Raw genomic sequence first — 55,778 nt, forward strand, 5'->3', positions numbered from 1 at the left:
CTGCTCTTCCTGCAGAACATCACCGGCTTCATGGTCGGCCGCGACTTCGAGACGCGCGGCATCGCCAAGGACGGGGCGAAGCTCGTCACGGCGGTCGCCTCGGCGCGGGTGCCGAAGATCACCGTGCTGGTCGGCGGCTCGTTCGGCGCCGGCAATTACGGCATGTGCGGCCGGGCCTACTCGCCACGTTTCCTGTTCACCTGGCCGAATTCGCGTATCTCGGTGATGGGTGGCGAGCAGGCGGCGAGCGTGCTCGCCACGGTGCGCCGCGACAACATCGAGGCGGACGGCAAGAGCTGGTCGAGCGAGGAGGAAGAGGCGTTCAAGGCGCCGATCCGCGATGGCTACGAGCGCGAGGGCTCGCCCTATTTCGCCACCGCCCGGCTCTGGGACGACGGCATCATCCTGCCCTCGGAAACCCGCCGCGTGCTGGCGCTGGCCTTCTCCGCCTGCCTCAACGCGCCCGTGCCGGAGACGAAGTTCGGCGTGTTCCGGATGTAACGCCGGCGCCGCCGCTGCCGGTTCAAGATCAGGCGCGGGGAACCCTCTCCTGCAAGGAGAGGGCAGGGTGAGGTGTCGGCCGTTAGACCAGCGAAATGCGGTTGCTGCGGTCAGGTTGCCTCACGGACATGCGAGACATTCAGAGCAGCACGGCCAGCGCCTGTGCGAATTTCACGAAAATCCAGCCCTTGCTCAACGGCAATTGCCGCGACGATCGGTGAGTGAAAGCGGCCTGCAATGGACGCGATAGCGCGGGTCGAGCCGTCTGTTGCTTCGGCAGCTTCCTATGCCGGAACGACAGGCAGGTGCGCCAACTGGGCGCCGACCTCATAATAGGCTTCTCTCCACTCGCGGAATGCCGGCGCACCCACGTCCGATACCGGTAGCGGCATCCCCTCGAGGCTCGTTTCGCCAAGAACAAGCCGGGCGAGCTCGCGCCCGAAGACAGTCCCCGGCGCGATACCGCGTCCGTTGTAGCCGTTGATGCCGATGGCGTTGGCGTTGGCACCATAGGTGTGAAGCCGAGGCAAATGATCGGGCGTCATACCGATCTGGCCGTACCATTCGGTCTCGAACTCGACATCACCGAGTTGCGGAAACAACTTCCTTATATGCCGCTTGGCCCAACCGCGGTGGATGCCGAGCCCTGTCGATCTGAGAGCACCGACACTTCCGACAATCAGCCTGCCTTCGGCGTCGAGCCTGAAGCCGCTCAGGATGGTTTTCGTGTCCCAGCCCGCTCCGCCATTCGGCAGAATGGTCTTGCGGAGATTGTGGCTCAGCGGTGGTGTCGAGATGTGGAAATAGGGCAGGCGCACCTGCTCCTCGCGTATCATGGACGTCGGGCCGGCAGAATAGGCGTCCGTCGCCAGGATCAGCCACTTCGCACTGACGCTGCCGCCAGCGGTTCTGACATACCAAGCTTCGCCGCTGCGCTCGAAGGACGTCACCGCGCTGCGCGTATGGATCGTCGCGCCTTCGCTGATCGCTGCCGCTGCGAGACCGCGGGCATAGGCGAGCGGCTGGATCGTTCCGGCTCGGGGATCGAACAGTGACGCCCGATAGCCGACGGCGCCGGTCCTTGCCTGAGTTTCCTCAGTGCTCAGCAACTCGACCTTCGCGCCAAGTCTGCTCCATTGCACCTGCCGCGCCTGAAGCTGCTGCAGACCGCTGGGACCGACCGCACAGTGATAGGTACCGCGATGGTCGGCCTGGCACTGCATTCCATAGTGTTCGGTCAAGGCGAAGACCTCGCGCGGCGCGTCCCCGAGCAACTGGATCAAGCGATTGCCATAGACTTGGCCGAGCGTCGCGATCAGATCATCGGGCATCACCCAGAGCCCGGCGTTGACGAAGCCTGAATTGCGGCCGGACGCGCCGAACCCGATCTCGACCGCCTCGAGCACAATGGCTGATCTGCCGGCCTTCGCCAGATGGAGGGCCGCCGAAAGGCCGGTGTACCCAGCTCCAACGATGACGACGTCGGCGGAGACGCTCCCGCCAAGGACCGTTGTCGGCGGTGCGGGAGGTGCCGAGAGTTCCCAGAGCCCGTGCGAACGCTTGTCCTCCAGCATTGAAACGGCTCCATGTCGTCAGATTGGCAGGGAAGGCGCGGCGCAGATCGGGACCGCCCTTCGTCGTCAGGCTTTCGCGTGGTCGTCGGGGTGAGCCATTTCGCAGAATTTGCCGCCAAGATAGCGCCCGGCAGGCGATATCGGGTCGAGTGCGGGCGATTTCGCTTCGACATCGGCCCGGAACGCCTCCGAGCTGTCCTGCGGTCGATAGCCGAGATGGTTGGCGCCGCTATTGTCGACGGCCTTCACGGCATTGTCCGAGGTGCCGAAAGAAATCGTGTGGCCGACGAAGGGAGCGGTCAGCGATGCCGTGACGAGGCGTACGCAATCGGCAAAGGACAGATAGGACCACAGCATCCGGCGGTCGACCGGCTCCGGGAAGGACGAGAAGATCCGCAGGCACGCCGTCTCGATGCCGTACTTGTCCCAGTACAGCCGGCTGAGGCTCTCCACGAACGTCTTGCCGACGCCGTAGAGGCAATCGGGACGGACGGGCGCATCGACCGATATCTGCGCCCCGATCTCATGGAAGCCGATGGCATGCACCGACGAGGCGTAGACGATGCGTTTGACGCCGTGTTTCCGGGCACCCTCGTAGACGTGGTAGGAGCCGCGGATACTCGAATCGAGGACGATCTGCCATTCCCGCTCGGTCGGTGCGCCGCCGAAATGCACGATGGCGTCGCACCCCTCGGTCGCGGCCATCGTGGCTTCCATGTCCGAGAGGTCGAAGATCGCCTCTTCCTCGTGAGCGGCGAGCGGCCCGAGCGGCTCGCGATCGGCGAGGCGGATGATACGGGCGAGTGGCGCAAGGCCGGCGCGAAGCTGCGAACCGAGACGTCCGGCCGCTCCGGTGATCAGAATGCGGTTATACTGCGGCATGCAATCCTCGCTTCCGACTGCCGCATCGCGAGAGTGCGGCGGCGTTGGGGCATCTGACTTGAACTACGCCACCGCGCGTCATCATCCGGTTGGTGGCGGGCCACCGCGCTTCAGACAAGCGTCTGGCGTCACATCGGTTCAATCGCGCATCCTCGCGGCCAAGCCGTCCGCTCCACGCGCGAGAAGAACGGCGTCGGATCCGCAAGCGACGAACGAAAACCCCTCGCCCAAAAGGCTTTTTGCGAAGGCCGGATCGAAGACCAGTGTGCCGACCGCGATGCCGGACTTGATCAATTTCTGCGCTGCCGGGCGGATCAACTCCCAGACTGCAGGGTCCGTGGGCTTGCCCAGAAGGCCGATGTCCGCCGCAATATCGGCAGGCCCGAAGAATACGCCGTCCACGCCGGAGACACGGCCGATCTCCAGCGACTGCTCGACCGCCGCGCGTGTTTCGACCTGAACGATCACGGCGGTTTCGTCACCGACCCGGCTGAAATAGTCGGTCATCCTGCCGAACGCATTGGCGCGCGTGCAGCCGCTGACACCTCGGATACCGTGTGGCGGATACCGGGTTGCAGCAACCGCCGCCTCGGCTTCGGCCGGGGTCTGAACCATCGGGAAAAGCAGCCCTGGCGCACCGAGATCAAGCAGCCGCTTGACCAGCACCGCGTCGTTCCAGTCCGGGCGCACGATGGGTGTGACCGGATAGGCAGCGAGTACCTGCAACTGCGCCATCACGGAATTCAGGTCGTTGGGCGAGTGTTCCGTATCGATCAGCATCCAGTCGAAACCTGAACTCGCGACAGACTCTGTGGCGAAGGCGCTTGCGAGGCTGAGCCAGAGCCCGATCTGGGGTTGCCCGCCCCGTATCGAAGCCAGGAACCTGTTCGCGGGCAGTTGCATCGCCTTGCTCTCCGTTCAGCAGATTATCGCGCGCGCGAGCCTATCGCGGCAGCTCGCCGCGGCGGGCGATGGCTTGCACTTCGACCACGCGCTCGTGGGACAGGCCGTACTCGGCGCCAGCGGCATCGGCGGAGATGTACCCCAGCGCCAGGTCACGCTCGACGCTGCCGATGTCCCGCTCTGCCGCGGCGCCGTAGCCGGCGCCGCCTGGGAACGCCATCACGACCTTGCGGCCATGCGGGACGAACTGCTTGCCCTTGCCCTTCATCGCCGTACCGTCATCGAGCGCGATCGTCGTCGGGGCACCGGCGCCGCCGCCGCGACGGCCGCGAGCGGGATGGTGGACGCGGTCGAACATCGCTTGCATGTCGAACTCGTAGCCTTCCCAGGCCCCGACCTCCATGTGCTGGCCGAGACCGCCGCGCTGGCGGCCGTTGCCGCCGGAGTCGGGCCGCAATTCCTTGCGCCAGACGATGACCGGGCCAACCTGTTCGGTCGCCTCGACCGGCATCGTCATAACGCCGGATGGGAACGCCGTGGCGCTCATGCCGTCGAGCGTCGGGCGCGCGCCTGAGCCGCCCGAATTGAAGGTCAGGACCTCGGCGCGAACGGCGTCCGACGGTGCCGGAGCATCGTGGCGCGGTCGCAGCGAGACCTGGAAGTTGCAGAGGCTGCCGGCGCCTTCCGCCGGCGCGACGCCGGGCAGGATCTTGTCGAGCGCGTCATAGATCGTATCGGGCACCATGTGGCCGATGATGTGGCGCAGCGCGACCGGGGCCGGCCAGACCGCGTTGACGATGGTGTGCTCCGGCGCCGTGATCCGGAACGGCTCGAGCGAGGCGGCATTGTTGGGGATCTCGGGCGCGATCGCGCATTTCAGCGCATAGCAGGTATAGGCCTTGGTGTAGACCAGCGGCACGTTGATGCCGTTCTTGTCGACGCCGGTGGTCCCTGCCCAGTCGCAGAGCACGCCGTCTTCTTCGATCGTGATCTTGACGCACAGGTCGATCGGGCGGCTGTAGCCATCGATCCGCATATGGCCCTCGGCCTGGGCACGCGGCAGCGCCGCGATCTTGTCGAGCGTCGCCTGACGGGAATTGGTCAGGATGAAATCGGAAATGCCTGCGAGATCTGCGAGCTTGAACTCGACCATCATGTCGATCAGGCGGCGATGGCCGATCTCGTTGCAGGTGGCCAGCGCGTAGATGTCGCCGACGAGCTGGTCGGGCTCGCGGACATTGCCGCGAATGATCATTTCAAGCGTGTCGTTCACTGCTCCGCGATCGACGAACTTCATGATCGGGATATGCAGGCCTTCCTCATAGACGGAATTTGCATCCGCGCCGAAGCCGCGGCCGCCGACATCGACGACATGGGCCGTGCAGGCAAAGAAGCCGACCAGCTTCTTTTGATGAAAGGACGGGCTAACAATCGTGATGTCGTGCAGATGGCCCGTGCCCTCCCAGGGATTGTTGGTGATGTAGACGTCAGCTTCACAGATGTTGTCGCGCCCGATTCTGCGGATGAAATGCGCAACCGCGTCGGCCATGGCGTTGACATGGCCCGGCGTGCCGGTCACCGCCTGCGCCAGCATCAGGCCCTTTTCGTTGTAGACGCCGGCCGAGAGATCGCCCGCCTCGCGCACCGAGGTCGAGAACGAGGTCCGGATCAGCGCCTGCGCCTGTTCCTCGACCACCGAGATCAGGCGGTTCCACATCACCTGATGGGCGACTTTCGAAATCTCAGACATGAGCGACCTCCTTCGCGTTCGCCGCGTGAGAGGCGGGTGTGGCTTGCTGCAGGCGGATGTCGATGCAGCCGTCGGTCAGGGTGACCGCCTGGCGGCTCGAAGGCAGGATGATCGTGGTTTCGTCTTCGGTGATCACGCTGGGGCCAGCGACTTCGCTGCCGGTCGGCAGATCGTCACGGCCAAAGGCGGAGGCCTCTACGCGCTTGCCGAGGCCGGCATCGAAGAAGCTGCGCACGGCTCCGGCGGTCGCGGCCTTTGTCTTCCCCAGTGCGGCGACCGCCTCGACCGGCGTCGCGGGGGTATGGGCGTTGACCGACCAGACAGTGATCTCGGCTTCGAGCCCGCGCACCGTGCGGCCGAACAGGTTGATGTATTCCCGCTCGAAACGCTGGAGGATGACGGCCGGATCGGCCGCGCGCGCCTCCTGCGAGGTCAGCGTCACCGGAATTTCCCAGCCCTGACCGGCATAGCGCATATAGACCTTGTAGTCGGTCAGGATCTCGCCGCTCCAGCCGCAGGAGCGGACGACGCGCGTGGCCTCCTGCTCCATCTCGTCGAAGAGCCTAGTCACGCGCTGCGTGTCGAAGTGCGACAGCCGCATGAACAGGGTCCGATTGGCCTCGAAGCTGAACGGCGCCCGCAGGAAGCCGATAGCCGAGCCGACGCCGGCGCCGGGCGGAACCAGGCAGCGCGAGATGCCGAGTTTTTCGCAGAGCCTGCCGGCATGCAGCGGAGCCGCACCGCCAAAGGCGATCATGGTGTAGCCGGACAGGTCCTCGCCGTTCTCGACCGCGTGGACACGGGCCGCATTGGCCATGTTCTCGTCGACGACCTCGGCGACGCCCCAGGCGCTTTCCTGCGCGTCCATGCCGAGCTTGCCGCCGATTTCGGCGTCCAGCGCGCTGGCCGATTCATCGGCGTAGAGCTTGATCGTGCCAGCCGCGAAATTGTCGGGGTCGATCTTGCCGAGGACGACGTCGGCATCGGTGACGGCCGGGCGCTTGCCGCCGCGGCCATAGCAGGCCGGGCCGGGCTCGGAGCCGGCGCTTTCGGGGCCGACGCGGATCTGTTTCATCGAGTCGACATGGGCAAGGCTGCCGCCGCCGGCGCCAATCTCGACCATGTCGATCACCGGGATCGAGATCGGCATGCCCGAGCCCTTTTTGAAGCGGTAGGTCCGCGCCACCTCAAAGACCCGCGCCGTCTTGGGCGTGTAGTTCTTGATCAGGCAGATCTTGGCGGTCGTGCCGCCCATGTCGAAGGACAGGACCTTGGTCAGGCCGTGCCGGGCCGCGATGTCGGCCGCGAAGACCGCGCCGCCCGCAGGGCCGGATTCGACAAGACGGACGGGGAATTCCGAGGCGCTTTCCAGCGAGATGATGCCGCCGCCCGAATGCATCAGGAAGATCGGGCAGGATGCGCCCTCCGCCTCGAGCCGGCCCTTGAGGCGGACGAGGTAGCTCTTCATCAGCGGCTTGATGTAGGAATTGGCGATCGTCGTGTTGAAGCGCTCATATTCGCGCATCTGCGGCGAGACTTCCGATGACAGCGAGATCATGACGCCGGGCAGCCGCTCCGCCAGCACCTTCTGAATCAGGCGCTCATGGGCGTCGTTGACATAGGAGTGGAGCAGGCCGATGGCGACGCTCTCATAGCCGGCCTCGCGCAGCTCGTCGGCGAGCGTCTCGACCTCGGAACGGGCGAGCGGGATCAGAACCTGCCCGCGCGCATCCATCCGTTCCTTGACCGTGTAGCGGCGGTTGCGCGGCAGCAAAGGCTGCGGCAGCGTCATGTTGAGATCATATTGCTCGAAGCGGCTCTCCGTCCGCATCTCGATCACGTCGCGGAAGCCCTCGGTGGTGATCAGTGCGGTCTTGGCGCCGCGGCGCTCGATCAGCGCATTGGTCGCCAGCGTCGTGCCGTGGATGATCTGGACGATCGAGGAGACCGGCACGCCGGCCTTGGAGCAGACCCGGTGCATGCCCTCGATGATCGCATCTTCCGGCGCGGAATAGGTCGTCAGGACTTTCGTCGAGAAGCGCTGGCCGTCCAGCTCGAGGACGACGTCCGTGAACGTCCCGCCGATGTCGACCCCCATTCGGGCCCCGAGAATGGACATGGTTACTTCGCCTCTGTTGCCTGATCCTCAAAAAGGATAGGAAGGCCCACCGATGCCGTCGAATTATTATTATCTATATTATTTGATAGAGAACGCTTATCGGTACCCGCCATAGAGCCTCCTATCGGCCCATCTGCCCACTGCCGTTGCCGTGGTGCTGGTGCGCTGCCTGTTCCCCGGCCAGTTCGGCCGCGCGCTTGAGCAGAAAACTGGCAGGTGTGTGGGCGTATGACGCTGTGAAAATCAGGGCGGTCGGCTTCCACTCATAAGGGAATTCGACAAGCTCTCCGCTGTCCAGGTACTTCTCCACCAATGTCCGCGACATCGGCGCGATGCCCAGGCCATCGAGGGTCATCTGCAGGCTGGCAGCGAGGTTGCTCGATGGCACGATTCGAACCGGCTGCTCGAAGCTGTCGCGGAAATGCGCGGAGAGTTCGACGAAATGGCGCGTGTTGCGCGCATGGGTGAGGATCGTATGCGAGGCGAAGGTCGCGATATCGGAGCCGACGAGCCCGAGGCGCGGTGACGCGACCCAAAGATAGGGCACGGAGCCGAGCTCGACATTGGTGATGTTGAAGTTCGAGATCGGGCCGTTGAGCAGGCACAGATCCAGTGCTCGCGAGACCAGCTCCTCGCGCAGGTTGACGGTCAGGTCGACCTTCAGCTCGACATCGATATTGGGGAACACCTGCCGCAGGGCGAGCAGATACGCGCGCAGCCAGGTCTGCGCGATCAGTTCGGTCACGCCCAGCCGCAGGATGCCGATCTGCTGGTCGGAGCGGATCGACTGCTGCGAGAACTCCTCCGAGGCCTGCAGGACTTTCTCGGCATGGCTCAACAGCGAGTGACCGATCGGGGTCAACGCGACCGAGCCGGAGTCGCGATGAAACAGCCTGACGCCCAGCGAGGCTTCGAGCTGGGAGATGCGCACCGAGATATTGGGCTGCGTGGTGTTCAGGCGCTCCGCAGTGCCCCTGAAACTGCCGAGTTTGGCGACCCAAACGAAGCTCTCGAGCTGCTTCAGGGTCCAATTCGGCATCGGGCCTCCAAAACGCCGCCTCGGCGGCATGCAAATTTTGAGCCAAATTCTGGATCAATAAACAAACTATATCGCAAGAACTGCAAATTTCAATTGGATGCTATCGGCAGAACAGGTTGGAGTGTCAAATCTCGGCTGCCGAGTTCCGCTCGGAGGCCGCGACCAATCACCCGTGCGGGCAGTAACCCGCTGCGAGGCAAAGAAAGTGGGAATGATGAACCGCAGAGCCCTGATTGCATCCGCCGCCTTCGCGATGAGCGTCGCATTGACCGCCCCCGTCCTCGCCCAGACCAGCTGGACCATGGCGTCCGGCTATCCCGAGAGCAGCTTCTTCACCCAGAATATCCGCGAGATGATCAAGGAGATCGAGGAGAAGAGCGGCGGGAAGCTCAAGATCGACCTGCGCTCGAATGACAGCCTGATCAAGCTCGACGCCGTGAAGCGGGCGGTGCAATCCGGCCAGATCCAGATCGGCGAAATTCGTCTCGGCGTCTATGGCAACGAAGCCGCCATGTACAATCTCGACAACATCCCCGGCGTCGCGACGACCTTCGACCAGGCCACCAAGCTGACCGAGGCCCAGGCCCCGTTCTTCGACGCCATGTTCAAGAAGAACGGCATGCGCGCCATCACCTATGTCGCGTGGCCGGGACAGGGCTTCTACACCAAGCAGCCGCTGAAGGGCCTCGCCGATCTCAAGAGCCAGAAGCTGCGGATCTATTCCAAGCAAACCCAGATCATGGGCGAGAAGCTCGGCATGGAAGCGCTGATCCTGCCTTTCGCCGAAGTGCCGCAGGCGTTTTCGACCGGCATGATCCAGTCGCTCTGGACCAGCGCCCAGACCGGTACCGACGTTCAGGTCTGGGACTACGTCAAGCACTTCACCTATACCGGCACGATGCACAACAAGAACGCGATCCTCGTCAACGAGCGCGCCTTCCGCGCGCTCGACGAGGCGACGCAGAAGGTCGTTGTCGCCGCCGGCGAGGCCGCGACGAAGCGTGGCTGGGAGTTGGCCAAAAAGGCCAGCCAGGAGCGCGAGGACGTCCTCAAGAGCCACGGCATGACCGTCGCCCAGTCGCCGAAGGATGTGCTCGAGGCCATCGACTCGGCCGGCAAGGGCATGATCGCCGAATGGCTCGCCAGCGCCAGCGCCGATGAAAAGGCGGTCTACGAGACCTATCGCAAAAGCCTGAACTGATCTCACCGCCGGAAGCACGCTGGCGCACTGCGCCGGCGTGCTCGAGTGGACAAGCTGGAGTGGGATCGTCGTGCTCAGGGCCTTTCTGGATAAACTCTATGATTGCTGCGGCTACATCGCCGCAGTCTTCATGATCGGCATCGCTGGCGCTATCCTGGCGCAGATCCTGTCCCGGATGCGGGGCGTCACGCTGGACGCCACCGAGTTCGCCGGGCTTTGCCTGGCTGCCTCGACCTTCTTCGGGCTGGCCCACACCTTCCGGCGCGGCTCGCATGTGCGGATCGACCTGATCATCGGCCGCCTGCCCCAGGCGACCCGGCACAAGGTCGAGATCTTCAACTGCCTGCTGGGTGCCGTGGTCGTCAGTTTCCTCGGCTGGCATGTCGGCCTGCTCGCGATCCAGTCCTTCCAGTTCCACGATGTCAGCCCGGGGCTGCTGGCGATGCCGTTCTGGATTCCGCAGGCTGGCGTTGCTGCCGGCATCATCGTGCTTGCTGTGGCGCTGATCGACGAACTGGTCTGGCTCCTGCGCGGTGGCGCTCCCCGCTACCAGGCGCCCGACGAAACCGGTCTCGACCGGCCCGTGGCCTGAGGACACCCCGATGGATCCGATCGTCGTCTCGTCTCTGGTTCTCGCCGGGCTGCTGCTGTTCTTGCTCGCCAGCGGCGTGTGGGTGGCCCTGGCGCTGCTCACCGTCGGCATGGTCATGATGGGGCTGTTCACGACCGCCCCGATGGGCTCGCTCGTGGCCTCGACCCTGTGGGATTCGAGCTGGGGCTGGGCCTTGACCTCCCTGCCGCTGTTCATCTGGATGGGCGAGATCCTGTTCCGCTCGAAGCTGTCCTCGGACATGTTCCAGGGGCTGGCTCCCTGGGTGTCGCGGCTTCCCGGTCGGCTGCTCCATGTCAACGTGCTGGGCTGCGGCATCATGGCGGCCGTCGCGGGCTCCTCGGCCGTCACCTGCGCTACGATCGGGCGCATGAGCGTCCCGGAACTTGAGCGCCGCAAATACCCGCTCAACATGACGATCGGCACTCTCGCCGGCTCCGGGACGTTGGGGTTGCTGATCCCACCCTCGATCATCATGATCGTCTACGGCGTGACGGCCGAGGTCTCGATCTCGCGCCTGTTCGTGGCCGGAGTGGTGCCCGGCCTGCTGCTGATGGCGCTTTTCATGGGCTATACGGCGATCTGGGGCCTGCTCAACCCCGACAAGATGCCGCCGGCCGACCCGCCGATCCCGTTTCGCGAGAAGATCTATCGGTCGCGACGGCTGATTCCGGTCGCACTGCTGATCGGCTCTGTCATCGGCTCGATTTATGGCGGCATCGCCACCCCGACCGAAGCGGCCACCATCGGCGTCGTCGGTGCGCTGGTCCTCGCGGTCATCGGCGGCGGATTCGGCCGGGAGAGCTTCATGGAAAGCCTGATGGCTGCCGTGCGCACCTCCTGCATGATCTCTTTCATCATCGCCTGCGCTGCGTGCCTGACGATTGCGGTCGCCTTCGTCGACATTCCGCGGTCTCTCGCGGGCTGGGTCGCGGCGATGCAGCTCTCGCCCTATGCCCTGCTCGCTGTGCTCGCTGTCTTCATGCTGATCCTGGGCTGCTTCCTTGAGGGCATCTCGATCATCGTGCTGACCTCGTCGGTGATGCTGCCGATGGTGCAGGCGGCCGGCATCGACCTGCTCTGGTTCGGCATCTTCGTCGTCGTCCTGATCGAGGCAGCGCAGATCACGCCACCGGTTGGGTTCAATCTGTTCGTGCTGCAGAGCATCACCGGCAAGGACATCCTGACGGTGACGAGGGCCGCGATTCCCTACTTCCTCGTGCTGATGCTGCTGCTTGTCGTGATCACGGTGTTCCCGCAGATCGTGACAGCTCTCCCAAAGATGATGAGCGGTTGAACCAAGGGTAAGGTCGATGATCGACCGCAGGCAGGCGACACCTGTGAAGGTCTGCTTGCCGGCACGATCCCAGTGTCCGCTCCTGGTCGATGTCGTTGAAAAAGTCGGTCTTAAGAGGGACGCGAGGGCGTTTCGGATTTGGCCGATTGATCCTCGCCCTCTCATGCAGGCCTGAACTGGGGTCCGTTCGGCAGGAGCTTTGCGAGCTTCCGGAGGTTTTGGGCTGCCGCAGCGAGGTGGAACTCGTCTCTGGCGCCGTTCGGTCCGCGTAGGCGCAGGCGATCGAGTTTCAGGATGCGCTTCAGGTGAGCGAACAGCATCTCGACCTTCTTCCGCTCTCGCCGCGAGGCGACATAGGCATCGGTCTCGGCGATGTCCCTGGCCATGTCGCGGGCGCCCTCGTGGATCGAGCGCAGGATCTTGCGAGCCGGCGTGTTGGGCGAGCACTGCGGTTTCAGCGAGCAGGCGTCGCAGTCCAACTTGCTGGCGCGGTAGCGCATGAAGCCTTCGGGATCGACGCCCTCGCGGCTGATACCGAAGCGCCGCCGATATTGGTGAAGCTCCTTCCCGCCCGGGCAGGTGTAGAGATCGCGGGCGTGGTCATAGGCGAAGTCGGAGCGGCTGAAGGTGCCGTCGCTGCGCTGCGATTTGTCGAAGACCAGGATGTGCGGCTCGATCCCGCGCTCATGCACCAGCCAGGCGAGGTTCTCGGCCGAGCCGTAGGCGCTGTCAGCAGCTAATCTGGCCGGCCAGAGGCCGAAGCGCTCCTGCGTTCGGTCGAGCATGGTCCGGGCCGAGCCGACCTCTGCCTGCCGGATGGCACGGCTGGCCTCGACATCAACGATGACGGCGTGGTCGAGATCGATCAGATAGTTGGTGGCATAGGCGAAGAAGGCGTGTCCCTTCAGGGCGCCAGTCCATTGCGCCGCTGGATCGGAGCGCGAGACGAACTTCGGCTTCGCCTCGCTGGCGGCGCCCCAGGCGGCCTCGTCGAGCGTGTCGAGATACTCGCGCACCGACCGGCGCGTCCGGGCGAGATCGTCCCAGTCGACCACTTCGGAGGCCGCCGCCGAGCGCTGCTTGTTGGCGTCGGCCTTGACCAGGCTGGCATCGACCGCGAAGCCCTCGCCGCCGACGAGCCCCTCCGCGATGCAGCGCCGGACGGTCGTCTCGAACAACTCCCTCAGAAGATCGCTCTCGCGGAAACGACCATGCCGGTTCTTCGAGAAGGTCGAGTGATCGGGAACGGCGCCCTCGAGCCCGAGCCGACAGAACCAGCGATAGGCGAGGTTCAGGTGGACTTCCTCGCACAGGCGGCGCTCGGACCGGATGCCGAAGCAGTAGCCGACGAGCAGCATCCGGATCATCAGCTCCGGATCGATCGAGGGCCGACCCATCTCGCTGTAGAACGGACGCAGATGCGCGCGGATATCAGAGAGATCGACGAAGCGGTCGATGGCTCGGACCCAATGATCGGCCGGGACGTGCCGCTCCAGGCTGAACTCGTAGAACAACGCCTCCTGCGCCACCTGTCGCTCGCCCATCATCGCGCCGCCCTCCGACCAAGGACAACTGAATCAGGACTTCATACCCGCGGCAACGACGACTTTTTCAACGGTATCGGCGCTTATGCGAACCCGCTCCACGGCTGGCCGCGCCATGCATGGTCGGCGCGCGGTTGGCTTGATGATCGCGGTCGGATTCTCTTCACTCCAGCACAAACGCCTCATGCACGGCACTCTGCACCCCGCCACCCATGATCGGGCCGCCGCCAGCGACGTGGATGGCGTCGCCGACCAGGGCCGCGCCGAGGCCGTGGCGCGGGGTCGGCATCGGGGCGTATTGCTCCCAGCCGTCGCTAGCGGGGTCGTAGGCTTCCATCTGGCCGAAGACGCGGTTGGTGCCTTCGCCGCCCATGACGAAGACTTTTCCGCGATAGAGCACCGCGCCATGGCCGGAGCGGGCGGTCGGCAGCGGGTTGCGCGGGGCCCATGTGTCGGTCGCCGGGTCATAGGCGTTGTGCAGGTTCGAGTTGGTGTGGAATGAGTCGACGCGCCCGCCGATGACGTGGATCAGGTTGCCGATCGGCAGCGTGCCGGTGTGGTCGCGCGCCGTCGGCATGGGTGTGCGCTCGCTCCAGCGGTCGGTCTTCGGATCGTAGACCAGGTGCCAGTCGACCGAGCGCTTGCTCTCGGTGGTCTCGCCGATGGCGCCCCCGATGACATGCAGCACGCCGTTCAGGCCGACCACGGCGGTCGAACCGACCGGGCGGGGCAGGCTCGCGATCTCGGCCCAGCGGTCGGCCTTCAGGTCGAAGACGAAGCAGCGCGGATGAGGCTTGCGGTTCTGCTCGAGGAAGCCGCCGATGGCGTAAAGCTTGCCGTCGAGGACAGCGACGCCGACATGGTTGGCGCCGAGCGGCAAGGGGGCGGCGTCGGACCAGCGGTCGGCCGTGGCCTCGTAGGTGTGGTGATAGGGCCGGTCGACCCGCTGCTCGGCATAGCCGCCGACGATGTGCATGCGGCCCTCATGCGCCGTTGCCCAGGCCATTTCCGAGCGTGGCATCGGCAGCAGCGCCTTCGGGCTCCAGCGGCCCGGATTGGCGGCCTTCGGCGAGGGTGAATCGAAGACGTTCTGGCTCGTCGCCAGTTCGGGCTTCGGGATGCGGCCGGGCTGGTTCAGCCGCTCGTAGTGACCGCCGTGATGCTCGTGGCCCGGCTGCTGGGCGAGCGCCGGGGCGGCGAGTGTGGCGCCCGCGGCGGCAAGCAGATGGCGGCGGCTCAGCTTGGTCATGGCGATCCTCCCATTTTGCCCGAGAGTATGGGCCTTTGCTGGCTTGGCAAGACACGGATGCGACGGGGCGCGGTCTGCGCCGCCAAATCGGAGAGGGGCTGCGCAAAAGCCTGTTCCGTCCGCCGGGCGCGCTGCTATGGTCGCGAGAGACCGATTGAAACGGTTGAACCGCTAAGAAACCAGAGGATACGCCATGGCTTCGTCTAACCAGGATGCGCACAACAAGGTCGCCATCATCACCGGCGCCGGCTCGGGCGTCGGCCGGGCCGTGGCGCTCGCCTTCCTGAAGGACGGCTACCGCACCGCGCTGGCCGGGCGCCGCGCGGATGCACTGGAGGAAACGATTTCGCTGTCGGGCGTACCGGCCGGGCAGGCGCTCGCCGTCTCCACCGACGTCACCGACAAGGCCTCGGTGCAGGCGCTGTTCGCCAAGACCAAAGCGGCCTTCGGCCGGGTCGACGTGCTGTTCAACAATGCCGGCGTCAATGCGCCGGGCGGCATCATGCTCGAGGATCTCTCGATCGAGGATTGGCAGAAGGTCGTCGACACCAACCTCACCGGCCCGTTCCTGTGCACGCAGGAGGCCTTCAAGGCGATGCGGGACCAGCAGCCGCAGGGCGGGCGCATCATCAACAACGGCTCGATCTCGGCCCATGCGCCGCGGCCGAACTCGGTCGCCTATACCGCGACCAAGCACGCCATCACCGGCCTGACCAAGACCGCCTCGCTCGACGGCCGCAAATACGGCATTGCCGTCGGCCAGGTCGATATCGGCAATGCGCTGACCGAGATGGCCAAGCGCATGACCACCGGCGTGCCGCAGGCCGACGGCTCGATCAAGGTCGAGGCGGTGATGGATGTCGACAATGTCGCGACGACGGTGCTGCACATGGCGAGCCTGCCGCCGGAGGCGAACGTGCTGTTCGTCACGGTGATGGCGACGAACGCGCCGTTCGTCGGGCGCGGGTGAGGGGGCGGGCAGGCCGTCATGGTCGGGCTTGTCCCGACCATCCACGTCTGGCGCCGCTCGACGCTTCGATGCGTTTTCCCGTGCTCGCCGGCACCTGATTGTCGGAGTTCCGCTTGTCCCAGCCGTTCGAAGACGTGGATGGTCGGGACATGCCCGACCATGACGGGAAAGACGGCGGCGTGAGCCGGGAGACGGCGCGTGCCTATACCCTCACCATCTGGGGCATTGCGCTCGGTATCCTCGTCTTCGCCATCGCCGTGGTGCTGCGGGCGCTGGCGGTCGGCAATCCGCAACTCTTCAAGGATGGCGTCGACTGGGTCTACGACGTCGCGCTCTACGGCATCGCGGCGCTGGTCTTCGGCCGCGATGCCCGGGCCGAGCGGGTGGCGGCCTTCGCGATCGGTGCGGTCATGGCGGTGGCAGGGCTGCACACGCTCTACGACCTCGCCGACAAGATCGCCACGCCACGACCGATCGAAATCTGGACGCTCGGCTTTTCGGCGGGCAGCGCCGTCGTCATCGCCGTGCTGATCGTCGCGGTGCTCTGGCGCTTCCGGCGCGAAGACAATCCGGTGATCAAGGCGACCTGGCTGTCCTCCCGCAACGACGTGATCTCGACGACGGGCTTCGCGCTGCTCGGGCTCGGCGCCCGCGTCGCGCCGGTGCGCTGGCCGGAATACCTGTTCGACCTCTTCGTTGCCGGCATCTGCTTCCAGGCGACCTGGGCGATCTGGCGTTCGCTGCGCCGGAACGCTGCCGATCCGGCTGTGCAGAACAAGGCCGCGACAGGCCAGGCGGGCGGGCTATAAAGGCGGCACGCCTGCCGAGGACTACCGCTCATGTCGATCGCCGAGAAACTGCCCTCCATCCTGATCGCCAATCGCGGCGAGATCGCCTGCCGCGTTATCCGCACGGCGCGCCGGCTCGGCCTGCGCACGATCGCCGTTCACTCCGATGCGGATGCCGAGGCGCTGTTCGTGCAGATGGCGGACGAGGCCTACGCCATCGGCCCCGCTCCGGCGCGCGAAAGCTATCTCGACGCCGGCAAGATCCTCGCTGTCGCGAAACAGGCCGGCGCCGCCTGCATCCATCCGGGCTATGGCTTCCTGTCGGAGAATGCCGATTTCGCCGAGGCCTGTGCCGCGGCCGGCATCGTCTTCGTCGGCCCGCCCGCTTCGGCGATCCGCGCGATGGGGTTGAAGGATGCGGCCAAGGCCTTGGTCGAGAAGGCGAATGTGCCGGTCGTGCCGGGCTATCATGGCGCCGAGCAGGGCGTCGATTTCCTGCGCGGCGAGGCACGTCGCATCGGCTACCCGGTGCTGATCAAGGCCGTTGCGGGCGGCGGTGGCAAGGGCATGCGCAAGGTCGAGCGGCCGGAGGACTTCGACGAGGCTCTGGCGAGCGCACGGCGCGAGGGTCAGAGCGCCTTCGGCGACGGCCGGGTTCTGGTCGAGAAATACATCCTCCAGCCGCGCCATGTCGAAATCCAGGTGTTTGGCGACAGCCATGGCCATGTCGTCCACCTCTACGAGCGCGACTGCTCGCTGCAGCGCCGCCACCAGAAGGTAATCGAGGAAGCGCCGGCGCCCGGCATGAGCGCCGAGGTCCGCGCCGCTATGGGCCGGGCCGCGACGGAGGCCGCCAGGGCTGTCGGCTATGTAGGGGCTGGCACGGTCGAGTTCATCGCGGACGGGCGCGAGGGGCTGCGCGCCGACGGCTTCTGGTTCATGGAGATGAATACGCGTCTGCAGGTCGAGCATCCGGTGACAGAGGCGATCACGGGGCTCGATCTGGTCGAGCTGCAATTGCAGGTTGCGGCCGGCGAGCCGCTGGGATTCACGCAGGCCGAGGTGACCGCGACGGGCCATGCCGTCGAGGCCAGGCTCTATGCCGAGGATCCGGAGAAGGGTTTCCTGCCCTCGACCGGCAAGCTCTGGGCGCTGCAATTCCCCGAGGCAGAGGGCATCCGCATCGACACGGGCGTCGAGGCCGGCGACACGGTGACCCCGTTCTACGATCCGATGATCGCCAAGGTGATCGCCCATGGCGCGACGCGCGATGAGGCGCTGGATCGGCTCGGAGCCGCGCTGGCTGAGACCGTGGTCGCCGGGCCGCGCACCAATCTGGCTTTCCTCAAGGCCCTAACCGAGGCGCAAGGCTTCCGCGACGGGCCGTTCGACACCGGCTTCATCGAGCGCAACCTGTCGGCGCTCGGGGCCGAGCCGCAAGCGCTTGATGCGGCGGCGGTCGCGGCTGCCGCGCTCCAGCTCGAGGAGGAGCGCCAGCTCGCCGGCTTGATGCAGGCGCCCGAGCGGATCGAGGGTGAGCACCGCTCGCCCTGGCTCGACGCCGACGCCTTCTCGCTGATGCCGCGCCCGCCGATCGGGCTGCCGCTTCTCGTCGATGGCGAGCGGGTCGAGGCGCAGATCGAATGGCAGGAGGGCAACGCCCACGTCAGCCTGCCTGGCCATGACATCGACGAGGGCGAGCACGAGATCGCGCTGGCCGAGGCCGAGAGGGGGACCTATCTCGCCTTGCATCGCGGCCGGCAGACATCTGTCGCGCTGTTCGATCCGTTCGGCGTCGATCTCGACGCGGCGGTGGGCGCGGGCGGCGTGATCAAGGCGCCGATGCATGGCAAGCTCGTCGCGCTCTTCGTGTCGGTCGGGGAGACGGTGGTGAAGGGCCAGCGGCTCGCGATCGTCGAGGCGATGAAGATGGAGCATGTGCTGACAGCCCCGCGCGACGGCCTCGTCAGCGAGGTCGCCGGCGAGCCGGGCTCGCAGGTGGCCGAGGGCGCGAAGGTCGTGGTGCTGGGAGAGTAAGCTGAATCGTCGGAATCGCTTGCGTGCGTTTCCTCGCGTATTGATTCAGGTCGGTGGCGATGCGGGTGTTGCCCGTCATTGCTTCGATGCGCTCCCAATAACGATCAAACGTCCAAGCTGTGGAGAAACGCCGCAGGTGCTGGCCGGGGCGACTCGGCCGCACTACGTTGCCGGCCATGCCTCTCCATCTGCTCAAGCTCTGCGTCGGCGCCGAATCGATCAGCGATCTCGAAGAGTGGATCGAGGAGCGCATGATGCTGGAGCACCGGCTCGGCCGCCCGCAGGAGCAGATGCACACCACGCGCATGGTGCCCAAGCGCGTCGACGAACTGGTCGATGGCGGGTCGCTCTACTGGGTGATCAAGGGCCAGATCTCGGCGCGGCAACGCCTGACAGCGATCCGCCCCTTCACCGATGGCGACGGGATCGGCCGCTGCCATCTCGTGCTGGAGCCTGTCGTGGTGCCGCTGGAGCCGCGGCCGTGCCGGCCGTTCCAGGGCTGGCGCTATCTCGCCGACAAGGACGCACCGCGCGACATCACCGGCCGCAGCGGCGATCTCGGCGCGATGCCGGAGGCGCTGCGGCGCGAGCTGGCGGATCTGGGGCTGCTGTAGCACCGGTGCGGGGCGCAGGTTACGGATTGGCGGCGATACCGGATTTTGCTATCTGTTGGTATCGAACGGAGGGTGCCGCCATGCCGAAGACCACGTCCATTTCGCTCGGTGATCATTTCAACGGCTTTATCGGCGCGCAAGTGAAGACGGGCCGTTATGGCTCCGCAAGCGATGTCGTGCGGGCCGGTCTGCGTCTGCTCGAAGAGCACGAAGCGCGGGTCAAGGCGCTTCAGGACGCATTGATCGCCGGCGAGGAGTCGGGCCCGCCGGTTGCCTTCGACAACGAGACGTTTGTGGGGCGGATGCGCGCCAGGCATGGCTGAGCCGGGTCGCTACCGGCTTTCTCCACGGGCGCTGACCGATCTCGAGGAGATCTGGTCCTACCCGGCCGCGCGCTGGTCGCCGGAGCAGGCGGAAAGCTATCACACAACGATCATGGCCACGTTCGAGGGGCTGGCTGCAGGCAGGAAGCAGGGTCGTCCTGTCGATGTTCGCGCCGGCTATTGGAAATATCCGGTCGGATCACATCTGGTCTTTTACCGTCTCTCCGAGACGGGCATCGACGTCATGCGCCTGCTTCACCAGCGGATGGATGTGAGGCGACATCTGTAAGCGGCGACGCAGCCGCTCTTACACCGCGATGTTGTCGATCAGCCGCGTCGCGCCGATCCGCGCCGCGACCAGCAGACGGATCGGCCCATCGGCCAGCGAGGTCACGGGCGCCAGCGTCTCGCCGTGGCGGGCTTCCAGATAGTCGAGCTCGAAGCCGGCCGAGATGATCTCGCCCTGCGCCTCCGCCACGGCCTTGAACAGCTCGTCGCGGTTGCGGATGCGGACGGCGAGCGCCTGCATGACCTGGTGCAGCAACGGGGCGAGTGCGCGATGCTCGGGGGCGAGGTAGCGGTTGCGCGAGGACATGGCGAGGCCGTCTGGCTCGCGGATCGTCGGTAGCGGCACGATCGCGATGCCGAGGTCGAGATCGGCTGCCATGCGCGTGACGACCTTCATCTGCTGGTAGTCCTTCTCGCCGAAGACGGCGAAGTCGGCGCGCGACTGACTGAAGAGCTTGCAGCAGATCGTCGCGACGCCCTCGAAATGCGTTGGCCGGAAGCGGTCGTCGAGGCCGACGGCGGCTGGTCCGAGCAGCAGCACGCGGGTCGCGAAGCCAGCCGGGTACATTTCCTCCACCGGGGGAAAGAAGACCGCGTCGGCGCCTGCGGCGACGAGCATGGCGCAATCATCGTCGAAGGTGCGCGGATATTTCTTGAAGTCCTCATGCGGGGCGAACTGCGTCGGGTTGACGAAGATCGAGACGATCACCCGCCTGGCATGGCGCTGTGCTTCCGCGACCAGCGCGATATGGCCCTCATGCAGCGCCCCCATGGTCGGCACGAGCCCGACCTTCTCGCCGGCTCCGTGCCATCCCGCCACCGCAGCGCGCATCGCGGTCACCGTCTCGTACACCGCGATTCCGGTCATGGGCGTTTCTCTTGTTGTCGCTATCTCATGTGGGGATCGCCGATCCCCTTGCGGGTGACGGGTAGCAAATGCAACGCGAACCGCCAATATCAAGCGCATGACAGACAAGACCGACAGGGCTCTCGACAAGGCCAAGGGAGCGGGCGTCGCCGCCGGGCATTCCGCGCCGGGTGAGATCGACCGCTTCCTCGGCGCCGCGAAGCAGCTGGCGCCGCTGGCCACCGGGCAGGCTGGCCGCCTCGTCTTCGCGCTCGACGCGACGATGAGCCGGCAGCCGAGCTGGGACCTGGCCTGCTCGCTGCAGTCGCGGATGTTCGAGGTCGCGGCGACGAGCGGCGGGCTCGCGGTGCAGCTCGTTTATTTTCGGGGCCTGGGCGAGTGCCGGGCCTCGGGCTGGGTCGGCGAGCCGCGCCGCCTGAACGGGCTGATGGCGGCGATCACCTGCCAGGGCGGCCAGACCCAGATTGCACGCGTCCTCAAGCATGTCCGTGACGAGGCGAAGGCCGTGCCGATCCGCGCCTTCGTGCTCGTCGGCGATGCGATGGAGGAGGATGTCGATGCGCTCGCCGCGCTCGCGGGCGAACTCGGACTGCGCGGCATCCGCGGCTTCCTGTTCCAGGAGGGGCATGATCCCGCGGCGAGTGCCGCCTTCGCCACGATGGCGCGATTGACCGGCGGGGCGCATGCGCGCTTCGACGTGAACGCGCCGGATTCGCTGCTGGAGTTGTTGCGTGGTGCCGCGGCTTATGCCGCGGGCGGGCGCGAGGCGATGCTGAAGCTCGCAGGCGCGAGCCCTGCCGTGCGCGGGCTGCTGGGCGCGATGGATGGAGGCCGCCGGTGACGCTGCTCTACGGCATCGTCGCCGTCCTGCTGTTTTGGTGGCTGTCGAAGCTCTTCGCTGGCACCAACCCGAAGCTGCTCGCCAAGGTGGTGAAGAGCGGCGGGGGCGTGCTGTCGCTCGGCGTCGCCGGGCTGCTGATGATGCGCGGCCGGATGGACATGGCGCTTTTCGTCGGCGGCATCGGCGCTTGGCTGCTCGGCTGGAGCGCGACGGGGCCCGGCGGCATCCGCTTTCCCTGGGGCAAGGGCGCAGGGGAGACACCGGGCACGCGCTCGAAGGTGGCATCCGCCCTGCTCGCCATGGAACTGGACCACGACAGCGGCGGCATGACCGGAAAGGTCAGCGGCGGCAGCTTCGCCGGGCGCCGTCTCGACGATCTGTCGCAGGCCGAGATCGGCGTGCTGATGCGCGAATGCCTGGCGCAGGATCCGGACGGAGCACGGCTGCTAGAGGCATATCTCGACCGCCGGTCGCCCGGCTGGCGTGAAGACGCTGATCGTCACCGCGACGCGGGGCAGGGCCGCGCGGCGCGCACGGGCGCGATGTCGCATCAGGAGGCCTACGAGATCCTGGGGCTTCAGCCGGGGGCGGGCGAGGAGGCGATCCGCGAGGCCCATCGTGCCCTGATGAAGCGTATCCACCCGGACGCCGGGGGCACCAGCGGACTTGCCGCTCGCGTCAACCAGGCCAAGGACGTCCTTCTGAAGTGAGGTGCCGGCCGGGAACAGGGAGGAGGTCTGGTACGACATGTCAGCGTTCCTTGTCCGTGTCCGTCAGCCGCGGGTGGCGAAGCAGGCGAAGCCGTCGCGCTTGAGCCGCGCGCAGGCGTTCTGAGCGTCCTTGGGGTCCTCGAAGCCGGCGAAGCGGGCGCGGAACAAAGTGGAGCCCCCCTTCTCGACCTTCTCCGTGAAGCCCGAGGCGTCGGCGAGCGGGCCTGACGCCTTGGCGCGGGCCCGCGCCAGGATGTCCTTGGCCTTGGCCTCGTCATCGGTGGCGCCGAGCTGGATGATCCACTTGCCGGCGGTGGCGACGGTCGGGCGGCTTTCGCTCGGCCTGGCCGGCTCGGGAGCCTTCTCGGCTGCCTTCGCCATGGTGGTGCTGCCGGCGTCGTGAGCCTTCTCGGCCTGTGGCTGAGCCATGGCGACCTTGTGCTCGGCGACCTTGAGGGCGGGCTTCTCCTCGGGCTCTGCGACCTTGGCGATCGAGGAGGTGACATCGACATTCGCCGGCGGGCGCATGACCTTGCCGTCGACCGGAGGCGCGCCGATCGACCAGCGCATTGCGGAGGGTGTCGTCGTCGCGGCGACGGGGCGCATGCCGGAAATCTGCAACTGCTGGGCGCCGACATTCACGGGACGCGGCGGGGCGATCGGGGTCGTCGTCGCGACCGGAGCATAAGCGCGGGCGGCGGCCGGGAGCGGAGCCTCGGCCTCGATGCGCGGACGCGGCACCGGAAGGGGCGCGGGCTCTGCGACAGCGGCGGCCACAACCGGCGCGGCCGGGCGCTGACGCTCCTGGATGCGCTCATGCGCCTGCGGCCGCTCTTCCGGCTCGGGGGCTTCCGCGACCATGGACGAGGCGCGGCCGCTGGTGGCGGCCTTGGGCAGGTTGGCGACGACGAGGTCGGCCATGATCTTGTCGCGCGAGGCGCCGGAGCGGCCACCCAGCACGACCGAGACGACATGGCGCCCGTCGGCCTTGGCCGAGGTCATCAGGTTGAAGCCGGAGAGATTGGTGTAGCCGGTCTTGATGCCGTCCACGCCTTCGATCCGGCCGAGCAGCTTGTTGTGGTTGCGGTAGGCGCCGCCGGCATAGTTGAACACCCGCGTCGAGAACATCGGGTAGTAGCGCGGGAAGCGCTCCTGGATGGCGCGGGCGAGGATCGTCAGGTCGCGCGCCGTGGTGATGTTCGGCGGGCTGTGCGGCAGGCCATGGGGATTGTAGAAGGTCGAGTTGCGCATGCCGAGGGTGCGGGCCCTGGCGGTCATCATGCGAGCGAATTCGTCCTCGGAGCCACCGACGTTTTCCGCGATGGCGACGGCGACGTCGTTGGCCGATTTGGTGATGAGCGCCAGGATGGCGTCACGAACCTCTATAGTCTCGCCCGGCGCGAAGCCGATCTTCGACGGGGCCTGCCGCGCCGCATAGGCGGAAACGGTCAGCTCCGAATCCATGTTGAACTTGCCGCGCTCGAGCTGCTCGAACAGCAGATAGAGCGTCATGACCTTGGTGATCGAAGCGGGGATGCGCGGGGCGTCCTCGTTGACCGCATGCAGGGTCCGGCCGGACTTCACGTCCACGACCATTGCGGCATAGGGCGGGGCGTAGCCGCCGCCGACATGGCGCCGCTTCTTGCGCGCCGCTTCGGCGGGAGACGCAACGGCTGCGACCGCCACCGCGACGATTCCGATCATTCCGACGAGCGCGCGAAGACGCACGCGCCGGGACCCAACGCAACTGAAAACCATGAACCCGCCTCAACCAGAACTCACGTCCCGGTCCCAAGGCCGCGTCTTTCGACGTGGCATATGGGACACAGTGAAGGAGGTTAGGACGATGCGGTTACGGAGCCGTTAAAAGGCTAACGATCTCGACAGGTGCCGGCGGTGTGAGAGGGGCGCGTCTGATGCATTGCAGCACGTCCTTGACATTCATGTTGCGGTGCACAATATGAGGTCAGTCCCGGTGGTGAACGCTTTCATCTGACCTTGGGGCGAGAAACCCGGGCCATCAGGCTCGTCAGCAGAGGCGGCATTTGCGTGCCGAGGGAAGAAACATGATTCAGCAGTTCGAGACGATCCAGAAGGCCTCCAAGGACAACGTTGACGCCGCTCTGAAGGCGTTCGGTGTGACCTCCAAGAGCGTCCAGACCATCGCCGTCGAGGCGACCGACTATGCCAAGAAGTCCTTCGAGGCCGGCACCGCGACGCTCGAGAAGCTCGCCGCCGTCAAGACCCTCGACAAGGCGCTCGAGATCCAGACGGACTACGTCAAGACCGCTTTCGAGGGCGCCGTCGCCCAGATGACGAAGATGGGCGAGCTCTACACCTCGCTGGCCAAGGACGCCTACAAGCCGTTCGAGGGCATCGTCGCCAAGGTCGTTCCGGCCACCAAGTGAGCTGACGCCGCGCCGCGATGGCGGCGCAGGCTCGCTGATCCGATCGGAAGCCCGGCCTCGCGGCCGGGCTTTTTCTTTGCTGACCACTCGGCTGCCGGTCCTCGCGCGTCTCGCGCAGTTTCAACCGATTGAAAAAAGCGCGCAGGAAGCGCATGTCTTGGCCGATCGCCGCGCGCGTCGCGGCCTGCAAGCCAGTGGTCTTCGTCCATGCTCGATAAAGCGATCCCGCCGCGTACGCTCAAGCTCAACGCCGTCGATAATGTAGCTGTTGCCGTCGATCCCGTCGATGTCGGGGTGATGGCAGCCGGGGTGACGGCGCTGAAGCGCATTCCGCGCGGGCACAAGCTGGCGCTGAGCAAGATTGCGACCGGCGAGCCGATCCGCAAGTTCGGCCAGATCATCGGCTTCGCCACGGTCGACATCTCACCTGGCGAATGGGTGCACGAGCACAATACGGGTTTCCACGCCTTCGAGCGCGACTATGCCTTCTGCGCCGAGGCGAAGCCGGAATTCGTGCTGCCGGTGGAGCAGCAGGCGACTTTCGAGGGCTTCCGCCGCGCCAACGGCAAGGCCGGCACGCGCAACTATGTGGGTATCCTGACCTCGGTGAACTGCTCGGCCTCGGCGGCGCGCTTCATGGCCGAAGAGGTCAAGCGCTCGGGTCTGCTCGCCGACTATCCGAATGTCGACGGCGTCATCGCACTGACCCACGGGACGGGCTGCGGCATCGACTACAATGGCGAGAGCTTCGAGGTCTTGAAGCGCACCACCTGGGGCTATGCCTGCAACCCCAACATGGCGGCGGTGCTCGTCGTCGGTCTCGGCTGCGAGGGGTTCCAGATCAAGCGCATGAAGGACGCCTATGGCGTCGAGGAGAGCGACGTCTTCCGCACCCTAACGATCCAGGAGACCGGGGGCACGAAGAAGGCGGTCGCCGCCGGGATCGAGGCGCTCAAGGTCATGCTGCCGATCGCCAACCGCGCCGTGCGCGAGACGGTGCCGGCTTCCGAACTGATGCTGGCGCTGCAATGCGGCGGCTCGGACGGCTATTCGGGCATCACCGCCAACCCGGCGCTGGGCAAGGCGGTCGACCTTCTGGTCGAGCATGGCGGCACGGCGATCCTCTCCGAGACGCCGGAGATCTACGGCGCCGAGCATCTGCTGACGCGGCGTGCCGCCACGCGCGAGGTCGGCGAAAAGCTCGTCGGTATCATCAAGTGGTGGGAGGACTATACCGCCCGCGCCCGGATGGACATGAACAACAACCCGTCGCCCGGTAACAAGGCCGGCGGGCTGACGACCATCCTGGAGAAATCGCTTGGCGCCGCCGCCAAGGGCGGCACCAAGACGCTGGCCGCCGTCTATCATTATGCCGAGCCGGTGAAGTCGAAGGGCTTCGTCTATATGGACACGCCCGGCTACGATCCGGTCTCCGCCACGGGGCAGGTCGCCGGTGGTGCCAACATCCTCGCCTTCACCACGGGGCGCGGTTCGGCTTATGGCTGCAAGCCGACCCCTTCGGTCAAGCTCGCCACCAACACGCCGATGTATCTGAAGCAGACCGACGACATGGACCTCAATTGCGGCGATGTCCTCGACGGGGTGACGCTGGAGGAAAAGGGCCAGGAGATTTTCGACTACCTGCTGCGCATCGCCTCCGGCGAGCACTCCAAGTCCGAAGAGATGGGTTATGGCGATGCCGAGTTCGTGCCCTGGCAGATCGGCGCAACGATGTGAGGTGCGGCCGGGTGTCTTGCCGCGACGGCGCCGTTGGCCTCAGGACAGCGGGCTAGCCCTGCAGCAGCCTGACACGCGTTCCCCATGGATCAATCGTCTCGAAGCCGCCTGACAGCGGTGTCGCAACGCTGCCGCCTGTGACGATCCGTTGATGCATTTCGGCGAGACGCTCGCCCCCGGCGCTCACCAGCGAGAACCAGTCGAGGCCCGTGGCGGTGCCGTCGCGCATCCCTGCGCCGGCGCTGTTCCAGGTGTTGAGCGCGAGATGGTGGTGGTAGCGCCCCGATGACAGGAAGCTCGCGGCCTCGCGGCGCAGCGTCGGTTCGAGGCCGACGAGATCGCGATAGAAGCGGTCGCCGGCCGCGACATCGCCGACGCGCAGATGGACATGGCCGATGCGCAGGCCATCCGGCGCCCCGGCGTAGTCGCTGGCGCGGGTGTCGGTCAGCGACAGGATGTCGTCGACGTCGAGGCGCTGCGTGCCCATGACGACGCTGCCTGCATCCCAGCGCCAGCGCTCGGGCGGCCGATCGGCATAGACCTCGATGCCGTTGCCCTCGGGATCGTCGAGATAGACCGCCTCGCTGACGCTGTGGTCGGCGAAGCCGGTCAGCGGCGTCCGGTTGCGGGCGACATGCACGAGCCAGCGCGCGAGGTCCTTCCGCGCTGGCATCAGGAAGGCGGTGTGGAACAGGCCGGCCTGCGTCGGCGGCTCCAGGCTGGCGCCGGGGCGCGATTCCAGCATCAGCAGCGCGCCTTCGCCAGTGCCCATCGTGACGCCGGCCGCGCCGCGCGCCAGCACCGAGAGTCCGAGCACATCGCGGTAGAAGGCACTGACGCGTTCGATGTCGCGCACGCGCAGCGCGGCCTGGCCGATGCGCAGCGGTGTCCCGCCCGCAAAGCCCGGTCCGGCCGGCGGCGCGGCGACGGGGCCGCCTTCGGCGCGGACGGCGCCGGCCATCGCCCCTGCGAGCGAAGCGGATCCGGCGAGTTGCAACAGCGTGCGGCGGGTGAGGGCAGGGTTCATCTGGCGATGGGCTCGTAGCGTGCCTTGAGGCTCGAAAAGCGCTTGCGGATTTCTCCTGAAGGCCATGAAATTCGCTTCAGCGCATCTCACAACCGCGTGCATGCCGGCAGGTTGAACCGGACAGGCCGCTCTTGCGACCAATCGCGACCGGCGACGCCCAAAAGCGCGCCGGCTTTTTTATCCATTGGCTGGGGTCATCATGAAGACTGCTATTCTCGTCACCGTCCCGCGCATCCTGGTGGGCCTGCTTTTCCTCGTCTCTGCGGTCGATGGCTTCTGGTGGCTGGCGACCGGCAGCCATCTGATCCATCCGCCGACCAGCGAGCGCGGTCTCGCCTTCGAAACGGCGCTGCAGAATTCCGGCTTCTTCTGGCCGCTGCTGAAGACGGTCAACCTGGTCGGAGCGCTCAGCCTGCTGACGAACATCGCGCCGGCGCTGGGCCTGGCGCTGATCGCGCCGGTGATGGCGGTGATCGTGCTGTTCCATCTGATGATCAACCCGCAGGGCCTTCCCGTGGCAGTGATCCTCGTCGTGCTCGGCGGGCTGCTGGTCTGGGCTTATCGCGACCGCTACGCGGCGCTGCTGCGCTGATCGCATGGCGTCATGTTCGGGCGATGCGAAGCGTAGACCCGAGAAGCTGTTTCCGGAGATGCTCAGGTCAGGCCCGAGCATGACGCCGTGTCGTCAGACCGAAAACCCGCGCAGCCTGTCGCTGAGTTCGCCGATGCGATCGGCCGCGACATTGGCGATGGCGATGCGCAGATGCTGCTCCTGCCCGGGGCCGAAATAGGGGCCGGGCAGGGCGAGCACGCCGCGCTCCTGCACCAGGCTGCGCGCCACATCGGCCGCCGGCACGCCCGCAAAGGGGTGCGCGACATAGGCGAAATAGGCCCCCGCCGCGAGCACGCGCCAGCCATTATGCGGCGCCATCGCGTCGCGGAACAGCGCGGCGCGGGCATTGATTTCGGCGCGGTTGGCCTCGCGCCAGTCGCGAATGCCCTGAATGCCCCAGGTGATCGCGGCCTGGCCGGCGCGCACCGGGCTGATCTGGACGCAGTCGAGCACCTTGGCGATCTCGGCCATGACGGCTTCTCCGGCCGTGATCGCGCCCAGCCGCCAGCCCGGCACGGCATAGGCCTTGGAGAAGCTGTAGAGCCCGATCACGGAATCCTGCCAGCGCGTTGTGGCAAAGACTTCGTGGGGGGCTGCAACGCCTGCGGGTAGGAAATCGCGATAGGTCTCGTCGAGCACCAGCCAGACCCGGCGCCGCGCGCAAAGCGCGGCGAAGGCGGCGATGGTCGTTGGCGAATAGATCGCGCCGGTCGGGTTGTTGGGCGTCACCAGCACGATGGCGCGGGTGCCGGCATCGATCAACGCCTCGGCGGTCGCGACATCGGGAACGAAGCCGGCAGCGGGATCGCAAGGCAGGGGCCTGGCCTCGATGCCGAGCATGCTCAGCGTCATTTCGTGGTTGAAATACCAGGGAGCGGGCAGCAGGACGTTCTCGCCCGCCTTCGCCACCGCCATCATCGTCATGACGAAGGCCTGGTTGCAGCCCGAGGTGATCGCCACTTCGGCCGGCCTGAACGCATGGCCGTAGACCTGCGAGATCTCGGCCGCATAGGCCTCGCGCAGAGCCATGTCGCCGGTGATCGGGCCGTAGCGCGTGTTGTCCGGCGAGCGCGCGGCCTCGGCCAGCCGCTCCAGCAGTGCTGCGGGCGGGGGCGAGCCCGGCACCGCCTGCGACAGGTCGACCAGCGGGCCGCAGCGCCCGTCATAGGCGCGCGCCCAGCCCTGCGCCTGCGGGATCGGCGGGGTTCCGGTGTCGAGGAGGTTGGGATTCAGGGCGGCGGGCGTCGGCTGGAGCATGGTCCGCAGCTTTGAGACGCGGCGGGCTTTCCGTCAATCGACCTTGGCGCATGCGGGGCCACCCGCTTGGATGCGGCGCCTGCCTGCGCCATATCTCGGTGCGGGGGCAAGCGAGCGGAGCGGGCATGCAAGACGAGACCAACGACGCGATCGATGCCCTGCATGCGATGCTCGACCGCGCCGCCTCTGTCGTGGCCTTCACCGGCGCCGGCATCTCGACGGAATCGGGCGTGCCGGATTTCCGCTCGCCCGGCTCGCCCTGGATGGTCAACAAGCCGATCCCGTTCGAGGCCTTCGTCAAAAGCCGCGAGGCGCGCATCGAGGCGTGGCGGCGCAAATTCGCGATGGACGACCATTTTGCGGGGGCGGCTCCCAATCGCGGCCACCGGGCGCTGGCACGGCTGGTCGCGCAGGGCCGCTCGCCTGCCATCATCACGCAGAACATCGACGGCCTGCACCAGGCCTCGGGCGTGCCCGACGACCAGGTGATCGAGCTCCACGGCAACGGCACCTATGCGACCTGCCTCGCCTGCGGCTGGCGGCACGAACTCGCCGCGATCCGCCCGGTCTTCGAGGCGTCGGGCGAGCCGCCCGGCTGCGTGATGTGCACCGGGCCGGTGAAATCAGCGACGATCTCGTTTGGCCAGGCGATGCCGCAGGACAAGATGAGCCGGGCCCAGCAACTGGCGCTGGAGAGCGAGCTTTTCCTCGTCGTCGGCTCGTCGCTGGTGGTCTATCCGGCGGCGACGCTGCCGATCATCGCCAAGAAGCAGGGCGCGGCGCTGGTGATCGTCAACCGCGAGCCGACGGAGCTGGACGAAATCGCGAATCTGGTGGTCAGGGCCGAGATCGGGGCCGTGCTGGGGCGGTTGGCGGAGTAGGGGTGGTTCGCGGAAAGCCGATGGCAGATCGATATCGACGATGGGATCGAGCCAGGTGTCACGGCCGATCGCACCGCTTCAAAAAGCGAACGGAAAACAACGTCAATCGGCCGTCTGCCGGTCTGGCGTTTCAAGCGCGGCCCTGATTGCGTCTGTTTGCTCGCCGCGTGCGATGAGGGCGGCGGCATCCCGCCCGTGCCGCGCGAGCGCGTGCCGGCTCTTGTCCGCGGCAGACAGCAGAACATGCTGCGGCTCGAACCCGACCTCCTGCAACCGGCGCACATAGGTCAATTGGCTCGCATAGGGCACGATCCGGTCTTCCCGATCCGACAGAACGAAAATCAGCGGTTTGGGATCGGTGCGAATGCCGTTGAGGTGGTCGATGGGATCATGAAGCGCTTGGATATTGCCGCTTTGCACGGTGCGTCGCCTGTCCCAATGCTCCGTGACCTCACGCACCGACAACAGCGCCGACGACAAGACTACAGCCGAAACATCACGGCGCCGGTTGAGCAGCGATGCGGCAATGTGGCCGCCGCCCGACTGTCCGGCCAGAATAAACGTCGAGACGCGATGGCGCTGCTTAATCACATCAAGCGCGCGCTCCATCAGCATGACCTCACGCGCCTCACGGCGCTGGTTGTGATCGCCCGATGAACCGTACATTCCAGGACGGGCCAGGAAGACCGTCGGCTTGCCCGCCTGCTTCGACCAGCGCGCCATATCGCGCTGGATCGCGTCGGGCGATCGCCTTTCATAGCCCGGTGCCACAAAGCGAACGCCTGCTTTGGTCTTCAACAGGACGTCGCCGCTGAAGTAGACCAGAATCTGGGGGGTATCGATCTCGCCGAGGCCCTGCGCATACGAGCGTAGACAGTCGCCCTTGCCGTTGACCTCGACCCAAAGACCGCCGGGCACGCCCGCGCAATGGGCACGCGAACTCAAGGATCCGTGCAATGCCTCATAGGGGTCGAAGCGCTCGCTGGCGCGGGGCACGGAGAGCTCCCTCGGTGTCGTTGGGGCGGCTGCCGGCAATTCAAGCCTTTGGGCCAAAGCTGCCTGCACCGGCCCGACCATCAGAATTGCAATGATCAACCGATGAGGCAGCCGTTTCATGATTCCAGCTTGATCTTCCAGACGACAGCCTGCCGCCGTTCATCGTAACGGGGCGGGCGCGTGCCATCTCGGTTGCGCGTCGACGCGATGATCGCTGGATCGCCGTTACCAAATTGTCCATTCGTCGGCGCTGGCGATACAAGGACACCCGGCTCGAAGCACGGCTAGCGCCTTTCACTCCGGCGACGCCACCGCCAGCCTGACCGCCAGCGCCCCGAACACGACCCCCATGAGCTTCTGCGGCAGGCGCGCCAGATGCGGGCGCCGCGCCAGCGCGTGGCCGAGCCGGCTTGCGGTCAGGATGACGAGGCCGTTGGTGATCAGGCCCATCAGGTTGAGGATGGTCGCCAGAACCATGACCTGCAGCGCGACAGAGCCGGCCTCGGGTTTGAGGAACTGCGGCAGCAGCGCCAGCATGAACAGCGCCATCTTGGGGTTGAGCAGGTTGGTCAGCAGGCCCTGCACGAAGATCCGCCGCATCGGCACGGGCGGACGCCCGGCCTCCGGTGAAAACAGCAGGCCGGGCGCGCGCAAGGTCGTCCAGGCGAGCCAGGCGAGATAGGCGGCGCCCGCCCAGCGCAGGACGTCATGGGCCGCCGGCACCAGGAGGAAGAGCTGCGACAGGCCGAGCGCCGCGGCGAAGGCCTGAAGATAGCTGCCGGTGGCGATGCCGGCATAGGTCAGGAAGCCGGCCATGCGGCCCTGGCCCAGGCTGCGCGAGGCGATCAGCAGCATGTCGGGGCCGGGCGTCGCGGTCAGGACCGCGCAGGCGGCAGTGAAGAGCGCCAGCGTCGCAAGGTCGGGCATCGCGTCCTCCAGGGGCAGTGTGTCGCGCCGGCCATGCTTATATCCAAAAGCGGTGGCTGCCTCATTTTTTCGCGGTTCGATGATGTGGATGACACGAAGCCGGCTGTATCGCGACTCCGCAGCAATGGTATCGTGACACCACGAATCAAGCCATTCTGGCGGGGGTGGGCGGCAGATGTCCGACGAGTTCGGTGAGAGCGGGCGGCGACCGATGGGTCCGATCCAGTCGCTCAATCGCGTGATGCGGCTCGACGGGCCGGAGGGGCTCGGCCACGAGGCCGGCTCCGAGCTCAGCGGCCATGTCAAATGGTTCGACGTCAGCAAGGGCTATGGCTTCGTCGTGCCCGAGGATGGCGGCGCCGATGTTCTCGTCCATGTCACCATCCTGAAGCGAGACGGCTTCAACGCCATCGCCGAAGGTGCTCATATCGTTCTGGAAGTCGTCGAGAAGCCGCGCGGCCGCCAGGCGATCCGCGTCCTCTCGATCGACACCACCGCGGCGCGCCACCCGGCCGAGATGCCGCTCGCCCGCACCAACGTGCAAGTCACGCCGACCAGCGGGCTCGAGCGGATGACGGTGAAGTGGTTCAACCGGCTGCGCGGCTTCGGCTTCGTCTCGGCCGGCGAGAACGCCCCCGACATCTTCGTCCATATGGAGACGCTGCGACGCTACGGGATGGTCGAGCTGATCCCCGGCCAGGTCGTGCTGGTGCGCTACGGGCCCGGGCCCAAGGGCCTGATGGCGGCCGAGATCCGGCTGGAGCAGGGCGGGGTGGCGAGCTCGCACTGAGCTTGTGCCGAGATGGTCGGGCTTGACCCGACATCTCGTGTCGCGAAGGGCGCCTTTTTCTGCCTGAGATGGCCGGGGCAAGTCCGACCACGATGCTTGCTTCGCATTAAAGCGCGAAGGACGTGCCACAGCCGCAGGAGCTCGTCGCGTTCGGGTTGGTGATCCTGAAGGATTGCCCGATCAGATCGTCGACAAAGTCGATGGTGCAGCCTTCGAGCAGGTCGAGCGAGGTTTCGTCGATCAGGACAGTGGCGCCGTCGCGCTCGATGACGAGGTCGCCCGGCGCCTTCTCGCGATCGACGTCGAAGATGTACTGAAAGCCCGAGCAGCCGCCCCCGGCGACGCTGACGCGCAGCATCGAGCCCGGCGGCTCCTTTTCCATCACGGAGAGAATGCGGGTCGCGGCCTTGCCCGTGACGGCGATGCCGCGCGGATTGGCTTCGATGGCGATCGACATAGGCAGATGCTCCTTGCACCTTCGTTGCCCGCAAAGGTAATTGCGCGGGAGCGCCTCTACAAGCAGGGGGCGGCGACGGGTCTGCCATGCCGCATCCAGAGAGCCCCTTTTTTGCGGGCGGTCCTTCTTCCGCGGCCGGTCCCGGTTTTGAGCCCGGCGATCGCTGGCGGGCTCCGTATGCCTGCCGTGCCGCGACGAGCCGCGGGCGGCTGATCGCCGAACCCGCCTCGCCGACGCGCAACCCGTTCCAGCGCGACCGCGACCGCATCATCCACTCGACCGCCTTTCGCCGGCTGAAGCACAAGACGCAGGTGTTCGTCTCGCATGAGGGCGATCATTTCCGTACGCGGCTGACGCATACGATCGAGGTGGCGCAGATCGCGCGCGCCCTGGCGCGGGCGCTCGGGCTCGACGAGGATTTGGCCGAGGCGCTGGCGCTGGCGCATGACCTCGGCCACACGCCCTTCGGCCATACCGGCGAGGATGCGCTCGATGAATGCATGGCCGGCTTCGGCGGCTTCGATCACAACGCCCAGACGCTCAGGATCGTGACGCGGCTGGAGCGGCGCTATGCCGGCTTCGACGGGCTGAACCTGACCTGGGAGACGCTGGAGGGCCTCGTCAAGCATAATGGCCCGCTACTTTTCGCCGATGGCAGGCCGACCGAGCGCTATGCTACGTCCGGCATTCCGGCGGCCATCGTCGAATACCAGGCGAAGCAGGATCTCTGGCTCGACAGCTATGCCTCTGCCGAGGCGCAGGCGGCGGCGCTTGCCGATGACATTGCCTACAACGCCCATGACATCGATGACGGATTGCGGGCCGGGCTGTTCGGCCATGCCGAACTCGGGGCCGTACCCTTCCTCAAGGAGCTGCTCGACGAGATCGAGGCGCTGCACCCCGGGCTCGAGACGGCGCGCATCACCAACGAGCTGGTGCGGCGGGTGATCACACGCTTCGTCGAGGGTGTCATCGCGGAGTCGCAAGCGCGGCTCGTGGCGCTGGCGCCGATGGATGCGGATGCGGTGCGGCGGGCGGACGGCCCGGTGATCGCCTTTACCGAGGCGATCACGATAGCGGACCGCGAGATCAAGGCCTTCCTCTATCCGAACATGTACCGCCATGCCCGGATCGCGCCGATCCGCCGCGATGCGGCGCAGGTGGTGCGCGACCTGTTCGCGCGCTTCAGCGCCGATCCCGAACGGATGCCGGCCGACTGGGCGGAGGGCTGCGCCAGCCTCGATGCCCACCGCCGGGCGCGGCGGATCGCCGACTATATCGCCGGCATGACCGACTGGTACGCGCTCGACGAGCATCGCCGCCTGTTTGACGCGACCCCCTCGCTGCGATAGGGCCGGGCGCTCCCGATCTTCCAGAACCTGCTTTTGCTGCAGATATTGGCCGCCATGAACCTGTTCGAGACCTATTCCGTCCGCGTCGCCGCCGCGCTCTCGCAGCTCGCCTCGCGTGGAGCGCTGCCCGCCGGCCTCGGTTTCGGGCGCGTCGTCGTCGAGCCGACGCGCGACCCGGCCCATGGCGATCTCGCCACCAATGCCGCGATGGTGCTCGCCAAGGAGGCCGGCACCAATCCGCGCGCGCTGGCGGCGCTGCTGGTCGAGGAGCTCGCGAAGGATGCCGAGATCGTCAAGGCGGAGATCGCGGGGCCGGGCTTCATCAACCTGACCCTGGAGCCGGCCATCTTCACCGCGATCCTGAAGGATGCCGTCGAGCGCGGTCTCGATTACGGGCGTGGAGCTCACAAGCCCGAGCCGAAGATCAATGTCGAGTATGTCTCGGCCAACCCGACCGGGCCGATGCATGTCGGCCATGGCCGCGGGGCGGTGTTCGGCGATTCGCTCGCCAATATCCTCGCCTTCGCCGGCCATGCCGTGACGCGCGAATATTATATCAACGATGCCGGCGCGCAGGTCGACGTGCTCGCCCGCTCCGCCTTCCTGCGCTACCGCGAGGCGCTGGGCGAGACCATCACCATCCCCGAAGGGCTCTACCCCGGCGATTACCTGGTCTCCGTCGGCCAGACGCTGGCAGAGGCGCATGGCGACGCTCTGCTCGGCAAGCCGGAAGCTGAATGGCTGCCGCTGGTGCGCGGGGTCGCGATCGACGGCATGATGGCGATGATCCGCGACGATCTCGCCGCGCTCGGCGTCGTCCACGAGACCTTCTTCTCGGAGCGTTCGCTGCAGGCGCTCGACGGCAATCGCGATGCGGTGGCGCAGACGATCGACGATCTGCGCGCCCGCGATCTGGTCTATGAGGGCCGCCTGCCGCCGCCCAAGGGCCAGAAGGACGAGGACTGGGAAGACCGCGAGCAGACCCTTTTCCGCGCGACGCAGTTCGGCGACGATGTCGACCGGCCGTTGCTGAAGTCGGATGGCAGCTACACCTATTTCGCCAACGACATCGCCTATCACCGCTCGAAATTTACGCGCGGCTTCAGCCAGATGATCGACGTCTGGGGCGCCGACCATGGCGGCTATGTCAAGCGCATGCAGGCCGCGGTGAAGGCGGTGACGCATGAGAAGGGCGCGCTCGACGTCAAGCTCTGCCAGCTCGTCCGGCTGCTGCGCAATGGCGAGCCGGTGAAGATGTCGAAGCGCTCGGGCGATTTCGTCACGTTGCGCGAGGTCATCGACGAGGTCGGCCGCGATGCCGTGCGCTTCATGATGATCTTCCGAAAGAACGATGCGACGCTCGACTTCGACCTCGCCAAGGTGGTGGAACAGTCGAAGGACAATCCGGTCTTCTACGTCCAGTACGCCCATGCCCGCTGTGCTTCGATCTTCCGGCAGGCGCGCGAAGCCTTCCCGGATCTCGATCTGGCGCCGGCTGCCCTTGCCCGAGCCGACCTTGCGCGGCTGACCGACGAGGCGGAGATCGGTATCGTCAAGTTGATCGCGGCCTATCCGCGAATCATCGAAGGCGCCGCCGCCGCCCACGAGCCACATCGCGTGGCCTTTTTCGTGCATGAGCTGGCGAGCGCTTTCCATTCCTTATGGAACAAGGGCAAAGACTCGCCGCAATTACGGTTCGTTAATCAAACTGATCGAGAGTCGACCTTGGCGAGGTTGGCGTTTGTGCATGCTGTGCGCAGCGTCCTTGCTTCCGGTCTGGCTGTCGCCGGAGTTGCGGCGCCGGAAGAGATGCGCTGACGGTCGCTTGGCCCTCAGCGCGCACAAGGTCAGGTTGACCGCGCGGCGCGTTGGGCGTTCCCATCGGCGCCGTCGGCCTGCGCTGGAATGGATCATGCCATGAGTGAGCCAGCTAGAAACCGTTTCGCCCTCGATCTCGAAGATCTCGAGCGCCAGCTTCGCAGTGCCGGGCAGGCGCCGAAGGTCGGGCAGCCCGTCGATCCTCTGGCCGAGCTGACGCGCATCGTCGACCAGGGCGACCCGCTGAAGGACATCTTCGGCCAGCGCGCCCAGGTGAATGTGCCGCAGCGCGTGCCGGCCTCCTGGCAGGCGCGTGCCGAGGCCGCGCCGCAGCAGGAGCCGTCGTTCAACCCCGTCCAGGAGTTGCATGCGGCGGCCGAGCAGCCCCCGCCGGCCGAACTGCGCGGCGCGCTGGACGAGTTCGAGGCGCTGCTGCGCCGCACCGACTCGGCGCGCCCTGCGCCGGTTCCGGCTGCGGTCGCGCCCGAGGACGAGAGCTTCGAGCGCCCCGACCCGCAGAGCTACCAGCGTCCGGCCGCCGTGCAGGAGCAGGCCCAGGCGCCGCGCGATCTCGACGAGGAGCGCGAGCCCTATCCCTATTACGATGAGCAGGCGCAGTACGACGCGCAGCACCCCGATGCGGCGTTGCCGGCCTATGAAGAGATGCCGGACCTCGAGCCGCGGCGCTCGCGCAAGGGGCTCTATGTCGCTGCGGCTTTGGTCGTCGTTGGCGTTGTCGGCGTCGGTGCCGCGATGTCGCTGCGCGGCACGGCGACGCGTTCGGACGGGCAGCCCCCGACCATCGCCGCCGATACCGGACCGACCAAGGTCCAGCCGGTCAATCCGGGCGGCGCCGAGATTCCGAACCAGAACAAGCAGATCTACGAGCGCGCGGGCGAGACGCCGGCCGCACCGACCAAGGTCGTCAGTCGCGAGGAGCAGCCGGTCGACGTGCAGCAGGCGGCGCGTTCGCTGCCGGCCCGCGTCGTGCTGCCGGGGCCGGGTTCCGGCGTGGCGACGACGCCCGCCGCCAATCCGCTTTCGCAGGCGCCGGCCTCGATCGCGCGCGACCCCGTGCCGTCCGAGCCTGCGCTGACGCCGGTGCCGCCGGTGCCGGGCCTGGGCGAGCCGCGCCGGGTGCGCACAGTCTCGATCCGCCCGGATGGCACGCCCGCGCCGCCGGCCAACAGCACTGCCAGCTATACGAACGGAACCCTGCCGCTCGCCACGGGCTCGGCCCCGCCGGCCCGACCGGGTGCGATCGCGCCCACCGAATCAACCGCGACGACGGCCACGGCGCAGCCCCGGCCACGTCCGGCCACGCCGCCGGCCCCGGAGGTCGCCAAGGTGCAGGAGCGCGCCACGACCCCGGCTCCCGCGACGACGCCGACAGCACCGCTGCGGATCGCCAACGCTGCGCCCGCCGCGCAGACGCCCGCCGCTCCGGCGCCTGCCACGGCGGCCATCCGCAGCGGCAGCGGCGATTTCGTGGTGCAGCTCGGCGCTCCCGGCAGCGAATCGGAAGCGCGTGCGACCTTCGCCGCGCTTCAGCGCAAATATCCGGGCCAGCTCGGCGGCCAGGCGCCGATCGTCCGCAAGACCGAACTGGCCGGTGGCAAGACGGTCTTCCGGCTTCGCGTCGGCCCCTATTCGCGCGATGACGCGACCACCATGTGCACGCAGCTTCAGGCTGCCGGCGGGCAGTGCTTCATCGCCAAGAACTGATCCCGAGCTGATCTGAAGACATCCAGACCGGCGGCGCCCTGGCGCCGCCGGTTTTTCGTTCGCGTCCGGTGCAATGCATCCCGGCGGGGCGGTCGGTGGTCCGGCGTCGGGTTTCGTGCGATGAGCGGCGCGGCAGAGTCGTCCAGGCCGTACGCGATGCGTGGCGGCCGAAGACCATAAGAACACCCGGAGGATACCATGGACCGTCGTAAATTCGTCAAGACAGCCGCAACGGGCGCTGCCGGCAGCGCCCTCATCGCAGCCCCCGCCATCGCCCAGACGCAGCCCAAGATCCACTGGCGCCTGACCTCGAGCTACCCGAAGAGCCTGGACACGCTGTTCGGCCTTTCGACCCAGGTCGCCAAGCGTGTCGCCGAGGCGACCGACGGCAATTTCCAGATCCAGGTCTTCGCGCCAGGCGAGATCGTGCCCGGCCTGCAGGCGCTCGACGCCGTGCAGAACGGCACCGTCGAGTGCAGTCATACCCTGTCGAGCTTCTATATCGGCAAGGACCCGGCCTTCGCCTTCGAGACGTCCTTGCCGTTCGGCTTCAACACCCGCCAGCAGAACGCCTGGCTCTATGCCGGCGGTGGGCTCGAACTCTGCCGCGCCTTCATGCAGAAGCACAACCTCTACACCATCCCGTCGGGCAACACCGGCGCCCAGATGGGCGGCTGGTTCCGCAAGGAGATCAAGTCGCTGGAGGATCTGAAGGGCCTGAAGATGCGCATCGCCGGCATGGGCGGGCAGATCATGGCCAAGCTCGGCGTCGTGCCGCAGCAGATCGCCGGCGGCGACATCTACCCGGCGCTGGAGCGCGGCACGCTCGATGCGGTCGAGTTTTCCGGCCCGCTCGATGACGAGAAGCTCGGCTTCCAGAAGGTCGCAAAGTACTACTATTATCCCGGATTCTGGGAGGGTAACGCGAATGTCAGCTTCCTGGTGAACCTCGAGAAGTGGAACGCGCTGCCGGCCTCCTACAAGGCGATCGTCGAGGCCGCCTGCGCCGAGGCCAACGCGCTCTGCGTCGCGAAGTACGACCATGGCAACCCGGATGCGCTGGTGCGCCTCGCCGGCACCGGCGCGGAGCTGCGGCCGTTCCCGCAGGAGGTGATGCTGGCGGCGTTCAAGGAGGCTTTCGCGATGTATGCGGAACTCGCCGCGTCGAACGCCAACTTCAAGACCTTCTACGAATCCTTCCTGCCGTACTGGAAGAAGGAAAACCTCTGGTTCCGTGTGGCCGAGCTGCCCTTCGACGCCTTTAACGCCCAGATGGCCCAGCAGATGCGCTGAGGCGATACCGGAACGGGACGCGTCGCTTGACCAGCGCCGCGCCCCTTTCTAACGCAGTGACATGACCTCACGCGCCTTCATCGCCGGCTGCCTCGGCACGAGCCTGACCCAAGACGAGCGCGCCTTCTTCAGGGATGCGCGGCCCTGGGGCTTCATCCTGTTCCGACGCAATACGCAGGATCCGGCGCAGGTCGCCGCGCTGACGGCGGAGATGCGCGAGACGGTCGGCTGGCACGCGCCGATCCTGATCGACCAGGAGGGCGGGCGGGTGCAGCGCATGGCGCCGCCGAACTGGCCAAAATATCCCGCAGCCCGCGCCTTCCTTGCGATCAACGACCCGGTCCTGCAGCGCGAGATCGTGCGGCTCTCTGGAAGGCTGATGGCGCATGATCTGAAGAGCGTCGGCATCGACGTCGATTGTCTGCCGGTGCTCGACGTGCCGGTCGCCGGTAGCCATGACGTGATCGGCGACCGCGCCTATGCGCATGAGCCCGACATGGTGGCGCGGCTCGGACGGGCGGCGGCGGAAGGGCTGATGGCCGGCGGCGTGCTGCCGGTGATCAAGCACATGCCCGGCCATGGCCGGGCGCGCGCCGACAGCCATCACGACCTGCCCGTGGTCGATGCGTCGCTGGAGGAGCTCCGGGCACATGACTTCCGTCCCTTCCGGCACCTCGCCGACATGCCGATGGCGATGACGGCGCATGTAGTCTTCACCGCGCTTGACGCCGGGAACCCGGCGACCGTGTCGCGCAAGGTGGTGCGCGGGATCATGCGCGGCGAGCTCGGCTATGACGGGCTGATCATGACCGACGACATCTCGATGAAGGCGCTGTCGGGTGGCTTCGCCGAGAAAGCCCGCGCTGCGATTGCGGCCGGGGTCGATGTCGTGCTGCATTGCCACGGCATCATGGACGAGATGGTCGCGGTCGCCGGTGCGGTGCCGGAGATGACCGGCAACCGTCGGCGCCGCGCCGCGATGGCGCTCGGCCGCATCCGGCACGAGCCGGAACCGCTCGATGTGGACGGCGCCCGCGCCCGGCTGGCCAGCGCGCTTGCCTTGAGCGCCTGAACAGCGGAACCTGCGCTCGTCACGCGTCCGTCGCGTGAGCGAGAGGGGGCGGCCGGCCATGGCGGCGCAACTGCCATTCGAGGATGACGGCCCGCGCCGCGACGACGAGCCAGCCCTGCTCGTCGATGTCGACGGCTATGAGGGCCCGCTCGACCTGCTGCTCGACCTCGCCCGGCGGCAGAAGGTCGATCTGCACCGCATCTCGATCCTGGCGCTGGCGGAGCAGTATCTCGTCTTCGTCGAGCAGGCGCGGGCGCTGCGGCTCGAACTCGCGGCCGATTATCTGGTGATGGCGGCGTGGCTGGCCTATCTCAAATCGCGGCTGCTGCTGCCGGAGCCGCCGAAGGGCGAGGAGCCGAGCGCGGCCGATCTCGCGACCGCCCTGGCGTTGCGCCTGCGCCGGCTGGAGGCGATCCGGGCGGCGGCCCGCAAGCTCGCCTCGCGTGAGCGGCTGGGCCAGGACGTCTTCGCGCGCGGCGCGCCGGAAGCGATCGTCGCGGGCGCCCGGCCGGTCTGGGAGGCCGAGCTCTACGACCTGCTCTCGGCCTATGCGCAGCAGCGCATGAAGCGGGTGCAGGGCCATATCTCGGTCGGGCACCGCGTCGTCTGGTCGCTGGTCGAGGCGCGGGAGGCCTTGCAGCGGCTGGTCGGCGAGGCCGGGGACTGGACTGCGATCGACCCTTATCTCACCCGCTACATGTCGTCGCATGGCCTGCCGGCGCGGGAGATGGCGGCGACCGTCAGGGCGTCGGCGCTTTCGGCCATGCTGGAGATGGTGCGGGAAGGGGTGCTCGACCTGCGGCAGGACGAAGCCTTCGCGCCGCTCTATCTGCGCCGCCGCTCGGCCCGCCCGCCCGTGCTGCCGCTGGCCAGCCGGGGCGGCACATGACGGTCGCGATGACGGAGCCTTTCGATGACGAGGAGGATGGCGGTGGCGCCGAGGCCTTCGCGCTGGCGATCCGCGTGGTCGAGGCGCTGCTGTTCGCCTCGACCCAGCCGCTCCCGGCAGAGGAACTGGCGCGCTCGATCCCGTCCGGCATCGGCATCGAGCCGGTGCTGGCGCGGCTGAGCGAGTTTTACGCGCCGCGTGGGGTCAACCTGCGCAAGCTCGCCGGCGGCTTCGCCTTCCGGACCGCGCCCGACCTCGGCTATCTGCTGGCGGCGGAAGCCGAGCCGCCGCGCAAATTGTCGCGGGCCGCGCTCGAGGTTCTGGCGATCATCGCCTATCACCAGCCGGTGACGCGGGCCGAGATCGAGGAGATCCGCGGCGTTGCCACCGCGAGGGGGACACTCGACATCCTACTGGAGGCCGGCTGGGTGCGCCTGCGCGGCCGGCGCCGCTCGCCCGGGCGGCCCGTGACCTATGGCACGACGCCGGGCTTCCTCGACCATTTCGGTCTCGACCGCATCGATGACCTGCCGGGTCTGGAGGAGTTGAAGGGCTCCGGCTTCATTGAGGGGCGGCTGACGCGCGACCTGACCGTGCCCGTTCCCGACGACGATCCGGACCTGCGCGCCGACGAGGATCCGCTGGGCGATCTGTTCACGCCGCTTGACGATGGCGACGGCGGGCCCCACAGGGCGGACGAGTAGGGCGGGGCGGTTGCCTCATCCGCGCCGTCATTCCGGGCGCAGCGCAGCGGAGACCCGGAATCCATCCTAGAGCTCGATCCGTTCAGGACATGGCCCTACGATGGATTCCGGATCGGCGCCGCTTCGCGGCTTGTCCGGAATGACGGAGGTGTTTCCTCGCTGCGTTCGGAGCATCCGTTGGCCGTTAACGACACCAGATCGCGCTGGTTGAGCTGGGGCCGGCGTGGCACGGCTGGCGCCGCCATCCCGATGGCGCTCGGGTTCGACGCGGTCACCCAGCGCTTCGGTGACGTGACGGCGCTGAAGAATGTCTCGCTGTCGATCGGGCCCGGCGAGATCGTCGCCCTGCTCGGCCAGTCGGGCTGCGGCAAGACGACCCTGCTGCGGCTCGCCGCCGGCGTCGAGCGGCCGAGCGCGGGGCGCGTGCTGCTGGAGGGGCGGGACGTTTCCTCGCCCGGCGGTTTCGTCGAACCGGAGCGGCGCGGCGTCGGCCTGGTCTTCCAGGACTACGCGCTGTTTCCGCATCTGAGCGTGCGCGAGAATGTCCGCTTCGGCCTCGGCGGGCGGGGCGAGAGTGAGGCCTCGGCCGATGCGACGGCGCTGCGGGCGATCGCGCGCGTCGGCCTCGCCGATCTCGCCGATTCCTATCCGCATATGCTGTCGGGCGGCGAGCAGCAGCGCGTCGCGCTGGCGCGGGCCGTGGCGCCGCGCCCCGGCGTGCTGCTGATGGACGAGCCGTTCTCCAATCTCGACCGGCGCCTGCGCGACGTGGTGCGCGACGAGACCGCCGCCCTGCTGCAGGAGACCGGCGCAACCTCGATCATCGTGACGCATGATCCGGAGGACGCGATGCGCATAGCCGACCGGATCGTGCTGATGCGTGCCGGCGAGATCGTGCAGATCGGCACCGGCGAGGAACTCTATCGCAAGCCGGGCAGTCTCTTTGCCGCCCGATTCTTCTGCGATTTTACCGAGGTCGGCGGTACCGTGCTGCGCGGGGCCGTGGACACGCCGTTCGGGCGCTTTCCGGCGAAGGGGATGGTCGAGGGCGCGCAGGCCGTCGCCTGCATCCGGCCGCATGCGGTCCGCGTCGTGCCGAAGGGCTTTTGCCTGCCGGGCCGGGTGGTGACGCGGCGCTTCCTCGGCGAGGTCGACCATCTGCTGATCGCGGTCGACGGCTTCGACAGGCTGCTCTCGGTGCGCGCCTCGCTGGCGGGGGCGATCGGCGAGGGCGACGATGTCGGCCTCGATATTCCGACCGACGAAGTTCTTGTGTTCCCTGCGGGGGACACATAGGTTCCGCCACAACAGCTTGGCTAGGGGGCAATCTCCCCGGCGGCACTGCAATCTTTAGGGAGTTCGCCATGGGTGGCGTCAGCATCTGGCACTGGATCGTCGTCGGCGTCATCGTGATGCTGCTGTTCGGACGCGGCAAGGTTTCCGAACTGATGGGCGACGTGGCCAAGGGCATCAAGTCGTTCAAGAAGGGCATGGCGGAGGACGAGACACCGCCGCCGAGCGCCGCGACCCCGGTCGATCCCAAGATCATCGACGCGCAGGCGACCAATCCCGCTCCGGCCAAGGCCGAGACCAAGGCCTGAGGCCGAGCCGCTCGCTTCGGCGAGAGCGAGCCTCGATGAGAGGCTGAGAGGACGAGCCGTCGATGTTCGACATCGCCTGGAGCGAATTCATGCTGATCGGGGCGGTCGCGCTCGTCGTGATCGGTCCCAAGGACCTGCCGAAAGCCATGCGCACCGTCGGCCAGGCGGTCGGCAAGATTCGCCGCATGGCCTCCGAGTTCCAGGGGCAGTTCAACGATGCGATGCGTGAGGCCGAGCTCCACGACCTGAAGAAGCAGGTCGAGGATGTCGGCGGCTCCGTGTCGAGCGCGATGAATACCGATTTCAAGCCGATCGACATGCCTGCCTCGTCGGGATTGGACGATGCGGCATTGAAGGAAGCCGAGGCCAAGCTCGCGGCGATTCCCTTGCCCGATCCGCTGCCGCCGGTCGAGATCGCGCCAGCCGCAGTTTCGACGCCGGTCGTCGAGGACGAGAAGCCGAAGCGGCGTCGCAAGGCTGCCTCCGCCGAGGCGGCGGCCGAGCCCGCGCCGCAGCCTGAACCCGCGCCGGCCAAGGCGCCGCGCAAGCGCAAGACCGCCGCGGCCGAGCCGGGCGAAGGGAGCGCGGCATGAGCGTCGCCAATTCGCGCGATGGCGAGGACGAGATCGAAGCCTCGCGCGCACCGCTGATCGACCATCTGATCGAACTGCGCTCGCGGCTGATCAAGTCGATGATCGCTTTCCTGGTGATGTTCTTCATCTGCTTCGCCTTCGCGACGCAGATCTACAACATCCTGGTCCAGCCCTATGTCTGGGCGGCGGGGCCGGGCGCCAATGTGCAGCTCATCTACACCGCGCCGCTGGAATATCTCTTCACCCAGATCAAGATCGCAGCCTTCGGCGCGGGCTTCTTCGCCTTCCCGGTGATCGCGACGCAGCTCTACAAATTCGTCGCGCCGGGGCTCTACAAGAACGAGCGTCAGGCGTTCGCGCCTTATCTGGCGGCGACCCCGATCTTCTTCGTCGCGGGCGCGGCGATGGTGTTCTTCTTCGCCATGCCGGTGCTGATGAAGTTCTCCATCGGCATGCAGCAGGCGGCGACCGACGGGCAGGCCGGCATCGCGCTGCTGCCCAAGGTCAGCGAGTATCTGTCGCTGATCATGACGTTGATCTTCGCCTTCGGCATTTCCTTCCAGTTGCCGGTGATCCTGACACTGCTCGGGCAGGCGGGCATCATCGATTCGCAGTTCCTGAAGGACAAGCGCCGCTACGCGATCGTCGTCGTCTTCGTCATTGCGGCCGTCCTGACACCGCCCGATGTCATCTCGCAGCTGATGCTCGCGGTGCCGATGCTGCTGCTCTACGAGCTGTCGGTGTTCTCGGTGCGCCATGTCGAGAAGAAGCGCGCAGCCAAGCAGGCGGCCGACGATGCGGCAGACGCGGCGAGCGAGTAGGTCCGCGACGTCATGCTCGGCCTTGTGCCGAGCATCCACGTCTTGAACTCAGGCCCCGACCAGCGAAGACGTGGATGGTCGGGACAAGCCCGACCATGACGGAGAGGCGAACGGCGCTCCGCGCCACCTTGCCTGTTCCCTCCCGCGCGATCCCGGTCTAGAGCATCACGCTGTTTCCGAAAACGTGACGGCGTGGCCTGACGACGATGTACGACATCAAATGGATTCGCGAGAACGCCGAGGCGTTCGACACCGGCTTGAAGCGGCGCGGGCTGAGCCCGTTGTCGGCCTCGCTGCTCGCGCTCGACGACAGCCGCCGCTCGGCGATCGCGAAGGCCCAAGGCTCGCAGGAGCGCCGCAATGCCCTCTCCAAGGAGATCGGCAAGGCGATGGGCGCGAAGGATGTCGCGCTCGCCGAAAGCCTGAAGGCCGAGGTCGCTTCCCTGAAGGAATTGCAGCCGGAACTGGAGGCGCAGGAGAAGGCCGCCAAAGAGGCGCTCGATGACCAGCTTGCGGCGATCCCCAACAGGCCCCATGACGACGTGCCGGAAGGCGCCGACGAGCATGGCAATGTCGTCAAGTCGGTGCGTGGCGAGGCGCCCGAGAAGACGGGCGGGCGGCTGTTCGGCCAGAATTTCGCTCCCAAGGAGCATTTCGAGCTGGGCGAAGCGCTCGGCCAGATGGATTTCGAGAGGGCGGCCAAGCTGTCGGGCTCGCGCTTCGTCGTGCTGGAGCGGCAGATCGCCCGGCTCTCCCGTGCCATCGGCCAGTTCATGCTCGACACGCATACGGAAGAGCATGGCTATACCGAGGTGATGCCGCCGCTGCTCGTGCGCGATGACGTCATGTTCGGGACGGCGCAGCTGCCGAAATTCGCCAACGACCAGTTCCGGGCGGTGGCTTTCGAGATGCCCGAGCATCTCAGGCAGCATGGACCCGCGGCGGAGATCTGGGAGTCGCTCGCCGATCACTGGGGTTCGGAAGCCGGGAAGCTGGAGGACGCAACCTTCAAATCCGTGATGCAGGCGCTTTACGATGACAAGGTCCGCGAGGATGAGCGCGTCCAGATCGGCGCCTTCATCGAGGGCCTGCGCCGCGACCTCGCCGTCGCCCGCCATGGGCAGGCGCGCGGCGAGGAACTGGCCAAGGCGTTCGCCGGCAGTCTCTGGCTCATCCCCACCGCCGAAGTCCCGCTGACCAATCTCGTGCGCGAATCGATCGTCTCCGAGGAAGAGCTTCCGCGCCGCTACACCGCGCTGACGCCCTGTTTCCGGGCCGAGGCCGGCTCGGCGGGGCGCGATACGCGCGGCATGCTGCGCCAGCACCAGTTCGAGAAGGTCGAACTCGTCTCGATCACCACGCCCGAAAAATCGCGCGAGGAGCATGAGCGCATGCTCGCCTGTGCCGAGGCCGTGCTGAAGAAGCTCGACCTGCATTATCGCGTCATGACGCTGTGCACCGGCGACATGGGCTTCGCCTCGCAGAAGACCTACGACATCGAGGTCTGGTTGCCCGGTCAGAAGACCTATCGCGAGATTTCGTCCTGCTCGGTCTGCGGCGATTTCCAGGCGAGGCGCATGAATGCCCGTTACAAGACCAAGGACGGCAAGGGGCCGTTCTTCGTCCACACGCTGAACGGCTCGGGTACGGCGGTCGGCCGGGCGCTGATCGCGGTGATGGAGAACTACCAGAACGCCGACGGCTCGATCACGGTGCCGGAGGTGCTGGTGCCCTATATGCGCGGCGTGACGCGCATCGAAAAGGCGTGATGCTGCCGTCACTCCCGACGCTTTTCCCTTGTCGTTGCTCCTGCTGAAGGCCTGACCCATGCGCATTCTCGTCACCAATGATGACGGCATCCATGCCGAGGGGCTGGCCGTGCTGGAACGCATCGCCGCGCAGCTTTCCGACGATGTCTGGGTCGTCGCGCCGGAGACCGACCAGTCCGGCGTCGCGCATTCGCTGTCGCTGTCCAATCCGCTGCGGCTGCGCCAGATCGCCGAGAAGCGCTTCGCCGTCACGGGCACACCGACCGACTGCGTCATCATGGCGGCACGCTCGATCATGATCGAGAACCGGCCCGATCTCGTGCTGTCGGGCGTCAATCGCGGCCAGAACGTTGCCGAGGACGTGACCTATTCGGGCACCATCGCAGCCGCCATGGAGGGCACGCTGCTCGGCATTCCCTCGATCGCGGTCAGCCAGGCCTATGGGCCGGGCGGGCGCGAGAACATCCACTGGGATTGTGCCGAGCACCATGCGCCCGGAATCATCCGCCGGCTGCTGGCTGAGGGCATCCCGAAGGACGTGCTGTTCAACCTGAACTTCCCCAATGTCTCGCCGGGCGAGGTCGAGGGCATCGCCGTGACGGTGCAGGGCCGGCGCGACCAGGAACTGCTGCAGTTGCAGCCGCGCCAGGATGGGCGCGGCAACCCGTATTTCTGGATCGCCTTCTCCCGCGGCCGCAGCGAGCCGGCCAACGGCACCGACCTGCGCGCGCTGGCGGAGAAGAATATCTCGGTGACGCCGCTCGAACTCGACCTGACGCATGAGCCGACGCTGACCCGCTTCGCGCGTGTGTTCGCTTGAGCGTAACAGCGCTACCAACCGCGTCATCCTGGGCAGCCGGAGGTTGTCCCGGGATCCATCGCAGAGCGCTGCGCCCTCCGGTGGATTCCTGCGCTCCGCTGCGCTTCGGCCAGGATGACGGCGCGGTTGTGACGTCCGCCAGCCCGCTCTGAACCATGACCGAAGGCGAGGGCGGCAGGATGGGCGAGGAGGTGCCGGCCAGCGAGGGCGAGCGGACTGTCGCCTTTCTCCTGTCGCTGCGGGCTCAGGGCGTGCGCGATCTCGCCGTGCTGCGCGCCATGGAAAAGGTCGCGCGCGAGCGATTCGCGCCGGCGCGCTTCGCCGATCTCGCCCGGCAGGATGTCTCGGTGCCGCTGCCCTGCGGCCAGACCATGACCGCGCCGCACACCGTCGCCGCCCTGCTGGGCGCGCTCGACATGCAGCCCTCGGCCCGCGTGCTCGAGGTCGGTACCGGCTCGGGTTATGTCGCGGCGCTGCTTGCGGCGATGGGCGGGGAGGTGGTCTCGCTCGAGCGCTACCGCACCTTGGCGCTGGCGGCGCATGAACGGGTCGCGGGCCATGGCTATGCGGCTTGCGTCGAACTGCGCCATGCCGACGGCTTCGTGCCGGACCGGACGCTGGGGCGCTTCGACCGCATCCTCGTCAACGGCGTGACCCACGCCATTCCCGAAGCGCTGCTGATGCGGCTGTCGCCGGGCGGGCGCCTGGTCGGGGCGCTGCGTGTCGATGGCGCGGCGCGGCGCGTGGTGGTGACGCGATTGGCAGATGGCGGCTTCGACCATGCGCCTGGTCCCGCCGTCCGCCTGCCGCCGCTGGTGCCCGGCCTGGCGCGGGCGCTCTAGGCGCGGCCGGCGACGTCTCGCGAAAAAGCAAAAGCACGAAAAAGCAAACGCGAGCGCGCGGCGCGAAACGCTTTCGTAACCTGAACGCGGCTTTAATGCTGGCTATCGAGTTGCGTTGTTCGCGAGTGCCAGTTCCATGCGTAGCCAAGCCGGATCGGTCAAGTTCAGCCTCGTTCTCCGCGCGTCGACGGCGTGTCTGCTCGCCTTTGGCGCCAGCGCCTGCTCGTCAGAGGCGATGCGGTTCACCGACACCCCCTTCGCCAGCCCGTTCAAGACGGGTCAGGCTCAGGCTCCGGCCCCGGCACGCGATCCGGCGACCACCGGGTCGATCGGCCGTGTCGCCAGCACGCCGGTCTACTCGACTCCCGCGCCAGCCATGGCCGCGGTGCGCTCCCAGCCTCTGCCACCGCCGCAATCGGCCGTCGCGCTTCGCAGCGCCGCGCCGCAGCCGGTGGCTGGCAATGCGTCGGGCTGGAGCGCCCAGGGCGGCACGCCGATCGTCGTCGCCCAGGGCGAAACGCTCGACATGATCTCCTCCCGCTACGGCGTGCCGCGCGCGGCTCTGATTTCGGCGAACGGCCTCTCCGGCCCGACGATTGCGCCGGGCTCGCGCCTGACGATTCCGGTCTATAACGCCGCCTCCGCAGGTGCCGCGCCGGCGCCGCGCCAGCAGGTCGCCCAGGCTCAAAGCGAGACGCGCTCGGATGCGTCGCGCTTCGTCACCGGGCCGGCGCCTGCCGCCTCGCTCGCGCCAGTTCGTCCGGCTGCGCCGGTGCAGGATGCGCGGGCGAAGGCCCAGCACGATGCACGAGCTGCCGCCGATGCGAAGGCCGCTGCCGCACAGTCGAAGGCGGCCGCCGCCGCCGAAGCCAAGGCCAAGGCAGACGCCGATGCTCTGGCGATGCGCGAATCGCGGGCCCGCTTCGCGGCCGAGGCCAAGGCGAAAGCTGCCGCCAGGGCGTCCACACCTGTCGCCGCCGCTCCGGCGCCGGTCGCCAAGGTGGTCGTCGCGGCAAAGCCGGTCGTGGAGAAGCCCGTCGTCGCCGAGGCGAAGCCGGTCCGCGCTCCCGCGCCCGAGAAGGCCAGGCCTGTTGTCGTCGCCAGCGCGCCCGCGACCGAGCCGAAGGTCACCGCCATTCCGAAGGCCGATCCGGAGCCGGCCACGACGGCCAGCCTGCCGAAGGTCGAGGAGGCCGGGGACAAGGCCGATTTCCGCTGGCCGGCCCGTGGCCGCGTCATCGCCGGCTTCAGCGGCCGGGGCGGCAACGAGGGCATCAACATCGCCGTGCCGGAGGGTACCCCGATCAAGGCGGCCGAAGGCGGCACGGTTGCCTATGCCGGCAACGAGCTGAAAGGCTATGGCAACCTCGTGCTGATCCGCCATCCCAACGGCTATGTCTCGGCCTACGCCCATAATGGCGAGCTGAGCGTCAAGCGCGGCGAGACGGTGAAGCGCGGCCAGGTCGTCGCCAAATCGGGCCAGAGCGGCAACGTCTCCTCGCCGCAGCTCCATTTCGAACTGCGCAAGGGCTCGTCCCCGGTCGATCCGACGCCCTATCTGAACAACTGAGTTCGCGGTTTTCCCTTCGACCGGTCTCCGCGAGACCCCGCCGGTCGGAACAAGGCGGGGCGGCCCCAGGACAGGCCGCCCCGCCATTTCCTTGCCTGAGCGCACCGTTTTCTCCCTATGCTTGTCACGCGCAATTTATGCATGCATAAGTTGTAGATCGGTTTGGGGAGCGAGGCATGAGAGCAATTGTCGGTCTGATGCTGGCGGCGCTGTGCGCGGGCTGTCAGCAGAGCGATCTCGGGGCGGATCTGAGCTTCTCGCGCAGCGCCGGGCTCGGCTACCGGAATGCCGGCCTGTTCAACCCCGGCACGCTCTACCTCTTCGACCAGTCCACGGCGACGCTGACGCGCCTTTCGGATGACATCCCCTTGCAGAGGCGGCCGAACGATGCGGCGCCGACGACGCTGACCTCGACGCGGATCGACGGCATCGCGCTGACCGGGACCTTTCCGTCCCAGGCGGTGAAGACGGAGATCGCGGCAGCGGTCGGCACCAAGGTCAGCTTCGTCGCGGAGAACGCCGTCCGTGACGACTACCAGTCGGTGCACACGGGTCTCGCCCAGGCCTATCGCAGCGGCCTGGACGCGGGCGAGGACATGAAGGGCCGCTGGTATGTCGACGAGGTCGTGTCCCAGCGGGGCAAGTATTATCTCGTCGTCAGCGGCATCGTCCGAGCCGACAAGGCGTCGCTGTCCGTCGGCGGTATGAAGGACGACAATATCGTCGATGTTTCGGTGTCGGTGCCCGGGCTGGCGACCCCGGTCAAGGTGGCCGTTACGCATGGCCGCTCGGTCAACTGTTCCGGGAAGTCGGCGCCCTGCTTCTTCAGCGTCTCGGTGATCAAGCCCTATCTCGGGCCTGAGAAGCGGCTGGCGTTCCGCGAGGGCAGGGGCGTCGATCTCGACCGGCTGTCGGAAGCATTGCGCCGGCTTTGAGGTCACGGCCGGCTTCGGCCGCTGATGTCTTGTGACGGATTGGCTCCGTCACAAGACTCGTCAGGCGAAGCGCCGCATCGATGGCGCGTTTCGCGGGCGCTGCGTTCAGTCGCTCAGCCTTGTGCCAAGCCGGCCGGCGAGGTCCTGGATGTATTGCCAGGCGGTTCGGCCGGAGCGTGAGCCGCGCGTCGTCGCCCATTCCAGTGCCTCGTGGCGGAGCGTTTCGGGGGCGATCTCGAGCCCGAAATGCGCGACATAGCCGTCGATCATCGCCAGATACTCGTCCTGGCTGCATTTGTGGAAGCCGAGCCAGAGGCCGAATCGGTCCGACAGCGAGACCTTCTCCTCGATCGCCTCGCCAGGATTGATCGCGGTCGAGCGCTCATTGTCCATCATGTCGCGCGGCATCAGATGGCGTCGGTTGGAGGTGGCGTAGAATACGACATTGCCGGGCCGGCCCTCGACGCCGCCGTCGAGCGCTGCCTTCAGCGATTTGTAGGAGGTGTCGTCACCGTCGAAGGAGAGGTCGTCGCAGAAGACGATGGCGCGATGCGCGTCGGGGCGCAGCAGCGCCATCAGCACGGGCAGGCTCTCGATATCCTCGCGGTGGATCTCGATCAGCTTCAGAGGCAGGGTCTCGTCCTTCAGCCGCTGGTTGGTATCGGCATGGACCGACTTGACCAACGAGGACTTGCCCATGCCGCGGGCGCCCCAGAGCAGGACGTTGTTGGCCGGCAAGCCGCGCGCGAAACGCTCGGTGTTCTCCGCCAGTGTGTCGCGGACGCGATCGACGCCGCGCAGCAGCGAGAGCGCCACGCGATTGACGCGTGCGACCGGGGCAAGCTCCGAGCCGGCCGGATGCCAGACGAAGGCGTCGGCGAGCGTCAGGTCGGCCGGTTTCCGCGCGGGCGGGGCGATCCGCTCCAGCGCGTCGGCGATGCGCAGCAGGGTAGCGAGCGTCTGGTCCGTGTCGGTCTTGATAGGGGAGGTCATGCTGGGGGAGGTCATGGCAAGCCTTCGAACGGGTGATCCACAACAACCGTAACGGGCGGTACGGCAGATAGAACCTAAACTGCGTGCCGCAGCAAAGCGCAAGGCCATTGCGCGAACAGCCCCAAGCCCATAGGTGAGGGGCACGCCCGCGCAATCGGGCGCATCCGATTGATTTACCGGCGTCGCTGGCTATAGTCCGCGCGCTTTTTGAGCCTGGAGAACGCGCCGATCAGACTGCGAGGCAGTCCGACCGGATCACGCGGTCTCCATCGATATGTGAGAGATGGGTTCACCGGACAGATCGCTTCACCCTGTTCGGATCCAGCTCTAGACGAAGTTTGCCGCGCCCCGCGGCCGGCGGCGCGTTGCGTCGCCGCGATGAAGGAGCCCTTCCGTGATCACCCCCGCTTTCGCCCAAACCGCTGGCGCCGGCGGCTCCACCGACATGCTGATGTCGCTGGTGCCGTTCGTGCTGATCTTCGTGATCATGTGGTTCCTCATCATTCGCCCGCAGCAGAAGCGCGTGAAGACGCATCAGGAGATGATCAAGAACGTGCGGCGCGGCGACACTGTGATCACGGCCGGCGGTATCGTCGCCAAGGTCTCCAAGGTGATCGACGACGCCGAGGTCGAGGCGGAGATCGCCGACGGCGTTCGCGTCCGCCTGGTCAAGGGCATGATCACCGACGTCCGCGCCAAGGGCGAGCCGGTCAAGGGCTGAATGACGCCTCGGCCCCGCAAGGGGCCGGCGCGCGACAACAAGGCTGTTCACGCAGATGCTCCGCTTCCAGACCCGCAAGGTCATCGTCGTCCTGCTCGTGCTGCTCTTCGGCTGTGGCTTCGCGCTGCCGAACCTGTTCTCGCCCGAGACGCGCAAGGCGATCGAGGCGGGCGCTCCGTCCTGGATTCCCCGCATCCTGCTGCCGATCCATGCGGTCGTGCTCGGGCTCGACCTGCAGGGCGGCTCGCATGTGCTGCTCGAGATCGATCGAGCCGATCTGGTGCGCGGCCAGGTGACGCAACTCCGCGACGACGTCCGCCGTATCCTGCGCGAGGAGCGTATCGGCTTCCAGGGCGGCATCGGCATGACGGCGCGCGGCGTCAGCGTGCGCGTGCCGGAGGCCGCCGACCGCGCGAAGCTCCTGCCGAAGCTGCGCGAGCTGAGCCAGCCGGTCGGTACGCTCGGTGCCTTCGGGCCCTCGGGCAACAACACGATCGACATCGCCGAGCAGCCTGACGGGCTGATCCAGCTCTCGGTGACGGAAGCCGGCGCCAATGAGCGCGTGCGCCGCGCTGTCGAGCAGGCCATGGAGGTGCTCCGCCGCCGCGTCGACGCGCTCGGCACCACCGAGCCCAACATCCAGCGCCAGGGCCTCGACCGAATCCTGGTCCAGGTGCCGGGCCTGCAGGACCCGCAGCGGCTGAAGGACATCCTCGGCCAGACCGCCAAGCTGCAGTTCCGCATGGTCGCGGACAGTCAGGGCGGCGATGTCGACATGCTGCCTTCGCAGGATGCCGGCGGCTCGCTGGTGCCGGTCGAGCGCCGCGTCATCGTCGAGGGCGAGGATCTGGTCGACGCGCAGCCCGCCTTCGATTCGCGGACCTCGCAGCCGATCGTCAATTTCCGCTTCAACATCCGCGGCGCGCAGCGCTTCGGCCAGGCGACGACCGAGAATCTCGGCCGTCCGCTCGCCATCGTGCTCGACAACAAGGTGATCTCGTCGCCGGTCATCCAGTCGCCGATCACCGGCGGCTCCGGCCAGATCTCCGGCAATTTCACCGTCGAATCGGTCAACAACCTCGCGATCCTGCTGCGTGCCGGCGCGCTGCCGGCCAAAATGACGATCGTAGAGGAGCGTACCGTCGGCCCCGGCCTCGGTGCCGATTCGATCCAGGCCGGCAAGATGGCGACCCTGATCGCGACCGTTCTGGTGATCATCTACATGATCGGCACCTATGGCGTGTTCGGCTTCATCGCCTCGATCGCGCTGCTGGTGCATGTCTGCCTGATCTTCGGGCTGATGTCGGTGCTGGGCGCGACGATGACGCTGCCGGGCATCGCCGGCATCGTGCTGACGATTGGTACGGCGGTCGATTCGAACGTGCTGATCTACGAACGCATGCGCGAGGAATCCCATCAGGGCCGCTCGCTCATCTCGGCGCTGGAGGCGGGCTTCCAGCGCGCCTTCGCCACGATCATCGATTCCAACGTCACCATGCTGATCGCGGCGCTGGCGCTGTTTGCACTGGGTTCCGGCCCGGTGCGCGGCTTCGCCGTCGTCTTCATCCTCGGCATCCTGACCACCGTCATCACGGCGGTCACGCTGACCCGGATGCTGATCGCGCTGTGGTATCGCTGGGCTCGTCCCAAGGCCCTTCCGTTCTGACGCAAGCCAACTGCTCAAGGAGATCAGCGCATGCGTCTGCTTCGCATCGTTCCCGATGATACCCGCTTCAAGATCGTTCGTTTCCGGCGGTTCAGCTATCCGTTCTCGGCGGCGTATTCGCTGCTGGTGATTTTCCTGTTCGTGACGGTTGGGCTGAACTTCGGCATCGACTTCCGCGGCGGCACGCTGATCGAGATGCAGGCGAAGTCCGGCAAGCCGGAGATCGCCTCGGTGCGCCAGGCCGCCAACGGGCTCGGTTTCGGCGAGGCCGAGGTCCAGGAGTTCGGCCAGGGCGGCGAGATTTCGATGCGCTTCGCGCTCCAGCCGGGCGGCGAGGCTGCCCAGCAGCAGGTCGTCGTCAAGGCGCGCGAGGCGTTCTCGCCGAATTTCGATTTCCGTCGCGTCGAGACCGTCGGCCCGCGCGTGTCGGGCGAACTGGTCCAGGCTGGCACGCTCGGCGTCGTGCTCGCGATCGTCGGCGTGCTGATCTATCTCTGGTTCCGCTTCGAGATGCAGCTCGCCATCGGCGCGATCCTCGGGACGCTGCACGACATCGTGCTGACGATGGGCTTCTTCCTGATCACGCAGCTCGAATTCAACCTGACCTCGATTGCAGCGATCCTGACCATCGTCGGCTATTCGCTGAACGAGACGGTGGTGGTGTTCGACCGCACGCGCGAATTGTTGCGGCGCTACAAGACCATGCCGATTGCCGACCTGCTCGACCTTTCGGTCAACTCGACCCTGTCGCGCACCGCGATCACCTCGACCACGACCGTGCTGGCGCTGATCGCGCTCGTGCTGTTCGGCGGCACGGCGATCGAGGGCTTCGCGCTCGTCATGCTGTTCGGCGTCGTGGTCTGCACCTATTCGGCGATGTTCATCTCGACGCCGGTGCTGCTCTATCTCGACGTTCGCGCCGGACGGGGCGATGTCGAGGAAAAGCTCCCGGCCGGCGCCAAGGCCAAGGCCTGAGCCGCGACGCGCGGGTGGCGGCATGACCCGCTTCGACGGTTTCGTTCCCGGGCGACATCAGCTCGACGCCTTCGGTGCGGGCGGCTTCCGCTTCGCCGGCATGAGCCATCGTGGCTCGGTGCTGGCGACGCCGGCCGGCATCCGGATCTGGCCGGTGGCGCGCTTTTCCGAGATCACGGCGGAGATGCTGCAGCCGGTGCTGGACGAAGCCGGGGCGATCGATTTCCTGCTGATCGGCACGGGCGCCGACATCGCCTTCATCCCGCATGGCTGGCGCGACCTGCTGCGCGAGCATGGCATCACGGTCGAGGGCATGGCGACGGGGGCGGCAGCCCGGACCTATAATGTGCTGGTGGCCGAGGACCGGCGTGTTGCGGCGGCGCTGATCGCGGTCGATTAGGATTGGGTTCGGCCCGCT

The 55,778-nt window shown here is 67.0% G+C and carries 53 protein-coding genes (1 of these 53 cut by a window edge); 37 read left to right on the plus strand and 16 right to left on the minus strand.

Features of this window, described 5'->3' with window-relative positions:
* Nucleotides 1-501: the 3' end of a carboxyl transferase domain-containing protein gene (locus C8D03_RS20810; protein WP_108051862.1), read on the plus strand. 1,107 nt of this gene lie to the left of the window's left edge; only the last 501 of its 1,608 coding nucleotides appear in the window; the start codon falls outside the window, past its left edge; its stop codon occupies nt 499-501.
* A gap of 284 nt (nt 502-785) precedes the next feature.
* Here C8D03_RS20810 and C8D03_RS20815 read toward each other — a convergent pair whose 3' ends face one another.
* The 6 genes from C8D03_RS20815 to C8D03_RS20840 form a co-directional block, all read right to left on the minus strand.
* Nucleotides 786-2,075, minus strand: a complete 1,290-nt coding sequence (locus C8D03_RS20815) for an NAD(P)/FAD-dependent oxidoreductase (RefSeq protein WP_108049295.1) — start codon at nt 2,073-2,075, stop codon at nt 786-788.
* A gap of 66 nt (nt 2,076-2,141) precedes the next feature.
* On the minus strand, nt 2,142-2,957 hold the full coding sequence (locus tag C8D03_RS20820; RefSeq protein ID WP_108049297.1) for an NAD-dependent epimerase/dehydratase family protein: 816 nt from the start codon (nt 2,955-2,957) through the stop codon (nt 2,142-2,144).
* A 138-nt stretch (nt 2,958-3,095) separates the two neighbouring features.
* Nucleotides 3,096-3,860, minus strand: a complete 765-nt coding sequence (locus tag C8D03_RS20825; protein ID WP_108049299.1) for an HpcH/HpaI aldolase family protein — start codon at nt 3,858-3,860, stop codon at nt 3,096-3,098.
* 40 nt (nt 3,861-3,900) lie between these two features.
* Nucleotides 3,901-5,610: a hydantoinase B/oxoprolinase family protein gene (locus C8D03_RS20830; RefSeq protein ID WP_181301143.1), complete on the minus strand. Its 1,710-nt coding sequence runs from the start codon at nt 5,608-5,610 to the stop codon at nt 3,901-3,903.
* Nucleotides 5,603-7,729: a hydantoinase/oxoprolinase family protein gene (locus C8D03_RS20835; RefSeq protein WP_108049301.1), complete on the minus strand. Its 2,127-nt coding sequence runs from the start codon at nt 7,727-7,729 to the stop codon at nt 5,603-5,605. The genes C8D03_RS20830 and C8D03_RS20835 overlap by 8 nt, the downstream gene beginning before the upstream one ends.
* 121 nt (nt 7,730-7,850) lie before the next feature.
* Entirely contained in the window at nt 7,851-8,768 is a 918-nt protein-coding gene (locus tag C8D03_RS20840) for a LysR family transcriptional regulator (RefSeq protein ID WP_181301145.1), read from the minus strand.
* A gap of 211 nt (nt 8,769-8,979) precedes the next feature.
* Between C8D03_RS20840 and C8D03_RS20845 the strand changes: the two genes are divergently transcribed.
* From C8D03_RS20845 to C8D03_RS20855, 3 genes are read left to right on the plus strand one after another with little or no spacing between them, the layout of a single operon-like run.
* Entirely contained in the window at nt 8,980-9,969 is a 990-nt protein-coding gene (locus C8D03_RS20845; protein ID WP_108049305.1) for a TRAP transporter substrate-binding protein, read from the plus strand.
* A gap of 37 nt (nt 9,970-10,006) precedes the next feature.
* Nucleotides 10,007-10,561: a TRAP transporter small permease gene (locus tag C8D03_RS20850; protein ID WP_146170245.1), complete on the plus strand. Its 555-nt coding sequence runs from the start codon at nt 10,007-10,009 to the stop codon at nt 10,559-10,561.
* Nucleotides 10,562-10,571: 10 nt separating this feature from the next.
* Nucleotides 10,572-11,876 carry a TRAP transporter large permease gene (locus C8D03_RS20855; protein WP_108049309.1) on the plus strand — a complete coding sequence of 435 codons (1,305 nt, stop codon included), beginning with the start codon at nt 10,572-10,574 and terminating at the stop codon, nt 11,874-11,876.
* 161 nt (nt 11,877-12,037) lie between these two features.
* On the opposite strand, the gene C8D03_RS20860 is transcribed toward C8D03_RS20855, so the two are convergent.
* Nucleotides 12,038-13,423 carry an IS1182 family transposase gene (locus tag C8D03_RS20860; RefSeq protein ID WP_108048155.1) on the minus strand — a complete coding sequence of 462 codons (1,386 nt, stop codon included), beginning with the start codon at nt 13,421-13,423 and terminating at the stop codon, nt 12,038-12,040.
* Nucleotides 13,424-13,583: 160 nt separating this feature from the next.
* Nucleotides 13,584-14,669, minus strand: a complete 1,086-nt coding sequence (locus tag C8D03_RS20865; protein ID WP_108049311.1) for a Kelch repeat-containing protein — start codon at nt 14,667-14,669, stop codon at nt 13,584-13,586.
* A 193-nt stretch (nt 14,670-14,862) separates the two neighbouring features.
* Here C8D03_RS20865 and C8D03_RS20870 point away from each other — a divergent pair, with 193 nt between their 5' ends.
* The 6 genes from C8D03_RS20870 (at nt 14,863) to C8D03_RS20895 (ending at nt 19,690) form a co-directional block, all read left to right on the plus strand.
* Complete coding sequence (locus tag C8D03_RS20870; RefSeq protein WP_108049313.1) at nt 14,863-15,639, plus strand: SDR family oxidoreductase; 777 nt, start codon at nt 14,863-14,865, stop codon at nt 15,637-15,639.
* A 179-nt stretch (nt 15,640-15,818) separates the two neighbouring features.
* Nucleotides 15,819-16,448, plus strand: a complete 630-nt coding sequence (locus C8D03_RS20875) for a cation efflux transmembrane domain-containing protein (RefSeq protein WP_210203948.1) — start codon at nt 15,819-15,821, stop codon at nt 16,446-16,448.
* 30 nt (nt 16,449-16,478) lie between these two features.
* Entirely contained in the window at nt 16,479-18,464 is a 1,986-nt protein-coding gene (locus C8D03_RS20880; protein WP_108049317.1) for an acetyl/propionyl/methylcrotonyl-CoA carboxylase subunit alpha, read from the plus strand.
* Nucleotides 18,465-18,640: 176 nt separating this feature from the next.
* Nucleotides 18,641-19,078: a DUF1489 family protein gene (locus C8D03_RS20885; RefSeq protein WP_108049319.1), complete on the plus strand. Its 438-nt coding sequence runs from the start codon at nt 18,641-18,643 to the stop codon at nt 19,076-19,078.
* An 80-nt stretch (nt 19,079-19,158) separates the two neighbouring features.
* Entirely contained in the window at nt 19,159-19,401 is a 243-nt protein-coding gene (locus C8D03_RS20890; RefSeq protein ID WP_108049321.1) for a type II toxin-antitoxin system ParD family antitoxin, read from the plus strand.
* Complete coding sequence (locus C8D03_RS20895; RefSeq protein ID WP_108049323.1) at nt 19,394-19,690, plus strand: type II toxin-antitoxin system RelE/ParE family toxin; 297 nt, start codon at nt 19,394-19,396, stop codon at nt 19,688-19,690. The genes C8D03_RS20890 and C8D03_RS20895 overlap by 8 nt, the downstream gene beginning before the upstream one ends.
* Nucleotides 19,691-19,708: 18 nt before the next feature.
* On the opposite strand, the gene panC is transcribed toward C8D03_RS20895, so the two are convergent.
* Entirely contained in the window at nt 19,709-20,557 is an 849-nt protein-coding gene (gene panC / locus C8D03_RS20900; protein WP_108049325.1) for a pantoate--beta-alanine ligase, read from the minus strand.
* A 97-nt stretch (nt 20,558-20,654) separates the two neighbouring features.
* Between panC and C8D03_RS20905 the strand changes: the two genes are divergently transcribed.
* Both C8D03_RS20905 and C8D03_RS20910 read left to right on the plus strand, forming a co-directional pair.
* Complete coding sequence (locus tag C8D03_RS20905) at nt 20,655-21,398, plus strand: hypothetical protein (RefSeq protein WP_108049327.1); 744 nt, start codon at nt 20,655-20,657, stop codon at nt 21,396-21,398.
* Entirely contained in the window at nt 21,395-22,108 is a 714-nt protein-coding gene (locus tag C8D03_RS20910; RefSeq protein ID WP_108049329.1) for a DnaJ domain-containing protein, read from the plus strand. The genes C8D03_RS20905 and C8D03_RS20910 overlap by 4 nt, the downstream gene beginning before the upstream one ends.
* Nucleotides 22,109-22,171: 63 nt before the next feature.
* Here the strand turns inward: C8D03_RS20910 and C8D03_RS20915 are convergent, their stop codons facing one another.
* Nucleotides 22,172-23,812 carry an SPOR domain-containing protein gene (locus tag C8D03_RS20915; RefSeq protein WP_108049331.1) on the minus strand — a complete coding sequence of 547 codons (1,641 nt, stop codon included), beginning with the start codon at nt 23,810-23,812 and terminating at the stop codon, nt 22,172-22,174.
* A gap of 362 nt (nt 23,813-24,174) precedes the next feature.
* On the opposite strand from C8D03_RS20915, the gene C8D03_RS20920 reads away from it, so the two are divergent.
* Together C8D03_RS20920 and C8D03_RS20925 are read left to right on the plus strand one after the other, a co-directional pair.
* On the plus strand, nt 24,175-24,516 hold the full coding sequence (locus C8D03_RS20920; protein ID WP_108049333.1) for a phasin family protein: 342 nt from the start codon (nt 24,175-24,177) through the stop codon (nt 24,514-24,516).
* 207 nt (nt 24,517-24,723) lie between these two features.
* Nucleotides 24,724-26,253, plus strand: coding sequence for a UxaA family hydrolase (locus C8D03_RS20925; RefSeq protein ID WP_108049335.1), 1,530 nt, complete (start codon nt 24,724-24,726; stop codon nt 26,251-26,253).
* A 52-nt stretch (nt 26,254-26,305) separates the two neighbouring features.
* On the opposite strand, the gene C8D03_RS20930 is transcribed toward C8D03_RS20925, so the two are convergent.
* Nucleotides 26,306-27,280, minus strand: a complete 975-nt coding sequence (locus tag C8D03_RS20930; RefSeq protein ID WP_108049337.1) for a VOC family protein — start codon at nt 27,278-27,280, stop codon at nt 26,306-26,308.
* Nucleotides 27,281-27,479: 199 nt separating this feature from the next.
* Here C8D03_RS20930 and C8D03_RS20935 point away from each other — a divergent pair, with 199 nt between their 5' ends.
* Nucleotides 27,480-27,872, plus strand: coding sequence for a hypothetical protein (locus tag C8D03_RS20935; RefSeq protein WP_108049339.1), 393 nt, complete (start codon nt 27,480-27,482; stop codon nt 27,870-27,872).
* A gap of 93 nt (nt 27,873-27,965) precedes the next feature.
* Here the strand turns inward: C8D03_RS20935 and C8D03_RS20940 are convergent, their stop codons facing one another.
* Nucleotides 27,966-29,150 carry an aminotransferase gene (locus C8D03_RS20940; RefSeq protein WP_108049341.1) on the minus strand — a complete coding sequence of 395 codons (1,185 nt, stop codon included), beginning with the start codon at nt 29,148-29,150 and terminating at the stop codon, nt 27,966-27,968.
* 125 nt (nt 29,151-29,275) lie between these two features.
* Between C8D03_RS20940 and C8D03_RS20945 the strand changes: the two genes are divergently transcribed.
* Nucleotides 29,276-30,031 (plus strand): SIR2 family NAD-dependent protein deacylase, encoded by a 756-nt coding sequence (locus tag C8D03_RS20945; protein WP_108049343.1) that lies wholly within the window; start codon nt 29,276-29,278, stop codon nt 30,029-30,031.
* A 102-nt stretch (nt 30,032-30,133) separates the two neighbouring features.
* Here C8D03_RS20945 and C8D03_RS20950 read toward each other — a convergent pair whose 3' ends face one another.
* Nucleotides 30,134-31,027, minus strand: a complete 894-nt coding sequence (locus C8D03_RS20950) for an alpha/beta hydrolase family protein (protein ID WP_248308555.1) — start codon at nt 31,025-31,027, stop codon at nt 30,134-30,136.
* A gap of 294 nt (nt 31,028-31,321) precedes the next feature.
* On the minus strand, nt 31,322-31,954 hold the full coding sequence (locus C8D03_RS20955; protein WP_108049347.1) for a LysE family translocator: 633 nt from the start codon (nt 31,952-31,954) through the stop codon (nt 31,322-31,324).
* Nucleotides 31,955-32,129: 175 nt separating this feature from the next.
* Between C8D03_RS20955 and C8D03_RS20960 the strand changes: the two genes are divergently transcribed.
* Nucleotides 32,130-32,744 (plus strand): cold-shock protein, encoded by a 615-nt coding sequence (locus C8D03_RS20960; protein WP_108049349.1) that lies wholly within the window; start codon nt 32,130-32,132, stop codon nt 32,742-32,744.
* Nucleotides 32,745-32,850: 106 nt separating this feature from the next.
* Here the strand turns inward: C8D03_RS20960 and C8D03_RS20965 are convergent, their stop codons facing one another.
* A complete protein-coding gene (locus C8D03_RS20965; RefSeq protein WP_108049351.1) occupies nt 32,851-33,201 on the minus strand; it encodes a HesB/IscA family protein in 351 nt (116 codons plus the stop codon).
* An 86-nt stretch (nt 33,202-33,287) separates the two neighbouring features.
* On the opposite strand from C8D03_RS20965, the gene C8D03_RS20970 reads away from it, so the two are divergent.
* The 16 genes from C8D03_RS20970 (at nt 33,288) to C8D03_RS21045 (ending at nt 51,005) form a co-directional block, all read left to right on the plus strand.
* On the plus strand, nt 33,288-34,553 hold the full coding sequence (locus tag C8D03_RS20970; protein ID WP_108049353.1) for a deoxyguanosinetriphosphate triphosphohydrolase: 1,266 nt from the start codon (nt 33,288-33,290) through the stop codon (nt 34,551-34,553).
* A gap of 54 nt (nt 34,554-34,607) precedes the next feature.
* Nucleotides 34,608-36,371, plus strand: a complete 1,764-nt coding sequence (argS, locus tag C8D03_RS20975; protein ID WP_108049355.1) for an arginine--tRNA ligase — start codon at nt 34,608-34,610, stop codon at nt 36,369-36,371.
* Nucleotides 36,372-36,470: 99 nt separating this feature from the next.
* Entirely contained in the window at nt 36,471-38,096 is a 1,626-nt protein-coding gene (locus C8D03_RS20980; RefSeq protein WP_146170246.1) for an SPOR domain-containing protein, read from the plus strand.
* A gap of 198 nt (nt 38,097-38,294) precedes the next feature.
* On the plus strand, nt 38,295-39,389 hold the full coding sequence (locus tag C8D03_RS20985) for a TRAP transporter substrate-binding protein (RefSeq protein WP_108049359.1): 1,095 nt from the start codon (nt 38,295-38,297) through the stop codon (nt 39,387-39,389).
* Nucleotides 39,390-39,450: 61 nt separating this feature from the next.
* Nucleotides 39,451-40,461, plus strand: coding sequence for a beta-N-acetylhexosaminidase (gene nagZ / locus C8D03_RS20990; protein ID WP_108049361.1), 1,011 nt, complete (start codon nt 39,451-39,453; stop codon nt 40,459-40,461).
* A 58-nt stretch (nt 40,462-40,519) separates the two neighbouring features.
* Entirely contained in the window at nt 40,520-41,350 is an 831-nt protein-coding gene (locus C8D03_RS20995) for a segregation and condensation protein A (protein WP_108049363.1), read from the plus strand.
* An 8-nt stretch (nt 41,351-41,358) separates the two neighbouring features.
* Nucleotides 41,359-42,054, plus strand: coding sequence for an SMC-Scp complex subunit ScpB (scpB, locus tag C8D03_RS21000; RefSeq protein WP_181301147.1), 696 nt, complete (start codon nt 41,359-41,361; stop codon nt 42,052-42,054).
* A gap of 249 nt (nt 42,055-42,303) precedes the next feature.
* Nucleotides 42,304-43,350, plus strand: a complete 1,047-nt coding sequence (locus tag C8D03_RS21005) for an ABC transporter ATP-binding protein (RefSeq protein WP_108049367.1) — start codon at nt 42,304-42,306, stop codon at nt 43,348-43,350.
* Between the two features lie 68 nt (nt 43,351-43,418).
* Nucleotides 43,419-43,655, plus strand: coding sequence for a twin-arginine translocase TatA/TatE family subunit (locus C8D03_RS21010; RefSeq protein WP_108049369.1), 237 nt, complete (start codon nt 43,419-43,421; stop codon nt 43,653-43,655).
* 62 nt (nt 43,656-43,717) lie between these two features.
* Entirely contained in the window at nt 43,718-44,248 is a 531-nt protein-coding gene (gene tatB / locus C8D03_RS21015) for a Sec-independent protein translocase protein TatB (RefSeq protein WP_108049371.1), read from the plus strand.
* On the plus strand, nt 44,245-45,069 hold the full coding sequence (gene tatC / locus C8D03_RS21020; RefSeq protein ID WP_108049373.1) for a twin-arginine translocase subunit TatC: 825 nt from the start codon (nt 44,245-44,247) through the stop codon (nt 45,067-45,069). Before tatB ends, tatC begins: the two co-directional genes overlap by 4 nt.
* A 206-nt stretch (nt 45,070-45,275) precedes the next feature.
* Nucleotides 45,276-46,838, plus strand: a complete 1,563-nt coding sequence (serS, locus tag C8D03_RS21025; protein ID WP_108049375.1) for a serine--tRNA ligase — start codon at nt 45,276-45,278, stop codon at nt 46,836-46,838.
* 58 nt (nt 46,839-46,896) lie between these two features.
* Nucleotides 46,897-47,658, plus strand: a complete 762-nt coding sequence (surE, locus tag C8D03_RS21030; RefSeq protein WP_108049377.1) for a 5'/3'-nucleotidase SurE — start codon at nt 46,897-46,899, stop codon at nt 47,656-47,658.
* 155 nt (nt 47,659-47,813) lie between these two features.
* On the plus strand, nt 47,814-48,500 hold the full coding sequence (locus C8D03_RS21035) for a protein-L-isoaspartate O-methyltransferase family protein (protein WP_248308557.1): 687 nt from the start codon (nt 47,814-47,816) through the stop codon (nt 48,498-48,500).
* A 136-nt stretch (nt 48,501-48,636) separates the two neighbouring features.
* Nucleotides 48,637-50,070: a LysM peptidoglycan-binding domain-containing M23 family metallopeptidase gene (locus C8D03_RS21040; protein WP_248308558.1), complete on the plus strand. Its 1,434-nt coding sequence runs from the start codon at nt 48,637-48,639 to the stop codon at nt 50,068-50,070.
* A gap of 176 nt (nt 50,071-50,246) precedes the next feature.
* Complete coding sequence (locus C8D03_RS21045; protein ID WP_146170247.1) at nt 50,247-51,005, plus strand: hypothetical protein; 759 nt, start codon at nt 50,247-50,249, stop codon at nt 51,003-51,005.
* A gap of 105 nt (nt 51,006-51,110) precedes the next feature.
* Here the strand turns inward: C8D03_RS21045 and C8D03_RS21050 are convergent, their stop codons facing one another.
* Nucleotides 51,111-51,998: an ATP-binding protein gene (locus tag C8D03_RS21050; RefSeq protein ID WP_108049383.1), complete on the minus strand. Its 888-nt coding sequence runs from the start codon at nt 51,996-51,998 to the stop codon at nt 51,111-51,113.
* Between the two features lie 445 nt (nt 51,999-52,443).
* Between C8D03_RS21050 and yajC the strand changes: the two genes are divergently transcribed.
* From yajC to C8D03_RS21070, 4 genes are read left to right on the plus strand one after another with little or no spacing between them, the layout of a single operon-like run.
* Complete coding sequence (gene yajC / locus C8D03_RS21055) at nt 52,444-52,719, plus strand: preprotein translocase subunit YajC (RefSeq protein WP_108051865.1); 276 nt, start codon at nt 52,444-52,446, stop codon at nt 52,717-52,719.
* 55 nt (nt 52,720-52,774) lie between these two features.
* Nucleotides 52,775-54,385: a protein translocase subunit SecD gene (secD, locus tag C8D03_RS21060; RefSeq protein ID WP_108049385.1), complete on the plus strand. Its 1,611-nt coding sequence runs from the start codon at nt 52,775-52,777 to the stop codon at nt 54,383-54,385.
* Between the two features lie 30 nt (nt 54,386-54,415).
* Nucleotides 54,416-55,360 carry a protein translocase subunit SecF gene (gene secF / locus C8D03_RS21065; protein WP_108049387.1) on the plus strand — a complete coding sequence of 315 codons (945 nt, stop codon included), beginning with the start codon at nt 54,416-54,418 and terminating at the stop codon, nt 55,358-55,360.
* Between the two features lie 22 nt (nt 55,361-55,382).
* The gene (locus tag C8D03_RS21070; protein WP_108049389.1) at nt 55,383-55,760 is read left to right on the plus strand and encodes an Mth938-like domain-containing protein; all 378 of its coding nucleotides are present in this window, start codon (nt 55,383-55,385) and stop codon (nt 55,758-55,760) included.
* Nucleotides 55,761-55,778 lie beyond the last annotated feature (18 nt).

Source organism: Bosea sp. 124, from assembly GCF_003046175.1.
Taxonomy (GTDB): Bacteria; Pseudomonadota; Alphaproteobacteria; order Rhizobiales; family Beijerinckiaceae; genus Allobosea.

Coding starts and splice junctions, on each gene's coding strand:
- C8D03_RS20870 (WP_108049313.1), top strand. CDS start 14,863: ATGGCTTCGTCTAACCAGGATGCGCACAACAAGGTCGCCATCATCACC.
- C8D03_RS20925 (WP_108049335.1), top strand. CDS start 24,724: ATGCTCGATAAAGCGATCCCGCCGCGTACGCTCAAGCTCAACGCCGTC.
- C8D03_RS20920 (WP_108049333.1), top strand. CDS start 24,175: ATGATTCAGCAGTTCGAGACGATCCAGAAGGCCTCCAAGGACAACGTT.
- C8D03_RS20970 (WP_108049353.1), top strand. CDS start 33,288: ATGCCGCATCCAGAGAGCCCCTTTTTTGCGGGCGGTCCTTCTTCCGCG.
- C8D03_RS20915 (WP_108049331.1), bottom strand. CDS start 23,812: ATGATCGGAATCGTCGCGGTGGCGGTCGCAGCCGTTGCGTCTCCCGCC.
- scpB (WP_181301147.1), top strand. CDS start 41,359: ATGACGGAGCCTTTCGATGACGAGGAGGATGGCGGTGGCGCCGAGGCC.
- argS (WP_108049355.1), top strand. CDS start 34,608: ATGAACCTGTTCGAGACCTATTCCGTCCGCGTCGCCGCCGCGCTCTCG.
- C8D03_RS20895 (WP_108049323.1), top strand. CDS start 19,394: ATGGCTGAGCCGGGTCGCTACCGGCTTTCTCCACGGGCGCTGACCGAT.
- C8D03_RS20890 (WP_108049321.1), top strand. CDS start 19,159: ATGCCGAAGACCACGTCCATTTCGCTCGGTGATCATTTCAACGGCTTT.
- tatC (WP_108049373.1), top strand. CDS start 44,245: ATGAGCGTCGCCAATTCGCGCGATGGCGAGGACGAGATCGAAGCCTCG.
- C8D03_RS20830 (WP_181301143.1), bottom strand. CDS start 5,610: ATGTCTGAGATTTCGAAAGTCGCCCATCAGGTGATGTGGAACCGCCTG.
- surE (WP_108049377.1), top strand. CDS start 46,897: ATGCGCATTCTCGTCACCAATGATGACGGCATCCATGCCGAGGGGCTG.
- C8D03_RS20840 (WP_181301145.1), bottom strand. CDS start 8,768: ATGCCGAATTGGACCCTGAAGCAGCTCGAGAGCTTCGTTTGGGTCGCC.
- C8D03_RS20880 (WP_108049317.1), top strand. CDS start 16,479: ATGTCGATCGCCGAGAAACTGCCCTCCATCCTGATCGCCAATCGCGGC.
- C8D03_RS20940 (WP_108049341.1), bottom strand. CDS start 29,150: ATGCTCCAGCCGACGCCCGCCGCCCTGAATCCCAACCTCCTCGACACC.
- C8D03_RS20820 (WP_108049297.1), bottom strand. CDS start 2,957: ATGCCGCAGTATAACCGCATTCTGATCACCGGAGCGGCCGGACGTCTC.
- tatB (WP_108049371.1), top strand. CDS start 43,718: ATGTTCGACATCGCCTGGAGCGAATTCATGCTGATCGGGGCGGTCGCG.
- C8D03_RS20985 (WP_108049359.1), top strand. CDS start 38,295: ATGGACCGTCGTAAATTCGTCAAGACAGCCGCAACGGGCGCTGCCGGC.
- C8D03_RS20960 (WP_108049349.1), top strand. CDS start 32,130: ATGTCCGACGAGTTCGGTGAGAGCGGGCGGCGACCGATGGGTCCGATC.
- C8D03_RS20965 (WP_108049351.1), bottom strand. CDS start 33,201: ATGTCGATCGCCATCGAAGCCAATCCGCGCGGCATCGCCGTCACGGGC.
- panC (WP_108049325.1), bottom strand. CDS start 20,557: ATGACCGGAATCGCGGTGTACGAGACGGTGACCGCGATGCGCGCTGCG.
- C8D03_RS20885 (WP_108049319.1), top strand. CDS start 18,641: ATGCCTCTCCATCTGCTCAAGCTCTGCGTCGGCGCCGAATCGATCAGC.
- C8D03_RS21005 (WP_108049367.1), top strand. CDS start 42,304: ATGGCGCTCGGGTTCGACGCGGTCACCCAGCGCTTCGGTGACGTGACG.
- yajC (WP_108051865.1), top strand. CDS start 52,444: ATGCTGATGTCGCTGGTGCCGTTCGTGCTGATCTTCGTGATCATGTGG.
- secD (WP_108049385.1), top strand. CDS start 52,775: ATGCTCCGCTTCCAGACCCGCAAGGTCATCGTCGTCCTGCTCGTGCTG.
- C8D03_RS21045 (WP_146170247.1), top strand. CDS start 50,247: ATGAGAGCAATTGTCGGTCTGATGCTGGCGGCGCTGTGCGCGGGCTGT.
- C8D03_RS21035 (WP_248308557.1), top strand. CDS start 47,814: ATGACCGAAGGCGAGGGCGGCAGGATGGGCGAGGAGGTGCCGGCCAGC.
- C8D03_RS21070 (WP_108049389.1), top strand. CDS start 55,383: ATGACCCGCTTCGACGGTTTCGTTCCCGGGCGACATCAGCTCGACGCC.
- serS (WP_108049375.1), top strand. CDS start 45,276: ATGTACGACATCAAATGGATTCGCGAGAACGCCGAGGCGTTCGACACC.
- C8D03_RS21010 (WP_108049369.1), top strand. CDS start 43,419: ATGGGTGGCGTCAGCATCTGGCACTGGATCGTCGTCGGCGTCATCGTG.
- C8D03_RS20825 (WP_108049299.1), bottom strand. CDS start 3,860: ATGCAACTGCCCGCGAACAGGTTCCTGGCTTCGATACGGGGCGGGCAA.
- nagZ (WP_108049361.1), top strand. CDS start 39,451: ATGACCTCACGCGCCTTCATCGCCGGCTGCCTCGGCACGAGCCTGACC.
- C8D03_RS21050 (WP_108049383.1), bottom strand. CDS start 51,998: ATGACCTCCCCTATCAAGACCGACACGGACCAGACGCTCGCTACCCTG.
- C8D03_RS20935 (WP_108049339.1), top strand. CDS start 27,480: ATGAAGACTGCTATTCTCGTCACCGTCCCGCGCATCCTGGTGGGCCTG.
- C8D03_RS20905 (WP_108049327.1), top strand. CDS start 20,655: ATGACAGACAAGACCGACAGGGCTCTCGACAAGGCCAAGGGAGCGGGC.
- secF (WP_108049387.1), top strand. CDS start 54,416: ATGCGTCTGCTTCGCATCGTTCCCGATGATACCCGCTTCAAGATCGTT.
- C8D03_RS20835 (WP_108049301.1), bottom strand. CDS start 7,729: ATGTCCATTCTCGGGGCCCGAATGGGGGTCGACATCGGCGGGACGTTC.
- C8D03_RS20845 (WP_108049305.1), top strand. CDS start 8,980: ATGATGAACCGCAGAGCCCTGATTGCATCCGCCGCCTTCGCGATGAGC.
- C8D03_RS20980 (WP_146170246.1), top strand. CDS start 36,471: ATGAGTGAGCCAGCTAGAAACCGTTTCGCCCTCGATCTCGAAGATCTC.
- C8D03_RS20930 (WP_108049337.1), bottom strand. CDS start 27,280: ATGAACCCTGCCCTCACCCGCCGCACGCTGTTGCAACTCGCCGGATCC.
- C8D03_RS21040 (WP_248308558.1), top strand. CDS start 48,637: ATGCGTAGCCAAGCCGGATCGGTCAAGTTCAGCCTCGTTCTCCGCGCG.
- C8D03_RS20955 (WP_108049347.1), bottom strand. CDS start 31,954: ATGCCCGACCTTGCGACGCTGGCGCTCTTCACTGCCGCCTGCGCGGTC.
- C8D03_RS20945 (WP_108049343.1), top strand. CDS start 29,276: ATGCAAGACGAGACCAACGACGCGATCGATGCCCTGCATGCGATGCTC.
- C8D03_RS20865 (WP_108049311.1), bottom strand. CDS start 14,669: ATGACCAAGCTGAGCCGCCGCCATCTGCTTGCCGCCGCGGGCGCCACA.
- C8D03_RS20855 (WP_108049309.1), top strand. CDS start 10,572: ATGGATCCGATCGTCGTCTCGTCTCTGGTTCTCGCCGGGCTGCTGCTG.
- C8D03_RS20815 (WP_108049295.1), bottom strand. CDS start 2,075: ATGCTGGAGGACAAGCGTTCGCACGGGCTCTGGGAACTCTCGGCACCT.
- C8D03_RS20860 (WP_108048155.1), bottom strand. CDS start 13,423: ATGATGGGCGAGCGACAGGTGGCGCAGGAGGCGTTGTTCTACGAGTTC.
- C8D03_RS20995 (WP_108049363.1), top strand. CDS start 40,520: ATGGCGGCGCAACTGCCATTCGAGGATGACGGCCCGCGCCGCGACGAC.